The sequence below is a fragment of the Paenibacillus sp. FSL R7-0652 genome (assembly GCF_038595045.1).
Lineage (GTDB): Bacteria > Bacillota > Bacilli > Paenibacillales > Paenibacillaceae > Paenibacillus.
This window is the reverse complement of record NZ_CP152001.1, coordinates 3296857-3354527: the sequence shown is the minus strand read 5'-3', so window position 1 is coordinate 3354527 and position 57671 is coordinate 3296857. Positions and strand designations below refer to the sequence as shown.

The window sequence follows — 57671 nt, the reverse complement described above, 5'->3', positions numbered from 1 at the left end:
TTGATGACCCCATTCGTTTGATGGTTCGCAGCCCGAGTGCCTTCAGGAATCTGCTGCCCAGGTTTGTATTTGCCCGTGAGTATCCCTTGTGCTAATGGAGAGAACACGATGATCCCCAGCCCTTCCTGCTCGCACTGCTCAATCACACCTTCTCGCTCGATATAACGCTCAAACATATTGTAGATCGGCTGATTGGAAATCAACGGACGCAAATTCAGACGTTTGCTGATCCCGGATGCTTCTGCAATTTGTGCGGCCGTCCATTCACTGACACCTGCATATAAAATTTTGCCCTGCGCTTGCAGATCATCCAATGCTCGGAGCGTTTCGTCAACGGGAGTTTCGGAATCAAAACGATGACACTGATATAAGTCAATGTAATCTGTACCCAATCGTTTCAAGCTCGCCTCACACTGTTCGATAATGTGTTTACGTGACAACCCGCGATCATTCGGTCCCGATCCTTGCGGGAAAAACAACTTTGTAGCAAGGACATAGCTGCTGCGTGAATAAGGCTTCAACGTGTTTCCCATAACCTCTTCCGCACCTGGATACGAATTCGATGTATCAAAAAAGTTAATGCCGAGTTCGTATGCTTTACGCATACATGCACGTGCCGTCTCCTCCGAAGTGGCCGATCCATAGGTCAGCCAGCTTCCCAATCCGATCTCACTAACCTTCAACCCACTTCTACCCAGCCTTCTGTATTTCAACTGAATCACTCCTTATGAGATTGGTTGGACTAGAGCCTATAATTGTAAACGCTCTATTGTACTATCTGAGGATAGTCGTTAAACTTAGGTTTAAGTCAATGCCTTTAACCATTTTTTGAAAGGAAGATTTGCTTGGAATTTACGATTAAACAAGCTGCGGAACGCACCCAACTGCCTGCCTCCACATTGCGGTTCTATGATCGGGCAGGTCTGATGCCTTTGTTGAAAAAGACAGAATATGGTACCCGTAAATATTCGGAGATGGATATAAGTTGGCTGGAATTGGTACGCTGTCTGAGAGACAGTGGTATGCCGCTTGAGGATATAAAAGCATTCATGCTGCTCTGTCTGGAAGGTTCAATCACTAGTGAACAGAGGAAAGAAATGCTGCAGCAGCATCGTCAAAATATTTTGAAGCAAATGGAGATGTTGAACTGCAGCCTGGGGACCATTGATTACAAGCTGGAACATTATAATGAGATAGGCATCTTCCATATCGATACCAAATAATATGTTGTTGTTTATCATTAAACCCTTTGTAAAAAAAATTATTAGGAGTGATTTGCATGCGACAACCGATCCAAGACGAATCATGGTACTCATACCCCGGAATGGTTGCCATAGTGACTGCGCGTTATGAGGGACAGCAAAATATCATGGCTTCAGGATGGCACACGTACATCGGCTCATCGCCAGGAATATATGGTATATCTCTTCGCAAAGAAACTTTTACCTACTCATTAATTGAGCAAAGCGGGGCATTCGGTGTACACTTTTTGCCTGCACATTGCTCCGAAATAATTCAAGCCGTTGGAACATACAGCGGAAGAGATTTGGATAAATTCAAGGAATTCAATATTGGGTTTGAAGAAGGACTTCAAGTTGATATACCTGTTCTCACGGATGCCTACTTTGCATATGAATGCCGAACGCTCAGCATTACAAGCCTTGGCGACCATGAGTGGATAGCAGGAGAAATTGTACAGCGGTATAGAGATGATCAATGTTTTCTAGAGAATGGACTTCCCGACTTCTCAAAGCTTGAAATTCCATTATATGCAGGACGATCAACCTACAAAATATTAAATCACGAAAGCCCGGAAAAGAACCATCCAATGTATCTTACTAGATCGAGGTAGATCTAACTAGAGCTGGATCGATGTGTTATTGTTCAACGTTTGCTTTACTGCAGCTTCCAACGTGCCAAACTTTCACACAGAACATTATAGGCACGCTGCGCAATTTTAAGCTTCATCCGCAAGGATGGTGATTGAATCATCGAAATACGAGACCATTATTCGCAAAATGAATTCTCCATCTCCCTCAATCCGGTAATAAATCTGATAAATCTTCTCTTCTTTACTGCTGCGCTCTAATATTATCTCAGCATTTACAAAAAGAGCACCCGTTAATTATCAAATAGAAATTAACGGAGGTATACAAATTAATCTTTACAAAAGTATTCTTCATCATCTTCTTGCGGCATTCTTGATTTCTAAAGCAGCATTGCTGTATATAGCATTGCTGTTTTTTGTTTATTCCATCAAATCTGTTACTGCTCCTTTTGAAGCTGAGGAAACTAATTTGGCATATTTGCCGAGTACACCGGATTTTACTTTCAGCGGAGGTTGAACCCACGCTTTCGCTCGAGCCGCTAACTCTTCTTCTGATACCTTAACCTTCATCTCCTGGATGTCACTGTTAATGGTGATGAGATCCCCGTTTTGGAGCAAAGCGATCGGTCCGCCTACTTGTGCCTCAGGTGATACATGGCCGACTACAAATCCATGCGAGCCACCTGAGAACCTGCCATCTGTGATGAGAGCAACTTTCCCGCCGAGTCCTTTGCCTACAATGAGTGCTGTTACGGAAAGCATCTCAGGCATACCTGGTCCACCTTTCGGACCACAATAGCGTATGACCAAGACGTCTCCTTCTTGAATTTCATCATTCATAATCGCTTCTGTCGCTTCATCTTCGCTATCGTACACCTTTGTCGGGCCTGAAAACTGCTGTATCTTCATGCCTGACATTTTGGCAACAGCACCTTCAGGAGCGAGGTTACCTCGAAGCACAACCAGAGGTCCATCCGGCTTCAGCGGATTATCGAGTGGTCGTATAATCTCTTGGTCATTCGGAAGTGGAGCCGTTTCCGCTAAATTCTCAGCCAACGTTTTACCTGTTACCGTGAGGCAATCCCCATGAAGTAATCCCTCAGCAAGCAACAGCTTCATTACCCCTGAAACACCGCCAATATCATTCAAATCCTGCATCACATATTGACCACTTGGCTTCAGATCTGCCAGATGAGGAACACGCAGACGAATTCGCTCAAAATCATCCAAGGTTAAATCCACTTCTACGGAGTGCGCAATAGCCAGCAGATGGAGAAATGCGTTGGTTGATCCCCCCAGAGCCATAACAACGGTGATCGCATTCTCAAATGCTTTCTTTGTCATAATGTCTCTTGGATAGATTTCCTGTTCAAGCAGTGAGATGACCTGTTTACCGGCTGCTTCGCATTCCTTTGCTTTATCCGCCGAGATAGCTGATGTCGAAGAAGAACCAGGCAAACACATACCCATTGCTTCTGCAGCAGCGGCCATCGTATTAGCGGTATACATGCCTCCGCAAGCGCCTGGACCTGGACAAACACTACATTCGACCTTATGCAGCTGTTCATCTGTTATTTTGCCATCTTGATATTGACCAACGGCTTCAAAAGCGGAAACGATATCCACTTTTTTGCCGTCGAGATTACCTGGTTGTATGGTTCCCCCATATACATAAACGGAGGGAATATTCATCCGTCCAATAGCCATTAGACATGCAGGCGTATTCTTATCACATCCACCGATCGCAACAACGCCGTCAAAACGCTCAGCTCCGGTCACAATTTCAATCGAATCAGCAATAGCTTCGCGACTTGGCAGCGAGAACAACATTCCTCCATGCCCCATCGAGATTCCATCTGACACGGTAATTGTATTAAAAATTAGCGGCGCACCACCGTTATCGCGTGCGCCCTGTTTAGCTTGTACCGCTAAATCATTGATGTGCATATTACACGGTGTTACTTCACTCCACGTGCTCGCTATTCCGATCATTGGTTTTTTGAAATCCTCATCCTGGAAACCAACCGCACGCAGCATGGCCCTGTTCGGTACCCGGTTAGCGCCTTCACTGATTACCCTGCTTCGAATACGAAGATCTTTTTTATTTTCCATGTCCTTTAACCCCTCACTTCAAAGTATTTCGTACAGTTCCTGCATCGGCCTGATAAAATTTTGTTTCATTAGTTTATGGGCATCGTCGCTATTCTTGTCTTCAAAAGCTTTAATAATCAAATCATGTTCTTCGACAGAAGCCAGTGTAGCCGTAATAGGTTGTTTTAGAAACACATATTTAAATCGCCTAATGTGAATCTGAAGAGATGTGTTAAATGTGGCCACGTAAGGATTATCTGAGAGCTCCACGATATAATTGTGAAATAGCTCATCCACCTCCATGGCCTGATAAACTTGACCATTCTTGATCGAACTTGCAAATTCCAAATTGATGGATCTTAATTTCTCGATTTGTTCAGGAACAATAATTTTGGCGGTAATTTCAGCAGCCAAGGCCTGAAGAGCAGCCATCGTTGAATACATCTTAAAAATATCGTTTTTCTCAATAGTTGTTACCTTTGTTTCTTTTCCTGGATGCATAGACACGAGACCTTGAACTTCGAGTAACTGAAATGCCTCACGAATCGGAGTGCGGCTGACTCCGAGCGATTCAGCCATTTCCGCATCAATTAGCTTTTCACCTGGCTGCAGTGTTCCATCAATAATCCACCGTTGAATCTGAGAAAATGCTCGTTCTTTTGCCGACATACGGACGGGTAAAGCAAAATCTTTAGGAATTGGCATTGTTTTTCATCCTCATTACAATTATTCTTGTATGCAATATATCGCATATAGCATGAAGAAGCAATGAGTATTTCGTTTTTTACTCGCCCAATTAAGTTAATCCAGATCACTACTTTTTTTTATTGAGCTTTTAGACCAAAAAGAAAGAACGAAAATAATATAGTCGATGAAGGCGAACTAGGAAATGAACAGTACATTGGAAAAAGTAATATCGATGGGTCTTTAACTGGTGATATTGGTGTTCTGGAGCCTGGGACTTATAAATATGTAATAACTGCATTTGATCCGAATACTGAATACATGTCTCCAAAGAGTACTGAAAATGTATTTGAATTCATTTTAACTAAAGGTCCGGCGCCGACTTTGAAATCCACTCACTACGGGTTCAATGAAAGTGTTAGAGAATTAACACTGGAGGCTGGATCTATCCCACAACAGATTCGTCTCAATTATCTTCCTGGCGAGCCTTATACCAATGGTACTCTAGAAATAACAGCAGAAGGGATTACATTTGGTGTAGATAATTATTATCATGATGGCAGAACAGTTTGGAAGCAATTCACTCAAGACATGATATACGATAATGGACACAAAGTTATTATAGATGGGCTTTTAGGGTCTTATAGCTTGGCCTTCACTTTCTATAATCAAGTTATTTCCCAAGAGGGAACATACAATATCACATTTATAGCAGATGCTGACGGAACAAACAGGGACAGATAAAGCACCATCTGAACCTCATAGTATTACACTCTTCTCAGCACCAGCGCCACCAGCACCTTAAATAATTATATGCACCACTCTGATTTTAACTATAGGGTGGTATTTTATAAAGCCGTTATTTACAATAGCGGCTTTCCACGGGAACATGTATTTGTCCTTCCATGTCAATGGACACAAAAAAGGACATGCAGTTTTATGTATGCAGTCCCCTCACATTTAATGACCAATTAATGGTATGCTTAAGTATTCTAGTCTTCATTTGTATTTAATTCTTACGATCAACCAAATTTTCAGTGAGTGCAGCTGTGGAGCCTGTTATTCGAGAACTTAAATCCAGTTTTGAAAGTCTGAATCCTTTCGATATGGAGAAACCTGAATACCTGTCCAATTTAACTTCCGATAGACTTCAACTAATCTCTTATCCGAACTTCGCTATTGAATTTGACAGTCCCTTTTACCTATTCAGATTTGAAGAGCCCGAAAGTAACAGAGTATGACCAGTAGAGTCTATGCATCAGATCTTTAGCTGTATGTAATGCAGTTAATTCATACGGCTCTAATTGTTCAAGTGATTTCGAAGGATAGGTTGAACCGAGTAGAGCATGAGTCCCGACGTTTTCCGAAATCTCGACTAATATAATGTTTGGGTAATTCGACATCTGTTTTGGGGATCGCCGCCGAACCTTTCAATTTTTGTTTTGCGGTTAATTTTACAGCCGAATGCAGCACTCGGATCACTCGAAATTCGTGAATATTCTGTAAATTAACCTCATTCCAAGCAGAGGTTGAATTCTCCAAAAAAATATTAAACATGATAATATAAGTTTTTTTGAGTAATTGAATAACTGTAGAAACGGAGTCTGTCAGAGGTATTACATAAACATCATTTTCTTTCCAGCTGAACCGATTTAACAACTGTCTGCCCTCTTTAGAGCATTTTTCAGTTTTAAGTAAAGAACTTTTTCTGCTAATACATATCTTTTAAAAAACTGAAAACACCGCTTAGAATTTGTACTGCTTGTGAATTATCTGTTATTTATTTTAACCTAAATGCTTTTGTAAATGTATTAACCACATGGACTTCATTCGCTTGTCTTCAGCAATATTCTCATAGAGAATATGGTCTTTTCCTGCTTGGTTAAACCAGCTGCGTAATGCTGCAATCCTTCCTTTATTAAAATCAATAAATCGAAAATCCAGTTGTTGCAAGTGCTTCATTTCAGTTAAAGGCTCTAAATCTTCGGCTTTGATGCTTGTGGAAATTTGCCTTAACTGTAACATTTCGAGACGCGGTGCTGACCACAATTGATCTATATGTTTTAATGCTTTCATATGATCCATTTCCAGCTGCCTAAGGTTATTCATTTTAGAGAAATCACATAAAGCCTCCACCTTGGGTAAGGATAATCGAAGGTAAATAAGATTATGCATTGAAGTTATATCATTCAGGTCCGTTAAGTTACGTATATTAGCTAAGCTGAGCATTTTAACATTAGAATCTGCAAGTCCTTCCAAGGATCCTTTAAGGGTACAATCATGAATAAAGAGACATTCCAATTGATTTAAATGACGAATAAAGTTCAGTTCATGAAAATTCGTACTCAGAATGAGTGTATCTAGTTCAGCTGCATCTTCTATAGGCGCTAAATCTACAAATGTTCCATGTAAAGAAAGATATTGTAGATTACGGAAATTAGAAAGGAATTCTAAGTTTACCGGCTTATTACTTGTTATGGATAGAAACTGCAATTGCTCTAGCTTACCAAGTATACTAAGATCAATCGGATGATATAGCTTTAATTGTAAAGCTGTTATATGCTTTAAACCAGCTATAGTTTGTAATAATTCTTCCGTATAACAACCCTTCATATCAATTTGATGTACAGACAATATTAAATCCGGACGTTTAGCAAAAACATGCTTATCTAACGCTTGTAGATCTTCGAGTTTATCTATATCGATCACAAACGAAACAAGCGCCCGATGTCCCAGCTGCTTGACCGCTTTATTCATTTTCCTTATAGTCCAAGGTGTACCCTGCATCGAACTGGTCCATACTTCTCCCATAACGACTCCCCCAATCTTTTTATGTTAATTACAATGTTACGAAACGGACTGTACTAGTTTAACGATATGATATACTTTGCTTTATTTCTTGTTTCATATATTCAACAAATGCTGCCAAACTTGGTATATCAAGATTGCTGTTGTCTTTATCTCCGCTCGCTGATTCGTCGATGTATGCCGTTAGATACATCTCAACCAAGGGCTGAAATTTTCGAGGCAAATATGTCAAAGCCCATTCTCCTCCCTCTCGCTTCGAAGATATTTTACCTTCTTTTACGTAATAAAGAACTCGGCAAAAATTCAAGGTTAGGTACGTAGGAGTAAGGTATGCAGGAGGAGTGTCCATGATCTCATCAGCACATCCTTCCACATCGTTTAATATAGAGTCGAGGTAGTATTGACTATCAATCGGTTCATAAAGTTCACATAATGGTTGTCCATACAGGTTTTTTCCTCTCTCGTAGGCAGCAGCAATTTGAGAAGCTAAATCCTTATCTTCCAATCCGCCGCAAACATAATTCTCATCCGTACGATATTTCTCCCTATGGTAATCAGAATAATGGAACTCAAAAGGTGTAGGATAGACAAAAGGTTTTAGGTACGTTTCTAGAATAATGGTAAATTCTATACCGCGTTCATTAAAATTCACAGACATTTCATCATGCAATGATAAAGCGATTTTTGCAATCCTGGAGTTATTTGCTGGTGTAAGCTTTTCTTTTACAATAACTAAAAAATCGATGTCACTTTTATTGGGATTAAAACATCCCATAGCCAATGACCCATGCAAATAAATACCGATCAAATTCCCTTTTAACTCTTCTTTAAAAAGTACTGTTATTTTATCTAATAAAGCTTGGGTATTCATATCCAGACACCTCACTTTGATCTTCTCGTGTTTTAGGTTAAGTATAAACTGCCTACTACTTCAAGATAAAATTTATTTATAGTTAATCAATCTGTCCATTCGTTTATGAACGAGCATATTGGTTGACAGTACTTGAACGAGAAAAAGCCGCTAGAACAGCGACTTCAAATGGGACAAATCTTGTACCTCGACATTATAGCGTCTGACTGCAATTCTGTGAGATGCTTAGAAAGGAAAGTAGATGGATATCAGTGTGCCTTTTGCCCTGCGGTCCATCCAAACGACCCCGTTATGCTTCTCAACCGCGCTTTTTACGATGGAAAGCCCTAATCCAGACCCACCATCATTGCGGCGCGCCCGGTCCCCACGTACAAACGGGTCGAATACGGATGCCGCTAAGTCTTCAGATATCCCTGGTCCATCATCCCCTACGGTCAAAAGTACACCTTCCTCTCTTTCTTCCAGTGTAAACCACGCATGAGCGCCGTGAGTATTGTACTTTAAGGCATTCGCAAGCAAATTATGAATGATTCTTCTGAATAATCCCTCATGAAAATGAAATAAAACCGGTTTATCAGGTATTGTAATATCTAACTGAATGCCTTTCTGTTCAAAGAAATCGTACAGATCAGCTGCTTCTGTGCGGCATATTTCGGACAGATCACCCTGTACTCGTTTAAAAGAGAAAGATGCGTTTTCGAGTTTGGTCAACTCCAACAGGTCCTGAACGAGAGCACCGATAAAAAGAGCTTTTCGATGGATGTATCCTGCATATTTTTTGCGCTGAAAATCATCCTGTTCCAGTCCTAAGCGCAAGACTTCTGCATATCCCTGAATGGTGGTAATGGGAGTCTTCAAGTCATGTGAAATGTCCATAAACATGCGTGTACGGTCATTTTCCAACCGTCGTTTATCTTCGCGCGCTTTTTGCAGCCGGGTCGTCATGCGGTTGAAATTCAGTTGGATCTCCATAAGTTCCCTATTGGCCTTAATTTGGAGATGTTCTCCCTGCTCCTCTTCCGATACTGCCGCCAGTCTGCTCGAGACAGCTCGAAGTGGGAGCGTTATTTTTCTGGCAGTAATCCGGCTGTATAACCAGAGCATAAGAGAAAATGCTGCAGCAAATACAATCAATCCAGTGACAATCAGTCTGACGAAATATGCGGTCTGTTCCCGATCGGTTCGGACGATTCTGCTTTCTTTCATGATCGCCCCTCCGGGTATCACAACCAGCAAATGATGCTTTTCTCCTGTTTTCGTTAATTGCGGTGCAATGGAGTAATAATAATCTGAATCAGAAGACGCATAGAACAGGCTCAGCAGCTCTTTTTCCGTATAACTTTGAGGAGATTCTCCATCTGCACGTCCTCTAGTGAAAACGACATGGTAATTTTCATCCAGAACCTGCACATATCCGCCCATAGAGGCTGCGGTTTCGTAGGGAATTTCCTCCCACTCTTCCCGAACCAAATTGTCCGCCTCTACCAAGGGCAGTGTTTGGTTCATATATTCATCCCTGGCATCGTACATAATGCTGTATACCACGTAACAAATGAGCGCAAAAAAGATAGTAAACCATACATAATTGATCATTAGGCTTGAATGCATGCTGCGCGTTCTCATTTGCTGCTCGCCTGGCTGGCCCATTTATAGCCGAGCCCCTTGATCGTCTGGAGATAGCGAGGATGCTTGGGATCACTCTCAATCTTATCTCGAAGTCTGCTGATTTGAACCATAACGGTGTTGCTGTCCTCAAGGTAGGGTTCGTTCCATACCGCTTCATAGATTTGTTTCTTGGTATATATTCGTCCAGGAGCATTCATGAACAGGTTTAACAGCCTATATTCCAGCGGCCCAAGTACAATGCTCTCATTTTCTCGGAAAAGCATACAGGAATCATGATCCAACTGTAATGAACCGCATATGCTTCGCGCAGGCTTTATTTCGGCAGCAGGTTGAGCACCAAGCAGATCATAATATCTCCGCAGCTGTGCTTGAATTCGTGCCACAACCTCAATCGGACTGAACGGCTTTGCTATAAAATCATCTGCGCCAACTCCGAGTCCTGTGACTTTGTCTAGATCCCCGGTTTTAGCCGAAATGATGATCACTGGCAGTTTCAGCTTCTCGCGAATACGGCTGATCAACTGATAGCCATCCATTTCAGGCATCATTATATCCACGAGCGCAATGTCTATATGTTCCCGCTGAAGCAGGGCCCAAGCTTCCTGCCCGCTGCCGGCTTCCTTAACAGCATAATTCTCCTTTACAAGGAAAATTCGCAGCAGTTCCACAATCTCTTCTTCGTCATCTACGATCAAGACTGTGCGCTTCATTTTTAGGTTTGGGTTATGATTCATCTCTGTATTCCTCCAAGCTGGCAATTCTCTTACTTCTCATCTTTCTAGTACTATACATGTTTATTATCGGTTGGGGTTTCCTGCAATTCAATTGTAAGGATAATGTAAGATTGGCTTCAGGATCTTTACAGTTATGTGCGGTACTCTTTATATTACAATACATGTTCTAGGAGGATTCATGCGAAATATTGAAATGCTGCTGTTGATTGTAAATATGATTTTGCTCTTCGGTTGCGTATTCCTGCCGCTCCCCAAAAAGGCCCAATGGCAAACAATAGGTGCCGGGATTTCGATCATATGTACAGGAATCCAAATCCAATTTGAAGGCTATCGCTGGCAAAATACTGCTCTATACGGCTCAGCTTTAGTTATCGGTTTAATAGCTTTCCAGTCGTATAGGGCTCAAAAATCAGGACAACCCACATCAAAATCATCTTTATCAAAATCAAGAGCGTGGTTGAAAAAAGGTGCAGTTGTTCTGCTCCTGACGATCTATATTGGCGCTTCCGCTCTCCTGCCAACCATTTTGCCGGTCTTTGCCTTCTCAGAACCGACGGGGCCTTTTCCAGTAGGGACGTCTACACTCTTCATGGAAGACGTATCGAGAGGTGAGCCAGCAACGGACGACCCCGATGATCGTCGGAAGCTCATGGTGCAGATCTGGTACCCTGCCGAAACTTCTTCTGGGTTGCCAAACGCAGATTATATCGAGAATGTGCCTGTCGTGTTATCCGGAATTCGGGAAGCCATGTCTTTGCCGCCTTTTTTACTTTCTCAACTTCGATATGTAAAAACCCATGCTCATACGGAAGCCAAAATATCATCTGCGCAAGAACGTTTTCCATTGTTATTGTTTTCTCCGGGTTTAACCGGTTTTCGTAACCAAAACACATTTCAAGTGGAAGAGCTGGCAAGTCAGGGGTATATCGTAGTGGGCATTGACCATCCTTACGATGCGGCAGCCGTTATATACCCTGATCAAACGATCGCTCTACTCCAATTGGAAAGTTTATCGGGCTTTGAAGATTATGCATCAAAAATGAATTATTGGGTCGATGACACCAAATTTGTTCTCGATCATATCGAGGCCATGTCTTCTGATGCAAATTCAGGTTTTCTATCGGGAAAAGTGGATATGAATCAAGTCGGGGTATTGGGTCATTCGTTCGGAGGTGCGGCGGCAGCTCAAATGCTGATGAAGGATGCACGGATTCAGGCGGCTCTGAATATGGATGGGGTCCTTTATGGTGACCCGGTCCCTGAACGAGGTTTTGATAAACCGTATTTGCAGATGAATGCTGTGCAGAGCATCGACGATGGATGGTTTGCGCAATCTCTGGATCAAGCCGTTGAAGCTTCCGGGCATGACCGGGAACATTATCAGCGATTTTGGGCTGAGTCCCAGGAAAGACGTAAAAAAGCAGCTGCGGGAACGGATTCCTACTTCGTCCTCTTTGACCATGCCAATCATATGAGTTTCACGGACTTTTATCTATTCTCTCCATTACTGCCGGCAAGTGGAGCCGAACCAAGACAGGTACAGACCCGCATTAATGAACTGTCAGCTGCTTTTTTTGATAAATACCTGAAAGGGATAAAGAATATTAATATCGAAACAATCGTCCAATATCGAAACAATATCACCTTGCAAAAACCGTAAACAGAGCAGCCGATCACCTCGATCAGCTGCTTTCTTCTTCCCGAAAATCCATAGAAATTTTAATCAGCTTTTTTATAGATTTCATATCGATTAGAACTTACCAAATCAGCTTCTCTTTCGGAGCATGCTCCGTACTTTTCGTAATTACTCCTGCCTTCTGACAATGTCATGTGATTAGGTCCGCTGTACCTGCTTGGATCATTGTTACCGTCATCCTCCCAGAAACAAACGGGACAAATATCATATTCTCCTCGTTGTTCCAAGGTTTCGTAGTTACAACAAGGACAAGCTAATAATTTCTCCACGCGGCCTTCGACTTCAATACTGCTTCCTGCTATTTCTGAGACAAGTTTAGATAAATATTCGTTAGGTTTTCCATAGAAACTGCCTTCGGACACCTTAAATAACAATTCGTTGTAACGAACGTCCATTATATCCTTTGTTGGTACATCTGAACTCAGCAGTTCATCCTGCAAAGACTTCGAAAAAAAATGAAATTCCGGGTCATCTTCACCGATTCCCCAAGAATTCAATAACATGGCTTCACGTTCATCTCTAGCTAGTTTAGTGATATCATTTTCGATGATGATCTTTATTGCTTCCTGCCTTAACACGATATACCACCCCGATCCATGTTTGCTCCAAATGTTGTACCTCGCCCTATAGGGGAAGATACGCTTCATTCTATTATGCAGTATTTATTCTTCTAAAAACATGAGCAGATGCAACTAAATTATGAATCAGTCTACATTTCCCTCTTCATTTTTACGATAAAGAGTATGGAGCTATACACATAGCCATATTGTTTTATTTACTTCCAAGGGGGAACAGAACGTGAAACAAAAGCGCAGCAAAAGAATGGATTTAAGGTTAAAACTATATTCGATCATCCTTGTCCCACTGCTTGCTATGGGCGGCCTGATTCTATGGGCAACGAATTACTCCAGTGAAAATTCATCCTTGATGACAATGCAGCATAACAACCAGAAGCTTGCAGTGAATATCGCTTCTGAGATGGGTAAGGAATCAGCGTTAATTAACTCATTATACACTTCAGCTTCGGAGGAAAGCTCCGAATACAAGACACTTAGAGAACAGCTTGTTAAGGCTCGCCTTCAATCGGGGGCTCTTTATGTTTATATGTATAATAAAACACCGAATGGATGGGTCTACACCGTGGATGGCGCGGATTGGGGCGATGCGGAATACAGTCCCTACGGCACTGCATTTGAGCTGAACCCTCAAACGCTAGAACGTTTGGTAAGCGGTGAAGTTGTGACGACCGGCATTGTCGAAGATCCTGTCTGGGGAAAGCTGATGTCCTCTTTTACACCAATTAAAGATTCGCAAGGAACAATTATTGGTTATTTGGGCATGGACCAGTCTGCAGCAGAAGTTGAACGTGTTTCAGCAATAACGTTGAATCATACGTATGGCAAAGTTATCCCGATTTTTGCAGTGGTTTTAATTCTATCGTTCCTCATCATGCTGCTTGTGGTAAGGGGTATCCTTCGACAAGTATCGGAGATCAAGGTAAGCCTGGAACAGGTCGCTTCCGGTAATCTCCAAGTTGTATCTACTCGGATGACAAACGATCAACTCGGGGACATCAGTAACCTCATTAATACTATGGTTATGCAAATAACAAACATTATGAAGGGAATACAGCAAGGCTCCTCTACGCTCCAGCAATCTTCGAAAAATATTGCCGAGACGTCTCTGAGAAACCAGCGTCAGTCTGAAGAGCTTTCCAGAGCAATCGAAGAAATTGCCATAGGTTCCATGAAACAAGCTGAAGAGACAGAACGCTCCGTCCAGCATTCTGAAAATCTGGGCATTATCATGAATGAAGTAGGTTCTTATGTGGAACAGTTCACCCACACTTCCGAACAGCTGTCTGAATTGCAGGTGCAAGTGACACGCCAGCATGAGATGCTTCTGGATAAGGGCCGTGAGAATGCCAAACTTGTTGAAGATCAACAGAATATTTCCAAGTCGCTGACGACACGTTCGGAACTTGCTTCTTCCATCAGTGGACAGATCCACAACATTTTAAAGCAAACTCAAATTTTATCGTTAAATGCTTCGATTGAAGCAGCCCGTGTAGGTGAAGCGGGTAAAGGTTTTGGAGTTGTTGCTAATGAGATGGGACATCTGGCTCAGGAATCTGAACGTTCGATTCAGGAGATTGACGAAATTCTGAGCTCATTTGTTCAAGAAATTCATCATATGGGTACACATCTGGATTCAAATATGCTGGCTGCCAAGGAGCAGGAAGAACAGATCGCTGCATGTCTTCAAAGTTTCAAACAAGTCAGCCATTTATCTTCTGAAGTCAATGAGCTTGCTCAACGTTTGGAAAATCGGACAATTCATATGCAATCCATTCGCCAAGAGGTGGAGCAGCATCTAAGTTATATTGCTTCCGCAACCGAGGAAACTTCAGCCATGTCCGAAGAAGTTTCTGCCAGTGCTGTAGAGCAGCAGCGTTCGGCCAATGAACTATCAGGTATCTCGGGGCAGCTTGCCAACCTTGCCGACCAGCTCAAATCGTCTTCGGATCAATTTCATATCGAAAGCAGCGATTCAGAAACGAATTAATGTCTTCATTGAAGTCCTATTCACAAGGGGCGGTTCGCGATAAAAATATTATTCTGTTAAGATAAAACAAACCGACCAGTGTTTCATTACACGGCGGTTTGTTTTAATTTATCAACAGCTGGCTCTCTGAAATATAACAAGCTGGACTTGAACATACTAAGAACAGTTAGCTGAAGCTTACATAACGGAGGTCACTTCATGGTATTCATAATCTCAATTATCATCGTTGCGCTCTTTGCAATATGGGGAGCCGTCGCTCCTGATCAGCTGGCGGACGCAGCTAACGTTGCCTACAACTTCTCTATTCAGAATTTTGGCTGGTTTTACTTGTTAGCTACACTGTTCTTCCTGATCTTTGCTTTCTATCTGGCATTCAGCCGTTTTGGCAGTATTAGACTGGGTGATGACGATGATGAACCGGAGTATTCTACAATTTCCTGGCTGTCCATGCTGTTTAGCGCGGGTATGGGGATAGGACTGGTTTTCTGGGGTGTTGCTGAACCGCTATCCCACTATCTGTCTGCACCGGAGGGAGCAGCACCTGAAACCACGCAGGCAGCGAGACTTTCCATGCGTTATTCTTTTTTCCACTGGGGACTGCATCCTTGGGCGATCTATACCGTAATTGGCTTGGCGCTTGCTTACTTCCAGTTCCGGAAAGGGTACAAAGGTCTGATCAGTTCCACCTTTATCCCTCTGATCGGTGAGCGTCTTGCTGCAGGCTGGCTTGGCAAAGCCATTGATATTCTGGCGGTCATTTCTACCATCTTTGGTGTTGCAACTTCCCTTGGATTGGGTGCACTTCAGATCGGTGGCGGTCTGAATCACTTGTTCGGTATTCCCAACTCGACCATGTCGCAGGTTGTCATTATTGCAATAGTAACGGTATTGTTCTTAATCTCGGCAACCTCAGGGCTTGATAAAGGGATCAAGATTTTGAGTAACACTAACATTCTTATAGCTGTACTGTTAATGATTTTTGTGTTGGTGACTGGACCGACTTCTTTTATATTTGACACCTTCACGACAACCTTGGGCAGTTACATGCAGAATATTATTAACATGAGTTTGAGACTGACGCCGTTCTCAAGAGAAACCTGGATCGGAGCGTGGACGTTATTTTATTGGGCATGGTGGATCGCGTGGGCTCCCTTTGTTGGAACTTTTATCGCAAGGGTATCCAGAGGAAGATCGATAAAAGAGTTCGTCATTTACGTCATGGTGATTCCAAGCTTCTTCGGGTTTGTGTGGTTCTCTGTCTTTGGCGGGACAGGACTTCACATGGAATTGTTCAATGCGGCCCATCTGGCGGAGGCCGTTAAGGAAGATACGACAAGTGCTCTATTCCTGATGTTGGACCAGCTGCCTTTGGGTACGATCATATCGTTCGTCACTACACTCCTGATTATGATCTTCTTTATTACATCGGCTGATTCGGCTACCTTTGTGCTGGGTATGCTGACTACAGATGGAAAACTGGACCCGAGTGCAAGAGTGAAATTAACCTGGGGAATTCTGCAGTCTTCTATCGCGGTCGTACTGCTGATCAGCGGCGGATTGAATGGCCTTCAAACGGCCTCTATTGTGGCGGCACTGCCTTTTGCGGTTGTTCTAATCGGTATGTGTGTCTCCTTGCTTAGGGCTCTACAGGCCGAGGACAGAGAGCGCCGTCAGAAGGAAAAACGGCAGCGCCAAAAGCTGAAACGACTGCTGGAGGAACATGAAAACCTGCAGCACGACATTTCCGGCAGGTAATGCATAATTGATCCTTATAAAAATGGTACCCGCGTGAAAGCGGGTACCATTTTTTTTGATGACTGCGTGTAAGTTCTGAGCACTACACTCACTTCATTTTATTATGAATGCAGTAATATGATTTTAGTTGTGCTTTTTCATTAGGGTAGTATATTGCTGGATGCTGCTCCATCCACTCACGTTGCATTGTTCATAATCATTGTTACCCACCGCAACCACCGAGCCATCCGATTTCAAGCCAATCGTATGAGCACATCCTGCCGACACAGCCCTGATTCCGTGCCATCCGCTTACATCGCATTGATGATACTTATTCGAACCTGCCGCAACCACTGTACCGTCAGACTTAAGACCAACGGTATGATAACTCCCCGCTGCAACGGCCACTATATCGTGCCAGCTGTTTACGTCACACACACCATCCTTGTTTCTACCGACAGCTATTACCGTGCCATCCGATCTCAGCCCAACAGTATGAAGATACCCCGCCGCCACAGCCAACATGTCGCTCCAGCCGCTTACGCTGCATTGGTTATATTTATTGTTACCGGCTGCCGTTACTGTCCCGTCTGATTTCAGTCCGACGGTATGCCAGTCACCCGTCGCGACTGCAGTAACATCATGCCAGCTGCTCACGTTACATTCGCCTTCATTGTTTCGCCCTACAGCGACCACCGTGCCATCTGATTTAACACCAACTGTACGACACCAGCCTGCTGCAACTGCCACAACATCGCGCCATTCGCTCACATTGCATTGGTCATGTTTATTCCAACCTGCGGCTAATACAGTACCATTCGATTTCAGGCCAACGGTATGCGCATTCCCCGTGTTCGCAGCCATATGCACATTACCGGCAGCAACCGATATGATATGGGACCAATCGCTTACCTCACATTGACCGCATTTGTTATCACCTACAGCTGCTACTGTCCCGTCAGATTTAAGCGCAACGGTATGACGACATCCCGCTGCTGTGGTCTCGTTCCGGAATCGTTTTGTTTCAAACAAAGCTTTCTTTCGTGAGTCGTAGTCCATATTGTTCCCCCATAATAATAAAAAACCTCAGATCATATAACCACCCTGAGGTCAATAATTCTATTTTTTAAATTCTTGTCATTTCTCTGTATTTCACTTTATTGTTGGATAATGCATCTGTTGATTGTATTATAACCTACCAATAATCATTGTTAAAGATTTTTGCCACCAGAGTGAAGACTTGAATTGCAAACTCCTGTCGCTGCCGAAATGGATATCTAACTTTTTCGGTAGGCAATCTTATGAAAAGCATTGATATAACGAAACAGCGCTTCGCCATCATCACGCACATATGCACTTCCATCCAGCGGCAGCATCATGGCCTGATACGGCTCTGGCACCATTCTGTATTGATGAACATAAGAGGTCAGGATAAACCCGCTGCGCTGCCAGAACTGAATACGTTCCTGATGAGCATCCGTTGACCCGGACTCCACCTCGATAATCACGCCTGTTATCCCGTGCTCCCTTAACGCCCAGGCTTTGAGCTGTTCCAGCATCCAGGTCCCTATACCTGATCCGCGTAGTTTCTGCTCAACCGCGAGATAATCAATCATCATCATGCGGTCCTTATCTTTGCCTCCCAGCCCAGTAACAGCCATCGCAACAGCTCCTCCATGATGCACGCCGATGTGTAAGCAGCCGATCTGCCTTTCGAGCATGCTGCGCAGAATCACTTTTGTCTTGGCACCGCTTGGAAAAGCCTCATGATAGATCCGCTCTATTTGTGCCCATAAAACTTCATCCCACTTCTTTATCGTCCTAAACTCCAGTTCGAGCATCGCATTCGCCTCTCTCATGTCAAATGTAATGTTTGCGATATAATGGATTATGACCTTATCTAGAATTAACACAAGGGGCGTTGATTTTTGAACATTTCAGCTCAATATAAATAACCTAATAAATCTAAATTACCTTGTCCCCATTGTTTCTTACCAACATTCTTTACCATTAATTCTTTTAGGGATTCGCAGCCGACTCCTTTTGAAATGTGCGATTCGTTATCCACTTTTAACCAAGTACACTTGTTTTCTACGGATGTATACCCCTTTTTCTTATACAAAGTCTTATCATCTGCAAACAATAGTATGAAATCAACATCCCTTCCTTGAGAGAATTGATCAACTTCTGATAATAATGAACTACCTATTCCTTCAGACCGAGAGTTTGGTGAAACACATAAATCAATGACACCTAGTACTTTTACGGGTTCTCCATCTAGATTCATCACTCTGTAATCTAAACCAACCTGGCCGACAAGCTGATTTTCTTCATTGAATGCAAGAAATCTAAAATGAGGCAGTTGTTTAAAATAAATTCTGTCTTCCGGGTAGATCTGTGGAAAACAGTTGGTTAATAAATCCTGCAGCGCTGTTTCCAATTCGCCATTCATATCATATTCAAATACCTGTTTAATTTTCAAAAGGACCCCTCCATACATAAACGTATAAAATCCTCCCTTCTTTTCAAAAAGGGAGGATACCTATAATCCGTTCAGACGAACATCATTCTACAAAGATCGCTGATCCAGCATGATTCCCTCATTTTACTCTAAAATGGTTTGGAGCATATTTGCTTATAAGAGGTGCAGCACTAAAGAAATAGGCTGCAGTCAATACAGCCAGAGCAGCAGTGAATACCCAGAGTGCAGGTCCTACGAATATCGCTATAACCATGCTTAATGAGATCAGACTATTCGCGATAGTAAAAAGAGGATTGCTGGTTTCCAACTCCGCCGTGTAGGGCTGAAGCACATAGTACAATAATAGATGATGCAGAGAAAAGAAAACCGCCAGCGTAATAATCAAAATCCAGATAGCAAGAAGTGAATCTATATTCCGTCCCTCAGTTAATATGAGTATAGACACACTTATTACAGATGCGAAACACAACCCTAATTTTAGATTCATGCTGAATACACTTCTCAATCTCAAAAGGAAATGCTGTTTCGCATTCTTGCGATAAAATCCATAGCGCATAAGCGGCATGTCGCAATGGAAGAATAATATCTTACAGATTTGGCTGCCTACCGTTAGATTCAACATAGCCAGAACTAATAAAGGAATGAACCTTTCCATTGAATCCAGCGAAAGATGATCTTTGAACATTAGTGTCGAGATCGACAGCAGCAAACCAATGATCATAATCGCGATTAAACGTCTGCGGAACGGTGCTCGCAAGAGATTATTGTGTCTTTTAACGAACAACTCGTGCATTTGTTCATATCCCTTTTTGTCTAACGATGCCCGTTCACTGACTTGAAGTTGAAGAGAGGAAGGTCCGCTCAGATCGTTGTCATTGGACTGGATCATTTTTCGTTGAAGATCAGCTATCATAATTTCTGGGTTTAACAATGGATCAGCATAGTTTGTTACCGCGCGCACTGCGGCTGCATAATCCGTATGTTTGAACAAGACATAGCCAGCGACAGTCCCGCAGAACAAGATCAATACAGCCAGCCATCGCTGCTCCAATATTACAGCTCCAACCAAAGGAATGCTCCAGGGGGTTAAGGGAAGATAAGCAGCAGTCAGTGTAAGCAGCATGACCAAACTCATAAGCCATGTTTTCTGTACAAGAATAATGCCCTTCCGTTGAAATACAGCCAAATGAAAAAACTCGCACAGTACTCGCCATAACGTCATGGTGGCCACCGCAAGTAAAGCATGAAGAATTGAAAAGTTAAAAAATACGCATATCAGGATAAAAGCAATCCCCTGATACAAGAAAAATGTGGTATAGCGGTGGAACAGCACCGCCCGCATAAATCGGGTTGGAACGATTCGCATAAGTCGAACAGCAGTGTACTTCATTTTGCTTGACTCCAACACTTTTGCACTAGTTACGCCTCCCATTACCCCACTAATGCAAAAATACATATGAAGAAGAAGTGCGAATCGCCCGGTATGCTGCTCTTCTGTCCATAAAAATATGGGCAGCGCAAGTAAACCGCAGAAGTAGAGCAAGCTTTCTAGCACACCAGCGCCAAACATGACAATGACTGCTGCTGCACCTAATGTGCGTTTCGTCCGGAAAGCAGCATACGTTTGATCATGAATTAGCGTGCCTAAGGCTGGTATCCTTTGCATGAAATATATGAAACGGTTGACCCGCGTAATCACCTGCAGCTGCCGCATACGAGAGATCGTATTAAAGATTCCCTGCATCGGCATTCTCCTTCCCGGTATCAAGTTCGCTTTCCCTGCGCAATAACTCGATAATCTGTTCTTCAAAGTCGGGCTCAGTGAGAATTTCAGATGAAATCCGAGTCAAATTCCCGTGATTTAAAAGTATTAACTCATCACACAAATCCGCTGCCAATTGTAGGATATGGGTCGAAAAAATGAGAATATGATCCTTTTTCAAATTACGCAGCAGTTGTTTCATCTCGCTGGCAACGATGACGTCAAAGGAAGTCATAGGTTCGTCCAGCAGGATCACAGCAGGTTTGATGAGTAAAAACAGCAGCATTTGAATTTTATTTTTCATGCCGTGCGAATAATGCTTGATGAGTTTATGCCGGTCATCCTGCGCAATATGCATCATATCAAATAAGGCTTCCATATCGCTGCCTCGCCCTTCGATTACATCTGCATTAACTTCAGTGAAAAAACGCACAAACTCATATCCCGTCAGAAACTCCGGTAACATCGGCAGCGAATATACGTATCCCACATCATCCATCTCTAAATTACGTGATGTCGATTCGCTGACCAGTTTCATCATGCCGTGATCCGCTGGAATTTCGCCACCCAAACAATTAAATAATGTTGTTTTGCCGGCGCCATTTCGCCCAAGCAGTCCGTAAATCTTGCCTTTTTCAAATTGAAAATTTATATCGGTTAATACCTTTTTCTCACCAAAACTCTTCCTTAAATCCTGTAATACCAATTTCATTTATTCGTTCCTCGCTTTCGCACCATTTCGATTTTTGCAATTCGTTTGTATTCATATTCAATAGTAGTTTAGTTTTCATATAGATCCATCCCTTCGCATTTTTTCATAAAAGGATAATCAGACCAGAAACATCCCTTTATAATGTGAATCGTCTTACTTCGTGCTGAGAAGCTGCATGCGCTGCAGAAACCCAGACCAGATAGTCGATCTTGGGAAATAAGACAATCACTTTACTGGTATTCGATACGGATAGTTAATATACCTTGTTATATCTAGGAATAAAATCAGGACCACCCGTCCAACGGGTGGTCCTGATTCAACAGGTGTCTCCTGCTTATTTTCACAGACAAGCTTCTTGCTTAAGCAGTGCTGAACCAGCATCACTTACAGCTTTTGTACAACATAAATGATATTCATGCCAGCATCAAGAGTGCCGGGTAATTTGGTGAACTCGATTTCTTTTTCAACAATCAGCTTCCAAAATTCTCGATCCCTTCGGGCATTCTCCAAAGCAGCATCTCCCGCTTGTGTGTATAATCCGGCAGAGCTTCTCTCTTGAACACTAACCGGGAACGCAGCAAATAAAGCGTCCAGTTCACTGCTTCTCATCATATGAATGTAATGTTTGCTCGGAACGGGATAATGCTCCTCATCCTGTACACCTGTATCCATAATCCACCTTGAAGCTTCAAGACCGAACTGTTTTTTTTCATATCGGATGCCGTCAAGATAGTACAGTGAAGCACCGATGAAGCTCATGGAACCCACAATTAATGTGCCATTCGGTTTGAGAACTCTTAACATTTCTTGAATTCCATCCTTCTCTTTGTCGAGAAGATAATTGATTACACCGCCTATACATACAATGCAGTCGAATGAAGAATCCTCAAAAACACTCATGTCCAGCACATCCAAAACATGGTATGCCTTGATTCTGTGAATAAGGGATAGCTCGCGCATTTTGGATTTGTTAAATTCGATCTGATGACTGGATAAGTCAGCAGCGGTTAATTCAGCACACATGACTGCAAGATCTTTAGTATATCTTCCTGATCCCGCACCAATCTCTAGAACTCTGTCCGCAGATTTAACATAACGCTTCAAAATGTCCAGGTGGACCTGATATAGGAGTTCGCCTTGTCCATCTTTTTCAAGACGTGTCCATTCGTGATCACCATAATTGTCGTATCGGTTTCTTGGAATTTCGGGGTTGTAACTCATGAGAGCATCTCCCTTTCATTTCTAGTTTGAAAATCAAGATTGCGGCACTAATATCGCTAATATCGCTCTCGCTCATACAACCACCTCCTCCAAATCCGTCTGTACCTATTATACTAAGACCCATCCTGTTTATCATCCTGAATTTCCCAAAGTTAAATCGTTCTTGATTCATATCATCAATGCAGGACAAAGAACCGTTAATCCCTCTTAGCATTAACGGCCTCGCGTTTTTAATTTTGTTCAGTATGGTCCAATGCTTCGATGCCTAGAGCAAGTGCGCCGTATAAGCCTGCATGCTGCACCAAACCTGGCGGAACGATATATTGATCGATATTTTGCAGCTGTTCGGGTGCATTGGGCTTGCCTCCTGCAGATCGATCGGGCCGAAAGAACCAATGCCGATCGCAGCCACTCCTTGACCTCGAAAATATTCGATAACCTTAACGAGTGTGATCTCTGGGTGTTCTGTTGGGAAACTGCACCAATCTTCTATGTGCCCTTGTGTATTCCCTATTCCGCATACAAATTTGGTTCCGCCGGCTTCAATCGCACCTATACGCATGATCTACCTTCCTCCACACAATTCGTAGATTTGGAGAGATGAGAAGATTAGGTCATCATGAACGCAAGCCATTGAAATTCCTTTCGCCTCCGCAGCCGGATAGATCAGGTCGGTAATGACGGCCTGACCATCATTGGCGAATACCTCGACCGATGAAGCGTCCACATAAATACGCAGGTGCTGCTCTCGATTCCGTGGTTGAATGTTTGCTGTATGACGTCCTTGAAAATGTTCGTGGAAATCGGCGATACCTGACTGGCTGCGATCAACGTAAACCACTTGTTTGCTGGCGTCCAGACCAATGACCGTTTGCTCCTTTTCACTACATCTCAATATAAATTCAACAGGCTGCTCCGAAGCCCATATAGCATCCACTTCATAACTCTCTAATTCAAGTGTGCCGAGATAAGCCTGCGCCTCTTTTGCATTCACATTGTACAGAGACAGCTTTGGCGTTCGGGCTTGCTCCAGTTCACGAGCGGGACACTGTACTAATGTAATCTTCTCATTTATCGTTTCCAGGCGCAGTTCCCTAGGAATGGTCATGACGCCGCGGTAACCTTCGGTAGGCGTTTGATTGGCGTACATCCAATTGCTCATCCATCCCATAAACAGCCGCCTGCCGTCTTCTGCCGGAATGTCGGACCAACTGACTCCCGCATAGTTGTCACGGCCGTGGTCAAGCCAGCGCACAGTGAGGGAATCTTCATCGGGGGCAAAAGTCGAGCCATTGAAATTCCCGATAAAATATTGCGTCCGGGACCCTTCCTTGAACGCTGGATCAGCACCAATGCTGACCAGCATGACCCATTTTTCCTGCTGTTTGTCCTCATCCACTGCCAGTGGGAAAAGGTCAGGACACTCCCACACACCGTCGTGTGAACCAATCCCTGCACCAAATTCACTCGCAAAAGTCCAATCCTTCAGATTGGGTGAGCGGTACAGACATACGGTCTGACCGCAGGCAATAATCATGACCCACGCCTTGGTCTGTTCATGCCAGAACACCTTCGGATCGCGAAAATCTATGAACGCTTCATGCTGCAGTACCGGATTTCCCTCGTATTTGTTCCATGTCCGGCCCTTGTCCTTGCTGTACGCGATGCTCTGCCGCTGCACTGGCTGATCGTTTGGCACTTCCATATGATGAGTGAAAATGGCGACCAGGCCCGGCTCCTCGTCAAAGAAACCGGACGTATTGTTCCAATCCACCACAGCACTGCCCGAAAAGATCATGCCATGCTCATCCGGCGCCAGAGCTACAGGAAGCTCTTCCCAGGTATACAGATCCTTGGTCACAGCGTGTCCCCAATGCATGGGGCCCCAAGTGTTACCATACGGATGATATTGATAGAACAAGTGGTACTCGCCTTGGAAATACACCATCCCGTTGGGATCATTCATCCACTTTTCTTTTGGTGAGAAATGATAGACACTGCGGTAATCGGTTGTTGAGATCGTAGACATGTGGTTTCTCTCCTCTGATCGAACGGTATGCGGGGACTTGATATCAAAACAGATGGTCTGTCTACAGCAAATTCCCCGTGTTCGATTCGTTTATTGGGTGTTATTGATTATTGCGGTCATATCCTGCCTGTTTAATTTGAAGCCATTCCTGCAGTCCAAGACGATCCAGCTCTTTCAGATAGGCATCCCACTCCTGCTCGATCTTTCCGTTTTGGTACCATTCCGTACGCATGCGCAGTACATAGGCGAACAGGTCAGTCTCAATGGTAGACAGACGGTCGAGCTCATCAATGGAGAAGAAGACGCTTGGGTAGACGTTATCTGCTTTCATATGCGGAACCATAACTCGATCCAGAAGTTCCATGCGCCATGCAGCATCTTCCGGTTTGGTTGTGTATTTGCCGTAATAACTGTCGAGAATCGCCAGCGGTCCTGCAATGCTGGTTTTTTGTCTCAGTTCGACCGGGGCAGCGCCTTCGAGCGGCAGATGTTTCAGCATGCCTTTGTCTTCATCCAGTTCAAAAATGTTCTGCTGTGTCTTGTCTCCGTACGTCCCCCAGTTATTTTGAATGGATTGGATTGGTTCGTACAGCTGGTCCACCCACTTTGCTGTGGATTCCAGATTTTTATTGCTGCTCGTGATGACCATACGCCCTCTATCAAGTCCGATTCCATTCGTTCTTGTAACATTTTTTATTCCATCAGGACCGGCAAGCGGCGGCAAAACATCATACGTATCGTTCATTCCTGTAATGTTGGCTTTATCCCAAGTGAAATACATACCGTACTTATGGTCCTTTCCTTTGGCCAGATAGGTATTCCAATCCTGCTGATAGGCTTCCACATCGACAAGACCTTCCTGGACAAGCTCGTGGATAAATTTCACGGCCTCCTTGTAGCCCTTATCCGCTGCCGTAAAGACCACCTTTCCATCGTCAGTCACTACCGTATGGTCCCAGTTCTCGCCAAGTCCAAATGCAGCAAAAAGAAAAGTCAGGTCTTCACCACCAGGTTTGTTAATAAAGGATAATGGAATTTCGTCTGCCTTCCCGTTCCCATTCGGGTCCTGCGTTTTGAATGCGATAAGTACCTTTTTTAATTCTTCTGTGGTCGTTGGCATCTTCAGCCCAAGCTTGTTCAGCCACTCTACATTGATCCAAGGCAAATTATCCACCGCTTGGATCCGCTGCTTGCCGCTTCCCAGTTCTTCGATCCAAGGAAAAGAGTAAATATGTCCATCCGGTGCTGTGATCATGCTTCTGTATTCCGGAGCTTCCTGAAGTACCTTTTGCAAATGGGGCATATATTGATCAATCAGGTCTTCAAGTGGAATGATAGCTCCGTCTTTAGCCAGTTTCAGGAGGTCATAATCCCCGTAACCCGCGTCAAAAATGGCATCAGGCAAATCGCCGCTGGCTACCGCCAGATTTCTTTTCTCGGCAAACACATCGCTCGTATAATTTTTCCAGTTGATATGCACATTGGTCTTTTCCTCAAGTCTCTTGTTGATGAGTTTCTCGTTCGGATCGGCCGGAGCCAGCGGTGAACTCTGCGTTATAAAATTCAGCGTCACTTTCCCATCGGGAGACTGGGCTTCACTTGCAGCACCGCCCCCGCCCCCACCACAAGCCGAGAGCAGCAGTGCAGCAGACAGCATGGAAACGGACAGGGCTGTAACGGCTTTTTTGGACTTTTTCATTTTTTTCATGATGTGACCTCCACGTTATAGGATTGGATCTGGCTTGCGATATCTCAGGCTGTTCACTATTTGAGTGAACCTACCATGACACCCTTTTCGAAATACTTCTGAAAGAACGGATACATAATAATCAGCGGCAGACTTGAAATGACAATTGCAGCGTACTTGATCATCTCCGATAGCCGTTTGAGTTCTGCCATGGCAAGCTGATCACTGATCATGCCTGGTGCAGCCTGATTCTGGATCAGAATCGAACGCAGCACGAGCTGCAGCGGATGCAGATTCGGATTGTCCAGATATATCATGGCATCGAAGTATGAGTTCCACTGCCCGACGAATGCATACAAGGCGAGCACAAATATGATTGGTTTGGATAACGGAATAACAATCTGGAAGAAAATCTTCATATCCGAAGCACCGTCCACGTTCGCAGCTTCTTTAAGTTCTCTGGGAATACCTTTGAAAAAAGTTCGCGATAAAATAATGTTCCATACGTTAACCGCTCCGGGAATAATGATTGCCCATACCGTATCCAGCATCCCGAGATTGCGTACGAGCAGATAGGTAGGAATGAGGCCGCCGCCGAAGAACATCGTGATGATAAATAGAATCATGAAGAATTTTCTCCCTGCAAGCCTTTCCTCGGATAACGCATAACCTGCACAGATTGAAACTGCCACGGTCACGAAGGCAAACGATACGGAGTACAGGACCGCGTTGGCGAAGCCTCGAATCATGGCCGGATTGGATAAAATCATCTGATAGCCGTCCAAACTCCAATCGGATACGTTAAAGGACAAGCCTTGGTTCAGCAGAACTGTCGGGTCCATAAAAGAAGCGATCACGATATAAATGAGAGGAACCACGACAACCAGTACGGCACACGTGAGAAAAATGGCATTCAGTGCGAGGATCAGACGATCCAGCCCTGTCGGTTTAATAGTCATGCGCAGCACTCCTTTCTAATAAAGGCCTTCGCCTTCGTTTAATTTCTTCACGATCAGATTGACGGTAACAAGCAGAATGACATTAATGATGGAGTTGAATAGTCCAACGGCGGCAGAATAGGCGTAATCACCGGATTGCAATCCCACCTTGTATACGTAGGTAGCAATAATTTCAGAGGATGGCAGATTCATGGATGTTTGCATGAGATACGCTTTCTCGAATCCGATGGACATAATTCCGCCCGCCGCAAGGATAAATACGATGGCCATAATCGGACGAATCGTCGGAAGATCGATGTGGCGAATGCGCTGAAGAAGATTGGCACCATCCAGATTGGCCGCATTGTGAAGCTCTGGGTCAACATTGGCTAGTGCTGCAACATATATAATCGAAGCCCAGCCCGCCCCCGTCCAGATATCGGACAAAATATAAATCCAGCGGAAATACTCCGGTTCGGACATAAACATGATCGGCTGCCCCGTAATCCATGTCGTTAATTGATTAATGGGACCTGTCGGCGATAAAAAGATAAATAACATACCCACAACCACGACAACGGATATGAAATTGGGCGCGTACAGAAACAATTGAATGTTCTTCTTCACGGCAGCTTTTCGCACCTGATTCAGCATGAGAGCCAGCAGAATAGGCACGGGGAAACTGAAGATTAATCCCAAAAAGCTGAGTTTAAGCGTATTCATCAAAATGACATCGAAATTGGGTGAAGCCAAAAACTTCTCGAAATGTTTCAAGCCCACCCACTCACTACCCATGATTCCCCTGATTGGACTGAAATCCTTGAAAGCGATGATTGCGCCATACATCGGAATGTATTTAAAGATCAAAGTCAGGATGAGAGCCGGAGCAAGCAATAGATACAAAAAATAATTCTTCTTCCACTGCTGCAGCGCTTGAAATACAGAGTTTCTCTCTTTGAGGCCTTTAACCATCCTCTTATTCGTATTTGCTGTATTATCCAATACATGACCTCCGTTCGTGATGAAATGTACAATTGCTCATCGTAAGGGCTTACAAACTTTACAATTGCAATTTTTATACTTTACAATCTAACAACTAAAGACCCGTTTAGTCAATACGAAATGTAAAAAAATATTTGTGCATTTGTTTGTTTATTTCAGTCCCAATAATCTGTTTATAACCTCATTTATTGCGCATTAGATGTAATGAATAAACCGTAAAGCCTTGTTGAATAAGGTGATTAACCTTGATATTGATTGATATTTTGCCGAGTGTATTGGTATCGCAGTCGGTTAAAGAATCATAGAAAATGATGAAACGAGAGTTTACAAACAAATATATAATTTGTGCATTTGTAAATAACCAATTGCTATTTGCCTCAAAATACTATACATTGGATTAGAGTACTATTGAGATGATGAATTGACCATTAGAGGTGAGATAGGACATGGCAAAAGAGAAAGTGACGATACAGGATATCGCGGATGCTTTGGGCATCTCCAGAAATACAGCTTCCAAAGCACTTAATGATAGCGGAAACATTCCAGAAGAGACACGAAATCGGGTCATTAAAAAGGCGATTGAGTTAAAATATAAACAATTTGCATACGTGGAAAGCGAACAGGTCCTCGGCAAAACGCCCGGCAATATTGCCCTGCTGACGGAGAATCTGCCTAATACATCTCATTTTGGATCATTATTAATCAGCGGCTTGGAGAAAAGAATCAGTTCGGAGGGGTATAACCTGTCCATCCATATCGTTCGTGAAGTCGATCAGAGTGACCTGGCACTGCCCAACAATTTTGATGCTGCTAAAGTGGACGGTATCATCTGCATCGAGTTATTTGATCTGGAATACACTCGTCTGATTACCGATCTTGGCATTCCTACGATCTTTATCGATTGTGCCGCGAACATTTGTTATCCGGATTTTCATGCGGACCTGTTACTGATGGAGAACGAACACAGCACTTATCAGTTAACCAAAAAGTTAATTGACAGCGGATGCAAAAGTATCGGATTCGTCGGGGATTACAATCACTGCAAAAGCTTCAATGAACGATGGGTGGGATATCACCGGGCTATGCTGGAATCAGGACTGCAGGTTGATCCGGCCCACTGCATTACAGATGATGATAAGCTCTTCTTTTCAAAGCCTGGTTGGATGATGGAACGAGTATCTGCGCTGGAGTCGCTTCCTTCCGCCTATATATGCGCCAATGACTTCATTGCCGTCGAGCTGATCAGGGCTTTTCGATCGCGGCAGGTGACGGTTCCGCAGCATCTTGTAATATGCGGCTTCGATAATGCACCAGAATCCAGAATTATTGAGCCTCCGCTGACGACAGTTCATATCTACAGCAGCGAGATGGGCATCAAGGCGGCTGAAATGCTTTTATCCCGAATTGATAACCCCGCGCAGCCTTACCAGGTTTCGCATATCGCAACTACGCCTATTATTAGGGAATCAACTCCTGGCATCATGCCCGCCGACCCGGCGCTTGTAAGCAATTAAGGGTAATCGAAATGAAAGCCGATGATCATTCTTAGCCGGCACCCATGTGAATTATCAATTTTTTTGGCACAATGCGCAATAAAAAAAGAAGTGGGCACCGTAAGATGAATGTCCCGCTTCTTAGTATTTTTTGTGGAGCTTGTTCCTCGAAAACAAAGGTTAATTGTAATTTGGATATGTCTATTATTTCTTTTTTCTGAAGATATCAAATTTAATCACATGATCAAAAAGAAACGTGATTACTAGAGCTCCAAGGGGCAGCAAGGAATAGACCCAGAATGGGTTATTCGGAGATTCACCTTGGGGAGCGTCCGTCAAAATCATATAAAGAACAATACAATAGATCACAGCGACTACAATGCCTGTTATATTTCTATTTTTCACAGCTATTTCCCACCTCTTATTCACATGTACATTTGGAATACGCTATCTCCTCCAGTGCTCCCCTCATCCCACCACCATGTCCATATACCTCTGAAGATCATCTCTCGCGTGATCATGAATAGTCCAAGCTCCCAGATTCCAACTCATATACCTCAGTCCCAGGTAGCGGGAGGCGATGGTATACATCTTATTAAAATACTCATCTGAAAAGATTATGCCTTTGGCAGCCAGCAGCTCCCGATATTTCTTCAATTGTTCCGGGGTACGACAGCGTAGGGGAATATCTAGAAACAAAGAGCCGTATTTTGCTTCTTCCCAATCGATAAAGATGACTTCGGTATTGTTGTGAACCAGAACGTTGCCTGGATTAAGGTCGTTATGAATTAAAGTTTGGCTGCGCTCATCATGTATTACAGATGGGATGTCCTGCAGAATCGTACCAGCCGCAGCCTCTACTGCAGGTATGTATCCCCCAAAGACCTCTATGAATTCCGCGTTTTTCTTAGCTTCTTCCCACTGCGGCCTCCATCGCTCGCAGATCATTTTTTCGATATGGAAGATATCAGCATCAGGTAACCATGAGAGCTGGCTTTTTTGATCATGATTGGAGATGTGAATGTGCGCCAAAGCCTTCATCTCATTTTCCTGAAGCAGACTGATGTTTATGCTGTTATAATCCGTTTCATAATCAACATCCTGTATACAGATAAGTGACCTCCCATCAACTTCCGAGCCATCAAAACCAGGTGATAAACAAAAAGGCACGTTAGCTTTTTGAGCATAAAGCCATATCAGCACCTGTTGTTCGATTTTGGAAGCATATTTGGTAACGAGTGATACCGCCGATGTTTCGCCACATTTATTAATGAGTACACGGTGGCGCATTAATTCAATGGCCTGCGTGCCTGTATGGATTGGAGCTGCTTCAATACGTACAACTTCTGCTGCAGGATCTATCCATTTCTTAACCGTTCTTTGTATCCATATTTGAAGCTTTTGATCGTTCAACATGAATTCATCATCCAATCATATCGTATAATCCCTAATTATACCTCTTTAATAAAATTTATGTACCACTAAAGTGCAGATCGTTTGTATACTGTAAAATAAAGCATGGGGATTATGGTTCTTTGCAGCACAGGGGGAAATGACATGTTGAAGGAAACGTTTTCAAAAGAAAATGCCTCTATTTTCCAGAAGCTGGCGCTTGGTCTGATTTTGATGTTTGTACTGATTATCCTGATCTTCTGGTTGATCTATCGATTAAACGTAGACGAAATTCAGCGTGAGCTGCAGAAGAATAAACTGGGCGAAGTACGCTTCATGTCTTCCCAGCTGTCTAATCAATTTGAGCAGGTATTAATGAATGCGCTGACATTATCCGAGGATCAGTCGGTTAGAGGGTATACGTATGCCCTCACTTACGGGAATGATTTTGCTAAATACAAAGCCAAACTGGAGCTGATGGAGAAACTGGCTCTTAACAGTGCCTCCACCGCATGGAACAATACGATCATTCTGTATTATCCGGATGAGAAAGCTACCGTATCTTCGGATCGTGATTTTTCATTTCAGCCGTTCGCCATGTCCGAAGATCCGCTGGATAAATGGATATTACATATGAAAAAGGATGGTACGGGGTATTATTCGCATCTTACCAAGGGACATCGAGGACCGATGTACATTGAGATCCGGATATCACTCGAAGTGCTGCAGAAAATGATGTCTGAATATACTTCCGGGACACCGATGCTGTATGATTCGCATTTTAAAACAGCCATTCGGGGAGCGGGCTCCTCACAACTTGCCGAAGCTGACACACAGGTTATTCCGCAGATCAGAGATGATAGCGGTTTCTTCGAAATCGCATTTCAGGATCAGAATTATTTCATCAGTTATATGAAAGCAAGTATTCTCGATTTGTACTTTATTGATTACCATCTCACCAATCAGCTGCAGCAGTCCATCTCACGTAACAATACGTTGTTTGTGCTGGCCCTTGCAGCGCTGCTCCTGCTCTCTCTGCTGTACACGCTGGCGCTGCGGAATCAGATCCAACAACCGATTATCCGTCTGCGCAAAGCGATTGATCGTTTTGACCGGGGAGATTTCTCCAGCCGTGTGGATGAAACACAGACTCTTGAATTTCGAATATTAGGCCGGTCATTTAACCGGATGGCCGAGAATACCCAAACGTTAATAGAGCAGGTGCTGCTTGGAGAACTTTCGGTCAAAGAGGCCAGGTTGAAGCAGTACCAGGCCCAGATCAATCCACATTTTCTATACAACTGCCTGAACTATATTCAGAGCAAATCCAGTGTAAAAGACTATGAATCTGTAACCGCCATGACCCTGGAGCTGGCTGCCTATTGCCGCTACATTCACCGTATTGAAGATATGGATTCTTCGCTGGGTGAAGAACTTCGGTTTGTGAATCATTACATGTCCATCATACATATGCGAAAAAAAAGTATTACCTGTGAGATTCATGTGCCCAAACAGCTTCTATCCATACGGATCCCTCGTATGATCCTGCAACCGCTCGTTGAGAATGGTGTCAAACACGGGATAGAACCCTCGATGGGTCCCGGGAAAATTACGATTCGTGCAGAGCAGGATCAAGAGTTCATACGTATTACAGTTGCAGATAATGGCGTAGGCATGCCTGCAGAACGGCTTGCACTTATCAGCCAACATATGGATGAAATAACCCGTCCGGAAGAACAGATTGGAACAGGAGTCCGAAATGTGAATCAGCGATTGAAGCTCACCTACGGCAAACGGTCAGGGCTCTCGATAGAGTCCAGCTTATATGAAGGAACGATATGTATCATTACTATACATAAGGAGGATATTGCAGATGCATCAGATTCTGTTAGTTGACGACGAATCCTATGTAATTGACGATCTGGAGATCTCATTTCCATGGGATCAGTATCGTATTGAGCATATTCACAAAGCATACTCCGGCATGCAGGCATTATCCATTCTGGAGGAACAAACGGTAGACATTGTGATCACCGATATTTCAATGCCTGTCATGAACGGACTTGAACTAATCCGGCAGATCAAGGCGGTAAAACCCAACCTGCCCTGCATTTTGCTTACTGGTTATGCCGAGTTTGAGTATGCCAAAGAAGCGACGAAATACGGTGTTGTCGAGTATCTATTGAAACCGCTGGATGTCGAAAAACTGGCCTCCTGTCTGGAAAAAACCGTACTGTCCATTGAAGAGCAAATCCGCAGGGCCCTGTCCTATGAACAGGCGATGAACTCATTTCGCGAACATCTTCCCTCACTCAAAGACAAGCTGCTCAATCACTTGCTGCAGGGGAATCGTTGTACTGTAGAGGTTCTTAACGACAAACTGGGCCGCTATCATCTACCCTTCCATGCGGAAGATGAGGTGCAGCTCGTCCTGGTTCGGCTGGAAGAACAGTTTACGCGGCATACAACGAGCAACCTGCAGTTGTTTGAATATGCAGTGACCAATATTGCCTGTGAGTTATTTAATACGGCTTTTCATACCTGGCACTGCAGGGATCATTACGATTATCTGGTCTTCATATTAAAGCCTGTTGAAGCTGGAGTCGATGAATCCAATGCTTCAACAGAGAGGAATCACAGCGAGCAGTCCGTGAAGCAAATTCAGGATCTTATACATCTTTCGCTGCAGCTGCACCATAATGTCAACGAATATCTGAAAGGAGGCATTTCGGTCATCCTGAGCTATAAGGGCACACTCCAGTGTGATATCCGTGATATGTACGAGCAGGCCATATCGGCCCTTAAAAAGCAAGTAGGCAATGGTACCGGATACTTCCTCTCCCTTGAGGAAAGTTACCGCTCTGTCTCTATACGTTCACTGCATATTTTGTATGAACCGCCAACCTTTAATCATCTGCTGGAAACAGGACAATGGGAGATGTTCAAAGAGCGCTTGAACCGCATCAAAGCTGGGTACAGTGCGCTGCCTGAGCAAACCGAAGAACAACTGGACGAGATTCAGATTGTTTTGTTATCTGCCTATCATTACATTGCCCATAAAAATCATACGCTGTTATCCGATCTGGTTGGAAATGAGGCCATTCCGCGTGTCCCCTATCGTTCGGTATCCCAGCTTACGGATTGGGCTGAAAACATGCTCGATCGATTACGAGTGAAACTGGAAGAACAGTCTTTCGATGAACAGCATGACGTCATTCATCAGATCAAGTCGTTTGTCTCGGCTAATCTGCATTCTCTTAGTCTTCAATCGATTGCAGATCATGTATCATTACATCCCGTCTATGTGTCCAAGCTGTTTAAACAATTTCAAGGCATAAGCTTAAGTGAGTATATTTTAAGTGTCAAAATGGACCTTGCTCTCTACCTGCTGAATCATTCGCAGGATAAAGTATATGAAATTTCCGACAAACTGGGGTATGCCAACTCCCAATATTTCATCAAGGTGTTTCGCGATAAATTCGGCATGACACCGCAGGAATACCGGGAGCAGTAAAGCGGAGTATCGTGAAGAAAGTTAACGTAAAACAAACTAAAAAACCGCACTTCATGTACAAGAAGGTTCATTTACCTCTGTACATGAGTGCGGTTTGTTTTTTTATTTTATCGTATCATACCAAGTATTGACTTCTTCCGTAATTTCTTTGCCTCCAGAAGACATGTACTGCTGCGCAAAAGTATCAAATTCATCAATCGGTGCCTGACCATAAATGATTTTGTTCAATACTTCTTTTTCCAGCTTGGTCAGCATATCGCCTCTGGAAACCTGTGTCTTTGTCGGAACCCCCGTGAACATTTGAGGCATTACAATATCTTTTTGATCAATAACAATTTTGGCCGCCTTAATCTGTTCAGGGATACGGTCCGCCAGGTTTTTCTCATATTGAGTGGTCGGCTCTTTACCATTCGCAAGGTCAGCTAGCGTATTCATCATCAGGTTAGGAATGATCGCTCCATCAAAGGTTAATGAATAACGGATCGCATCAATCCAGCCGCCCGGAATTTTATCGCTTTGCTGCTCTTTATATACCTCACCGTCAGGGCCAATATCATAATCATAACCTTTGGCAAACCCGTGTACGAACGTTGTGCTGTCCGGATTAGCCCAGTGATCAAACAGATAGTTCTGGTACACAAAGAAAGCGTCTTTGTGTTCCATATCTTTGTTAATCAGAACAGCACCCGTACTAATTGGTGTTCCGTGGCGTCCCATTTTACCGTCAGGACCAGCCGGAAGTGGATATGCTTTATATTCAGCATCCGGCACATTTTGCTGCAGATCCGGAATCGGCCAGCCTGTCATCCAATAAGGACCAACGATAATACCCGACTTGCCTGCAGTAAATGCTTCAGCGGCTTTGGGCTCATCATACAGCCCTGATTCTTTATCAATGTAACCTTTCTCCATCCACTCTTTCATCTTCTCCAGTGCCGGTTTCATCTCGGGCTGGATCGAACCGTATGCAAGTGTACCGTCGGCTGCTTTATTCCACTGATTCGGCATCGCTCCAAACATGCCGAAGATCCAGCCGGAGTCTGCCATCCATGTGTTCAAATTGTTTTTGAACCCTACAGAGAGAGCGACGGTATCCTTTTTCCCGTTTCCGTCCGGGTCTTGATTGACGAAGGCATCCATCACCGTTTCTAATTCATCTAATGTTGTTGGTGCCTTCAGGTTCAACTTCTTAAGCCAGTCTTCACGAATGTACATTACTGGATCATTATTGTAAGCGTTCTCCAGAATGGGGATTGCCATTCGTTTACCATCACGGATGTAAGGATTCCATACATTCGGATCTTCGGCCATCGCTTTCTTATACGTATCGGAAGCATATTTATCGAACAGTTCGCCCGCATCGATGAATTGACCAGATTCGATTAAATCACTGATTAATGTTTGGCTGCCGCGGAAAGAAATAATATCCGGCATTTTCTGACCCGATGTCAGCATGAGACGAAGTTTGGTCTGGTATGCATTATTTTGTTCACTGACCGTCCACAAATACTTGATGTCGATTCCAAGTGTGTCATGAGCCCATTTCGTGTGAACGTTATTTTCAATATTTTCTCCATTTTTAAACTTCAGACTGCTGGTGATCGGAAAAACAGTAGAGATGGTAACAGGTTCAACATACTTGCCGTTCTCAAACGGAGCGGAATAAAATTCGCTGCTGTCGCCGGACTTGGTTTCGGATGTGGAATCATTGCTGCACGCTGCGAGTACGCCAGATAACATTGCGGCAGCCATTAGAATGCGAAGCGGCTTTTTCCATGTTTTTAACATTTTCTCTCCCCCATATGGTTATATATTTGGCTAAATCTGAATTCGTGTTACTCCTTCACAGCACCCAGTACAATGCCTTTAACAAAAAAGCGCTGCAGCAGTGGGTACACAATCAAAATCGGAGCCATGCCAATGAAAATCTGGGCAGCTTTGATCGTGCGCTGTGAGATGTTCTCCAGATCCTCGGGACGCACAGACACTTTGCTGAAGTCCTGCTGTACGATAATGGTCTGCAGGAAGGTCGCAAGAGGATATTTTTCGTGATCGGTCAGGAAAATCAATCCATCGAACCAGGCATTCCAGTGTCCTACCATAGAGAACAGAGATAGTGTGGCGATGGCCGGCATCGATACAGGCAGAAATACAGAGATCAATGTTCGGAAGTAACCCGCACCATCAATGAAGGCGGCCTCCTCCAGCTCTCTCGGCACATTGCGGAAGAAATTCAGTAACAGAATCATGTTCCAGACGGATACGGCTCCAGGTAATATCAGCACCCACATCGTATTCAGCAAATTCAGCTTCTGGATAAGAATGTAGAACGGAATTAATCCTCCACTGAACAGCATCGTAAATACAAAGTACCAAGTATAGATATTACGACGTTTGAAGCTTCGATTTTCCCGGGATAACGGATAAGCTGCCAGAATGACAACAATCATGCTGAGCAGTGTACCCAGCACGGTTCGCTGTACAGCAACCCATAGGGAACGGATGAAGTTCTCATTCGCTAATGTCTTGGCGTAAGCATCGAAGGTAAACTCAACTGGAAACAGTCCAACCAGATTCGCATTGGCAGCTGCTTTACCGCTGAAGGAGACCGCGAGAATGTGAATCAACGGGATAATACAGAGCAGTGACAGCAGTATAAGGAACGTATAATTGAACACGGTAAAGACTTTATAAGGTTTGGTTTTATAATACATGCCGTGAGGTCTCCTTTCTAGAAAATACGGTAATTCGCAAATTTATAAGCTGCACGGTATGCGATCACAATCAGAACGAATCCGACAACCGATTTGAAGAGTCCAACTGCAGCCGAAAATCCAAACTTCCCATCGATCAGACCTACCCGATACACGAAGGTATCAATGATATCACCTTTATCGTAAACGAGTGGATTGTATAGATTGAATATCTGGTCGAATCCTCCGTTTAAAATATTTCCGAGCGACAGCGTGCCTACAACAATCATGATCGGAATCAGAGCTGGAATCGTAATGGACCACGTCTGCTGCCATCGGTTCGCTCCATCCACTTCTGCCGCCTCGTACAGGGATGGATTAATGCCTGCCAGCGAGGCGAGAAAGATAATCGCGCCGAATCCGAATTCTTTCCAGATATCACTTGTGACCACAACAATTCTAAACCATGTACCTTCTCCGAGGAAGAAGATGGGTTCCAGGCCAAACACGGCCCCAAGGAACTGATTGATCATACCTTTGGTTGCCAGCATGTCCAGCAGTATTCCTCCAAGAATAACCCATGACAGAAAGTGCGGCAGGTAAACGAACGTTTGTATGCTCTTTTTGAAGGTTTCCTTCCGTACTTCATTCAGCAGCAGGGCAAAAACCAGCGGGGCAATCAGACCTCCAATCAGTTTCATTCCCGCAATAATTAAAGTGTTCCAGATCACCTGCACATTCTCCGGCATACTGAACAGGAATTGGAAATGTTCCAGGCCAATCCAGGATGATTTGGCGAACCCGAGCCAAGGCTTGTAATCCTGAAAAGCAATGACTAATCCGCCCATAGGTATGTACGCGAATATGAACGTCAGGACTACGGCTGGTAACAGCATGAGGTCCAGTACCAGCGTACGTTTGAAGCTTTTTTTACGCTTTGTACGCCGGGGACTCGGACGAATCACACCTTCTTGTACAGGTGCTGCGGATTCTGCATTATTCATTCGTGTGCTCCCCCTCTTTCTCTATTCTCTCCAGAGCTATCAGTCAAAGGTCTGCTGTATCTCCGTATAATCAGTATAGATTCGCTGCCTTCATGTCAACATGATAAAACGTTAGCTTTCATAACAAATTGTTAATATCAGCATGCTGTCATCCAGCGAATTGACAAAGCAGCTCATTTTAATCGAGCGTCAGATCGTTTCTTTGAATGAATAGAGCCCTCATACTGTGGATAATTCCATCCACAGATATGAGGGCGTTTTGAAGGCTGTGAAGTATATTCGTTATCATTTTCGCAGCATCAGCGTTCTCAAATTCAGGATATCAGCTCGAATATTCCGATTTGCCTTTTCCCTACTTTGAAATACTGCAGTCTTTTGAATTTCTCGTGTTTTAACTTTTGGTCCTTATTTGCGATAATGGCTGCAATTGATTTTTCCGTGTCCATCCATTTAGAAATCTGATCAAAAAAATCTGAAACAGGATTTGAACTATTCGTGATCCAATTAACCTTGTCCCCATAGGGTAAGTCTGTCATAACGATATTAAATGGATCATGGATATGCCTCTTCTCCGCAGTAGTAATATCGCCTTGGGCTATAACGATCTCTTTCAAAGCTGAGCATGCCGATTGTTTATTAAATTTCTCTAAACTAGCCAAAGCTTCTTCATGCGATTTTTTCTGATACAAGGCCGTTAATCGAGTTAACTCTTCTTTACGCCGTGCTAATCCACCTGCAGTTAACAGAGATAAGTTTCGTTCAGCCGTTCGAAGGACCTCGGGATTTATATCGGAAGCATGAATCTTATTTATAACATGACTGTGCATCAGCCCGATCACGGTCAACATATAGGCACCACCACAACAGGGATCATATATGGAATAAGGGCCCTTGATTCCTTTTGTGTCGAGTATGCTGAAGCATCTTTGAACGATCTCACTGGATAATCTTACTGGAAACGAGGTGGTGCCCTGAGCATTATACAATACTCTGCCGCTTGCGAAGTCCTCATAATTAAGACTGCAAGTTTCAAATAAGTACTTCATTTATTTATACTCCATTCAAATGCGATTTGAACAGCTCTCGTAAATCTATCTGAATTGCTAGGTCTCATGTAAGCAGTTTTCCTTAGGAAAAGAAGTATTTCTATGCATAAATCCTCTTTTTTTGGCACAATAAATAAAATAGTAAATGGAAATAAAAAAGCCGCGGGTGAACAATTGTTCACCCGCGGCTTCATTCCGTAAGTACGCTTAATAAGAAACGGATCTCCCCGTTTCTAAGCATGTTATACGGATGCAGTGATGATAATTTGTTTCTTGACGGATACACGAGCGAGAGCATGTCAAAGCACACCCTACCTAGTTAAGTAGTATGCCGCAACCTCGCTTATGTCATATTAGGTTGATTAACCCTTAATGTCCGTCAAAAATACCATCATCATCACTGCACATATCCCACCAATCTACTATTTGCCACAATTATATAAGCATGTTTTGGAATCGTCAACCTGCTAAACGATCTTGTCCTTCCACGCCGCCTCCAGTTCATCCCAGTTTGGTGTAGGAATCTCCGATCTGGCCCGCAGTTCGGTGAAAGAGTCATTCAAGGCGCTCAGCTCCGCATTTGTTCCATCGATCAATCGGCTAAACGGCAGCATAAAGAAAAGCTTCAAGGCCCGGCGAATGAGTCGTGGATAACGAGTAATCCAGGCAGCCTGCACTGCAGGTGTCAGAGGGTAACCAAGTGAATCCAGCACACGAAATCCCTCTCCCATTGCTGCAACCAACAGACGCATTCGTTTGTCGTCACGAGCCACCTGTTTCATCTGAAAGTGATGGAACAGAATAACCATGTTCATAGGCACAACCAGTACCATGTGATTTTTCAACCATGCATCAATCTGGTCATGATCATTAAGTTTATATTTGGTTCGTAGAAATGCCTGCTCCAGCAGAGAACGAAACGGAATGGGACCATTCAGGGCTCCAACGACCATCTGACCTTGACCCCCTCGAATGCAGATGACTTTTCCATCCGTACGTGTACCAGCGGTAGTCTGAAATCCAAACGCGACCTGCTTGGGTGACCGCCCGTGCGTACTCAGAAAGTCATGCATGGCATAAGTGTCCATATTGTTGCCCACTAGTATGATGTGACGGCTATCGTTGTCAGCAAGGATCGGAAGCACCGCTCCGAAATCCGAATATTTCATCATGACAAAGATCAGGTCATATGTGTCATTCGGCTCTAATGATCGAATCACGCGAACGTAGTCGGTGGTTGTCCTGCGCTGCAGATAATGCCGGATGACCACGCCCTCCTCTTCCAGCTCTTCCGCCCGTTTCCCTCTTGCGAGGACGGTCACATGGTGACCACCTTGTATTAGGACATGCGCCAGATAACTGCCCTGTACGCCAGCACCATAAACCAGTATGTTCAATTTCACTCCTCCTTTAATGAACAGGTGTTGTGTATCTAACAGCTGTGCACTACAATCAAGGTATCATTCAGACTGATCTTGGAACAATGGTTAATTACATTCGCTTTTGTTCGATATTGAACAATGAACATCGAATGTGTTCAAGAAGGAGGATAAAACCATGGATCGACGCATCGTGCGCTCCAGACAAATGATTATGGAAGCCTTCATTGGGCTGCTGGGAGAGCAGGATTTCGAGAAAATTACCATTCAGGGCATAGCGGATCGGGCAAATGTGAACCGGGGAACCGTCTATTTGCATTTTACAGATAAATATGACCTGCTTGAGCGGAGCGTAGAGACGTATCTGAAGATGCTTGTTGACAGCTGTTTACCGGAAGAAGGGCCAGGCGCTGGACTGTCGCCAGATTTATTAGTTCGCGCATTTGTCTATCTGAAGGAGCATGCATCGATTTATCGGGTATTAATCACCAGCAGAGGAACTCCAACGTTCAGGCACCGCATGACACAGATGATTAAGGGGAATATCGCTGTCGTAGTGAGTGGCATGAAACTGGAAAGTGATATCCATAGAGATGTGCTGGCCCAATATTTATCCATTTCCATTACGGGCTTGATCGAGTGGTGGGTCGTTGAATCGATGCCTTACACACCCGAAGAGATGGTTGAACAGTTGAACAAAATTCTCACAACAAGACTGGAGCTGTGGTGAACCCCTACATTCCATTAGTTGTACAGGCGCCTGGAATTGTGTTTCTTTCCTGGCATGAGCAGGTTGTGACAGAACAAAAAAAGCCGCTGCATTGGTCATAACCCCGTCAAGTAGACAGTACAAAAAAGACAAGATTTAAGCTGCGGCTGTTTCCCGGTATTCCACCGGGGAACGGTCGTTTAGTTTTTTCTGAAATCGGTTTTGGTTGTAAAACAATATGTATTCACTCACTTGCTGTTCAACCTCTGCTTTGTTAGCTGCCTTATTCAAATAAATCTTCTCCGTCTTCAAATGAGAGAAAAAAGATTCAATACAGGCATTATCTAAGCAATTTCCACGCCTGGAGTGACTGCCTAGCATGCCGAGCTGGTTTAGTTTACGGTTAAAGGGCTTCGACGTATATTGAAATCCTTGATCTGAGTGTAGGATTACGCCATTCAGATCCACGTGCTGACGGAGTCTGTCCAGCGTGTCATGAACCAAAGCGAGGTCATTTCGTTCAGAAAGATGCCACGCTACAATTTCGTTATTGTATAAATCTTGAATAACAGAGAGATACACAAAGTGTTCTCCAGCACGAATATAGGTAATGTCCGTAACCAGCTTCGTTCGTGGTGTATCCGCCTGAAACTGACGCTCCAGCCGATTCGGGTTTACCACAGAGGCTTGTTTTCCAAAGAATCGACGCTTTTTTCGAATGACAGAACAGATGCCTAATTGTTTCATTAATCGGTACACCTTTTTGTGGTTGACTCGAAGGCCTTCCCGTCGTAAAGCAACGGTCATTCGAAGATAGCCAAAGTAAGGATGCACGCGATGAATGGCAAGCAAATGGGATTCTAGTTCATGTTCTTTGTGTCTACGCTCTTTTGCGGCTGCTATGCTTTTTCTCCACTTGTAATAACCCGAGCGGGAAACCGCAGCTAACTTCAAGAGCCAAGCCAGACCATGGCGTGCTCTCAGGTCCTCAATGATTTGAAATCTGGCTGCTTTACTCGTCACTCCTTGTGTAGATTTGGATACCGCTTTTTTAAGTATTCAATCTCCGCCCGCAAATACGCCATCTCTTCTTCCATACTGGAAAACTTGGTTCTAGGGCGTCCACGTTTGGGTATAGCAGGTTCTAGACTCATTCCCTGTTTCGCTTTGGCTGCCCACACTTGTACCTGAGATTTATTTTGAATATCTAAACGTGTCGCTACTTCACGTATACTCATATGTTCTTCGTTGACCAGCCGGACGGCCTCCAATTTCAACTCCAAGGAGTACCGCCGGTATGTTTGTCCTTTTTTAGCCATGAAAAAACCCCCTTCGTTTACATGATTAAGTTCATCTTAACAGATGTCTTTTTTCTCATGTCTACTAAAAGGGGATAATACCACATAGCGGCTCTCTAAGGAACATTTAGATCAGCTCTCGGATGGGATTCCCCTCGAGGAATGCCTGGATATTCTCTAATGCATGCTGATAATAAGTCTGGTAGTTGTATTGAGAAACGTAACCCAAGTGAGGAGTCGCGAGCAGATTAGGAATGGAACGAAGTGGATGGGTACCGGGCAGTGGTTCAGCATCGAATACATCAATACCGGCCCCCGCAATCCAGTTGTTATGCAGCGCTTTAATCAGTATATCCTGATTAACAATGGAAGCGCGGGAAGTGTTGATCAGATAGGCTGTTTTCTTCATGGACTTCAGTTCATTCTCCCCGATCAAATGACGAGTCCGCTCGCTCAGAATGAGATGAATTGAAACAATATCGCTTTTGGCCAAAATCTCTTCTTTCGTTGATGCGAACTGTGCACCCGCAGCTTCAGCTCGTTCCTGGGTGAGATTTTGGCTCCATGCCATAACATTCATGCCAAAGGCTTTCCCGATCAGGACCATTTTTGTTCCGATTTTTCCTAATCCAATCAGCCCCAATGTCTTACCGCTCAGATCCGAACAGACCGTGCTTTGCCAAGGTCCGCTGTTTCGAAATGATTGATTTTCAGGAATCAGATTTTTGGTCAAAGCTAAAATCAAGGCCCATGTTAATTCTGTTGGAGGTTCCGAGCTGCTTGCTGTACCGCATACCTTGATTCCCTGTTCCTCCGCATATTTAGTATCAATAGAAGCATTTCGCATCCCGGTCGTAATCAGCAGTTTCAGTTTTGGTAATTGTGATAGCAGTGAAGCTTTGAAGGGGGTTCGCTCCCTCATGAGGATTATGATGTCATAATCCTTTAACGCGTGTGCAGCCTCGGCCTCGCTTTCGAAATGTTTGTGAAAGGATATAACGTTTACCTGATCTGATATTTGTGCCCAATCTGCCATTTTCAGAGCGATATCTTGATAATCGTCCAATACTGCACATTGAAGTCTCAAGGTGTACTCCTCCGTTCATGAGTTGAATAACAAAAATAGAATGCCTCTGCTTATAGACATGCAAAGACGACCTTTTCACGGTCCGTCCAGACGTCTCCTGTACATTATATAACAATGGGTTTCCATGTGCTGGGAATTCATATTAGATTGCGCATTTAAACTTTCTGATCTTATGTATATGATCTTGTGGATTAATAAACGAACATTTATAGAAGGTCACAGTTATACTTGAGTGAGGCTGTTAATATTAATAGTCTCTACTCATGCTATGAATTGGTGTGGGGCCATTGAATAAAAAAAAGCATGACTCGTTAGAATCATGCCTCGGACAAGCGATTCCCTACATTTTATCACATAATCCAATGCGGGCTTCGAACGGCTGCAGCTGACCAGCGTAAGAAATCTCATAGTTGGTCAGCCATATCTCGGAGAGTTGAACGCCCAGCTCATCTTCCTTAAGCTCCACCATCTGTTCAGTAAGATTAATGAGTACTAAAACCTGCTGATCTTCCAATGTACGTGTATATGCGAAAATGTGAGGGTGATCAGGCAGGAGCAGGTCATAGGTGCCGTATATCAACGTGTCATGCTGCTTGCGGAGCCGAATCATCTCTTTATAAAAGTGAAGGACAGAGTTCGGGTCTTGAAGCTGTTTCTCCACATTGATATCAAGATAATTGTCATTTACCCTTAGCCAAGGAACTCCAGTCGTAAATCCGCTCTGGTTGCCTGCAGACCACTGCATCGGTGTTCTTGAATTGTCACGGCTGGACGCCCAGATGATATTCATGATCTCCTCGTGCTCCATGCCTTCTGCCTGCTTGATCTGATACAGATTTTGGTCTGCGATGTCGTTATAATCCTCGATGGAAGGGTAAGCCACATTGGTCATGCCAATTTCTTGTCCCTGATAGATGAAGGGCGTGCCCTGCATGAAAAAGTACATCGCTCCAAGTGCCGAAGCGCTCTCATACCAGTAATCGACATCATTCCCCCAAGATGAAACCTTGCGCGGCTGATCGTGATTTTCAATAAACAGTGCATTCCAGCCGATGCCTTCTAGTGATTTCTGCCACTTGGTCATTACATTTTTCAGTTTGGGAACATCCAGCTGCTTGTCTGTACTGTTATTCCATAGGTCAAGATGTTCAAACTGAAAAACCATGTTGAATTTGCCTCTGACTTCACAGATCCAGTCCAGCAGATCTTCTGAATCTTCTACTTTGACTCCATTGGCTTCGCCAACGGTGACGACATTATATTTCGACAGCGTCTCTTCTTTCATTTCCTGCAGATAGCGCTGAATGCCTTTGACATTCATATGTTTCTCGAATGACGAAATGTATTTGAAACCTTCCTTGGCCGGCATATCCAGCAGACCTTCTTCTTTGTGGATATGACTGATCGCATCCACCCGGAAGCCGTCAATGCCTTTGTCCATCCACCAATTCATCATTTCATAGATGGATTTGCGAACGTCGGCATTAGCCCAGTTCAGGTCCGGCTGTTTTTTGGAGAACAGATGAAGATAGTACTGCCCTGAAGTTTCATCGTACTGCCAGGCTGAACCGCCAAAGATGCTTTCCCAGTTGTTCGGCTCCTCCCCGTTCTTGCCATCTCTCCAGATGTACCAGTCCCGTTTGGGATTATCCACGGAAGAACTTGATTCAATAAACCAGGGATGCTCGTCACTGGTGTGGTTAATGACCAGATCCATAATGAGCTTCATACCGCGACGATGTACTTCATCTAACAATTGGTCGAAGTCATCCATCGTACCGAATTCATCCATAATGGTGCAGTAATCACTGATGTCATAACCGTTATCGTCATTAGGTGACTTATACATCGGACAGATCCATATCAGATCAATACCCAGTTCCTGAATATAATCCAGTTTTGAAAGAATGCCTTGTATATCACCAATGCCGTCTCCGTTCGAATCCATAAAGCTCCTCGGATAGACCTGGTAAGCGACGGCCTCTTTCCACCATACTCTTTTCATTCCATCTCTTCCTTCTTTCTTCAATGACTAGGCTTTAGTTAGGTATGCTGCTTTTCAATTGTTCTGCATAAGGTACATTCTGGCTTCGTAAGCACGCAGCTCATTGTCTGGCAGCATATCTGTGTAATTGGCAAGCAGCAGTTCGGCTGAGGATGACAAATGTTCCTGAAGCGGAAGCTGCACCGTTTCTCCCCGGAAGTTACAGACAACCATGATCTGATTCTCATGTAATGAGCGTGTGTAAGCAAATACATCCGGATGTTCCGGGAAAATCAATTCATAATCGCCATATACAATGACCTCATGATCTTTTCTAAGCTGAATGAGCTGACGATAATAATGGAAGATGGAGTCCGGATTTTGAACATTTTCCGCAGCATGGATCTCCGTATAATTCGGATTGACTTTAATCCAGGGCTCTCCTACGGTAAATCCTGCTTGATGGGAGTCATCCCACTGCATGGGTGTTCTCGCATTATCACGCCCTTTGGCGTAGATCGACTCCATAACTTCATGTTCGGGATATCCTTTCTCCATTCTTTCCTTATAAAAACGAAGCAGTTCAATATCCCGATAATCCTTGATCTCATATTGGACATTTGTCATGCCCAGCTCTTCACCCTGATAGATGTATGGTGTTCCCTGCATGCCATGCAAAAGGGTTGCCATCATTTTAGCAGATTCAACCCTGAACTCCCCGTCATTACCCCAACGTGAAACAATTCGAGGCAGATCGTGATTGTTCCAGAACAAACTGTTCCACGCTTCGCCTTTGAGCTCGGTCTGCCACTTGGACAGCACATCTTTCAATTCCATTAGATCTAGAGGTTTCAGATCCCACTTCCCTCTCCCCTCCTGCTCATCCAGACTGATGTGCTCAAATTGAAATACCATGGAAAACTCACTGCCATCAGGGTTGCTGTACAATTTTGCAATCTCCGGCGTGGCTCCCCACGTCTCTCCAACGGTTAACAACGCCTTCCCTTTCTGGAATGTTTCCTTACTGAGCTCCCTGATATATTCATGCAGAAGAGGCCCGTTTCCTGTAATTTTGAAATCCGCTTCTTTCCCGATCAAATCTATGACATCCAGGCGGAATCCGCCTACACCTTTTTCGATCCACCAATTGATCATGCTGTACATCTCCTGACGGACTTTCGGGTTCGCCCAGTTCAGGTCCGGCTGTTTGATTGAAAATAAATGCAAATAATACTGCCCAATCTCAGGCACCCATTCCCAGGCTGAACCGCCGAAGGTAGATGTCAGGTCATTAGGGGGCGTTCCTTCAATCCCGTCCCGCCATACATAATAGTCATGGTACGGGTTGTCCTTCCCTTTTTTAGCTTCCTGAAACCAAGGATGTTCGTCAGAGGTATGATTCAGGACCAGATCCATTATGATGCGTATGTCTCGTTTGCCGGCTTCATGAATTAAAGCCTCCATATCTTCCAGCGATCCAAACATCGGATCAATATCCTGGTAATCCGAAATATCGTAACCATAATCATCTTGAGGAGACTTGCAAACAGGTGATAACCAGATCGCACCGATCCCGAGATGGTGCAAATAATCCAGCCGAGAGATAATGCCTCTTAAGTCGCCGATTCCATCTCCATTGCTATCTTGAAAGCTGCGCGGATAGATTTGATAAACGACGGTCTCTTTCCACCATTCCTGCTGTTCCATGTTTCATTCCACCTCTCTGACGCTGCCTAAAGGCTGTGCCTACGGTTATTTTAGTAAAATTTCAATGCGGTTGTATATTAAGATACTCACGGCTGCAATCTCATGGCAGGTTGTTATTCCTTAACCGATCCAACAACGATTCCGGTTACAAAATACTTCTGAAGCAGCGGATAAATCAGCAGTAGTGGAATAACAGCAACGACGATCTTGGCTGCATTCAAATTTTTGTTGGATATCTCCGTCAGGCTGCTGAGCTCGCTGGAGTTCGTTCCGGCTTGGAGCAGATCCGCAATATTGACGTTAAGTGACTGGATATAGGTCATGAGCGGATAGTTGCTTATTTTCGTCATATAGATCAACCCGCTGAAGAAGTCATTCCATGTACCCACGATACTGAATAAGGCGACTGTTGCAAGTGCGGGGATAGATACGGGAACGTACACTTTGAATAAAACCTGAAGCGGATTGGCTCCGTCAATGAAAGCTGCTTCCTCAAGTGCTTTAGGAACGGCTGAGAAGAAGTTCATGACCAGAATGACACTGAATATGGGTACTGCTCCCGGCAAAACAAGTGCCCAGATTGTATTCAGCATGTCCAGATTTTTAATCAACAGGTAGCTCGGAATCATACCGCCGCTGAACAGCATGGCAAAAATCATAATGTTCATATAAATGTTTCTGCCCTTGAACTCTCTTTTGGATTTGGACAACGGATACGCCATTAGAATAATCAAAATCATGTTCAGCGCAAGCGAGAGTGCTACACGCAGAATGGATATGCCGAAGGAGCGCCAGAACTGGGCATCATCGATAATTCGGGTATACGCAGCTGTTGTAAAATGAACAGGAACCAGACCGACGGCGTTCGCGGATACCGCTTCGCTGCTGCTGAAGGAAATCGCAACAATATTCCATAACGGCAGAAGGCAGATCAGCGCAAGCATAATGACGATGGCATAGATGCACACCCGGCCCATTCGATCTTTGAAGTTTGCGGAATATGACACAGACGTTTGCCTCCTTAGAATATTTTACGATCGGTATATTTTTTGGCGAGCTGATTGGCAGACAGCAGCAGGATGATGCCGATTACGGATTTGAACAGACCTACAGCCGTTCCGAAACTGTACTGTCTTCCGACCAGGCCAATCCGATAAACATAGGTATCCAGAATGTCACCTGATTCATACACCACCGGATTATAGAGATTATAGATTTGGTCAAAACCGGCGCTTAATATATTCGTCAGACTCATCACACCCATGAGCAGAATAATAGGCAGCATGCCTGGCAGCGTAATATGCCATACTTTTCTCCACCAGCTGGCTCCATCCATACCTGCAGCTTCATATAAGCCTGGATCAATGGACGTAATGGCTGCCAGATAAACGATGGAACTGTAGCCGAATTCCTTCCACACATCCGTCCCGATAATCAGCGGCTGAAACCATGTGTTGCTGCCTAGAAAATTAATGTGCTGCAGTCCAAAAAAGGCCAGGATCTGATTCACGATGCCATCCAGACTGAACATATTAACAACGACGGACGCGAGCACGACCCAGGACAGAAAATGCGGTAGATACACGATCGTCTGGACTGATTTTTTAATCGTTTTCATCCGAATTTCATTAAGCAGTACGGAGAAAATGATCGCCATTAATGTGCCGAGCAGAATCTTGCCCAGAGCGATCACCAGTGTATTGCTCACCACTTGGGCAATATCCGGCAGCTTGAACATATAGACAAAATGTTTTAACCCGACAAATTCGGAGCCGAACATGCCTTTGGCAGGAATATAGTCTTGAAAGGCCGTAATCACGCCAACCATCGGTATATAGCTGAATACAAGCAAAAACAAAATGCCCGGTATCATCATCATATGGTACATCGTACCTGAGCGGATGCGGCCATTTGTCTTGTATAATCGTTGTTTCATGAACTGTTCTCCTCTCCTTATGAAGAAAGGCTGCGCATTCGGATTACGCGCGCAGCCCTGCAGCTATCCATAGATGATTATGGTTTTGCGCCGATCTCGGCTTCAATTTCTTGAATAATCTGCTCACCGCCTTGTTTCTTCCAATTGCTCACGAATGTGTCGAAGTAATCGAGTGGTTCAGAACCGGTTACAATTTTGATAAATGATTCCTGTTCCAGCTTGGTCAGGTTAGCCCATGTCTGTTTCATGCTCGGGGTCGTTCCCGAAAAAGCAGGAGTCATCCACACGAACTTGTCTTCTTTGGTCAGCTTGTCGATCAGTCCCACACCGTTGATGCGTGAGTGATATTTCGACCAAGCTGTAGTGTTATCCGTGTCCATATCACTCAGATATGTTTTGATGCTGCCAATATTGTTTTTGGATTCGGTTGTACGAACCTCATCCAGGCTGATCTCTCCCTTAATCCCGCGCACAACGTCCGAATAATCATCCAGCAGCGATGTCGCCGAGTTAACTTCAATATTGAATGGGCGGGTAGAACCGTCCACGCCAGTCTCTTGATACTTGGCCGCTTCCGGCATCGTTGTGGCCACGTCTTTGTCATTGGCCAGCTTATCGTAGAACAGGTTCAAAATTTTCACCGCAAGTTCGGGATGCTCGTATCCTTTTCTCACCACAATAAATTGATTGGAAGGATTAGCATGTGCGACGTTAACCTTACCATCTGCATCCTGCAGTGCATAAGCTGAAAATTTGGCGTTTTTATCCATCTGTTTGACGCTGATCAATCCCCAGTCAGGAATATGCCAAGGTCCGAAGGCAATGCCGCTCTGCCCGTTTGCATACAGCGCGGTAATATCGTCAAATGTGCGAGTTCCGAATTGAGGGTCGATGATACCTTCTTTGAACCAGTCTGCCATAATTCCGAGCAGCTTCTTCGTTTCTTCCGTCGTTGAACCGTAGAGGATTTTACCGTCGTCTCCTCTCATCCAATACTGCGGAAATGCATGCTGCGTTGAAGCTGCTCCCAGCATCGTATACGCAGAGCCATTATAATCCGTTGTATTCAATGTGTTAACAAAAGGAATACCGACCGGATTGCCGGATTGTCCCGGATCTCTTTTCAGGAACTCCTGTGTCGTTTTCTCTACCTCTTCCAGTGTTATGGCTCCGTCTCCATCTGCATCAAGCTTGATGCCGAGCAGATCCACCCAGTCTTGGCGAATCCAAACCATCGTTGGCGCAGAATCCAGAGAAGTCGCGGGAAGTCCCATCAAACGCCCGTCAATCGTTGCGTTGTCCAACGCGCGGCCATCGTAGGAATCGTAAATTTTCTTAATCTCATCCGTGGCATATTGATCATAAATGGTTGTTAAATCCTCGATCAGATCATTGTCAACCAGTTCCTTGAGCTCATCTTTGGAATCGACACGCATCATATCGGGCAGTTCCCCGGATGCGATCGCAAGCGAGACTTGGCGGCTGTAATCCTCACCATTCGCTTCGAACTGATCCGTGATTTTGGCATTGAAGGTGTCTTTGACCAGCCGGGTATAGGCGTTGTTCTCATATGTATCTCCCGCGGGCAGCTTAGGATTAGCCGTGGTCACTCGTCCCATCGTTACGTTTATTTCGTCTTTATACGCACTGAATGGATCGCCCGGTGTTACTTCATATTTGCCTGCTTCCTCTGCAGTAGGAGCTTCTGTCTTGGCTCCGCATGCTGCCAAGGCAGCAACCATCAAAGCAGACATCGACAGCACAGCTAAACGTTTGGTGAACAGATTGCTTCTTATCGATCGTTTTGTTCTCATCTTGTTAGATTCCCCTTCAATCTGATTTCGTTTTTTGTGTACGCTTTCATTATAAGGTAGACTCCGTTCCTGCCGGGATAGGGATTACACGCCCCTTTAGATAGATTAATGTTAACAGTTCTCAGGTGGAATTCCCTTATACCATTCGCCTGTGAACATTCGTCCTACCTGCTGTCATCCATTTGTCTACCCGCCCCTGTGTTTACATTTGAAAAGAAAAGCCGGCAGCTCCTTGGTTAAGGATACTGTCGACCTGTAAAGATGACCTCGCTTATGATTTTGAAATTTTAAGAACGTAATGAATTCTCTGTATCCGATCTGTTACTTCGTTTCTCGCCAGCATGTCGATATTCGCTTGGCAGCAGACCTGTCATTTCACGAAAAATCCGGCTGAAATATTTCTCATCCGTATACCCGACTTGCTCCGCAATCCAGGAGATGGTGTGATGTGTACTGACCAAATATTCTTTGGCTTTCTCTACCCGAACAAACCGGGAATAATCATTAAAGGTGCGTCCCATCAGCTCTTTGAAGCATTGACTGAAATAACTTCGGCTGATGTTGAGCTGTTGTGAAAGCTCGGAAGCAGTATGTGCTTGTGTCAAATCATGTTGTATGATAATCACTGCATTTTTTACAGCCTCTATAATTTCAGGTGAATACGCCTGCTGTTGATCAGCCTTCCGAATATTGGCTGCCGTCTGCTTGATCCAGTCCTGCACTTCGTGCCAGGAATGGAATGAATGGATCATGGCGATTTTACCGAGTGAGGTGTGGGCAAATAAGCGATTCCACTCCATGACAATGAAATAAAGCAGCCCTGTTAGCTGCGCTTTCTGCAGCTGCAGTGCTTTAAATTGAGCAATAAGCCGGTGATAGTCCTGTTCTCGGTGTGCCCAGGCTGTTTGGAACCAGCTTTGCTTCATCCGGTCCAGTTCTTCATCCCGGGGTTCTTCTATCTGCTGGTGCTCATCCTTCATCGTAAGATGCATGACTTGCTGATCGGGAGAGTAAGCGTAGAATAACGCCGTCTCCGTGTAATTCATAATCCAGTTTTTGATCTGCGACCACGTTTGCCCCTGTACATCAGACAGCACTAATAGAGTGCTGTTTGGAGCTTGAAGCTGTGTTTTCTTAACCCGTTCATACACCTGCTCTTCCTGTTCCTTACGTGCTGCCCACATCCAGCTGTTCCGTTCAATTTCCCATCGAACCTCAGAATGGTCAGTTGAATGCAGATGATCGCCCCACGACGGTTCGGATTTGCGATCCTGTGATATAAGAGCATATACGGTTGAATAATGAACATTGGTTTCATCGGGCGAAGGAAGCTGGCGAACGATCTTGGCTGATCCGCCCATCCGTGTATGGATGCGCTGCAGCACATGCTCGAACTGCTCCTTTTCCAGCTGCACTTTAGCGATATAGTCGATTGCGCCCAGCCGAAGTGCTTCCTGAATATAATCGAAATCCTGATGCAGGGTTAACACCACAATATGAAGCTCCGGATAGAGCTGCTTCGCGGCTCTCATCAGTTCAATGCCGGACATCACCGGCATCGCCAGATCCGTCAGCATCAGATCAACGGGATGGGATTGCAGAAATTCCAGCGCTTTCTGTCCATTGCTCGCTTCCCCTATAACCTCCATATTGAATTCATTCCATGGCATCGCTGAGCTGATGCCTTTGCGTACCAGTTTATCGTCATCAACAATCAATACTTTAATCATGATGAGTGTCTTCTCCTTTTATAGGCAGTTTCAACAGCATACTTGTCCCCGTTCCCGGTTCACTTTGAATGACCAGCTGTGCTTGATCGCCATACTGGGCCTGCAGCATACGATGAACATAATTGAGTCCAATGCCCATTCCTACCTTTTCCTGTTCGGCTTCTCGATTGTTCAGCAGTTTCTGGATCGCTTCCTCACTCATGCCTGAGCCGTTATCCTCGATCAAAATGTTCAATGTCGACGTATAGGTGACCTCGATCTGAATAAATCCATCATCGCTCAGCCCATGATAGAGCGAATTTTCGACCAGCGGCTGCAGAATGAAGCGGGGTACGGGAATCTGAAGTACCTGTTCATCTGCGGTAATGCGCACATCGAATTCAAAATCATAGCGAATCTGCTGTAGAATCAAATACTGCCTTAACGCATCAAGTTCTTCCTGCATGGTGGAGACCTGCCCCAATTTACCAAGGTTGTAATAGAGCAGCTTGTTCAGTGCCTGCACCAGCTTGTCAATCTCTCCTTGTCCGTTCATTACTGCCAGCCAGTGCACTGTATCCAGTGTATTCATCAGAAAATGTGGATTGATCTGATAGAGCAGCTTCTCTACCTCCAAGTCGGCACGGATCTTTTCTTTCTGCTGCACTTCCGTAAACAAGTCACCAATCTGGTGCTGCATATTGGAAAACTCGCTGAGCAGAAAATCAAACTCGGGAATCTCCGTACGCGCCTGACCGCCTGTCGTTTGCGGATTACTCGACATGCTGTTGATCTCGGAATGAAACAGACTGAGAGGTCTGTACACCATCTTCCACAGCAGCCACGCAAGAAATACGGTAAAGCCTAGGAAAAATAAAGCAACCAGCAGAATCCGGACCAGCCATTGATTTTTCTCCTGTTGGTATTGATTCTGTGAAATGACGGATACAACACTCCATTTTTGCGGAGAACTGGTCTTGAACCAGTGGTATCCTCGCGATATTCCGTCTTGGGCAGACGCTCCTGTTAAGGTGTTGAAATTCTCTCCCACACGAATGGTCCTTGGGATTTCGCTGTAGACGGTGTTTCCTTCGGCATCAAGAATGAGATGGGATACGGTAGTGTTGTGCTGATTGGCACCAAGAATATCCTCCGTCAGACGGAAGCCGGATTCAACATAAATATACACATCTTCTCTGCCTGGCAGCTTTACCTTTCGCATGGCGGACAGAACAAGCTCGTCATTGAACCGATTCATACTGATGTGCGGACTGTGATATTGGATGCCATAGGATTGAAAGAGAGCGGGCAGCGATTCGGGAGAAAACTGATCTTTGATCGGAAAATTACCGAATTGAGTTGTGCCTTCTTTTTGAAAATAATACAAGGTCAAACCGATATTAGGATTGGTGAACGTAACAACACTTAACTCACTCTTTAATTCGTCTCTCGCTTCGATTAATTCAAAAATATCAGAGGAGGGGTTCAGAAATTGCTGCAGTCTCTTGCCCGCAGTGCCGCTGTATGATAATTGCTGGGTCACGTGATTCAAGTTGGTGATTGAGTTTTCCAAAGAGGAGTTAACCTGCTGCAGACTGCTTCGGATGCCATCATCAATTTTATTGGCGAAAATCGAATCGATCGTATAATACGAAATGGCAAAAATACTGATAAAGGGGATAAACGCACTGAGGAAAAACAACAGAAAGATTCTTTTCTTTAGTGTCATGTTGATATTCTCCTTGCTAAATGAAACAGCAAGCCTCCTGCTGCGGAAGCTTGCCTTTGCTTTCATAATTATAAAAGGTTATCTAAATAAGTCAAACGCTTTCACGCCGAATCGAAATTTATCTCGATGGCATTAAACAGAAATGGCTTCCCCTCCAAATAGCGCCGGATAATCGCTTGGGCATAGGGGTACTACGCCAAGAGGAAATCCGCTCTGCTGCTGTATGATGTATTTATAAGTCAACATAACTTACAGCGATCGAATTAGGACCTGTATGGGAGCCGATGACACATCCGCCCTCAATAATGATGATTTCTTTAAAATGGTTGGCTTGCAGCAGAGATGCATGCAGCTTTTCGGTCATTTTCTCAGCAAAAGTCTGAGCGATTACGAGTACGTTTGGACAGATCTCATTTTTCCGTGTAACAATCTTTTGTACAACCCCGTCCAAGGCTTTCTCCATTTTCCCGCGGTACTTCTGTATGGAGCGCACCTCTCCCTGGATGATATTCAGTACAGGTCGCACTCTGAGTACATTACCAATCAAATGTTGTAAACTGCTCACCCGTCCGCCTTTATATAGATAATCCAGTCGGTCCACTAGAACCTCAATATGGACTTTCTCTCTTACATTCTCGATATCTTGAATGACCTGCTCAAGCGAATGTCCGGCTTCAAGTGCTTGCGCTGCCCGTATAACCAACATGGCATAGCTCGCAGATAAGTGCATCGAATCCACGATATGAATTCGACCAGCCGGAAATTCAGATGCTGCAATATGTGCATTTTGATTGGTGGAAGACACCTTGGATGACATACTGATGAACAAGATTTGATTGCCTTCGTTAAGCTCTCTTTCGAAGACAGGAACAAAATCGGAGGGTGACGGTGCGGCTGTTTTGGGATTGATCCCTTCTCGATCCGAACGTTGGTATAACTGTCCTGTAGTGATTTCTATGTTATCCTTATATGATTCTGTGCCCATAACGACATATAGAGGTACAACACTGATATTGTACTTATCCATGAGTTCTTTTGATAAATCTGATGTGCTGTCAACTATTATTTTAATGTTCTGATTCATTTTCATAGTTACATCAATCCGATCTTATAGGATTTTGAAGCGATAAATAAAAAAAATAATATCATTTGATAATAAAGTATATCATTTTATGATGTGAGTCAAATTTACTAAACAGATCAGGGATAACGCAGCCAGATGTTCACATGGATGTGATCAGCCTCACATACCAGGTATGCAGCTCATTCCGATTGGGGACTAATATGTTTAACCAGATCCGTCAGCTTGGTTGTAAATTCTTTAACCATTTTGGGAATCGTTTCATCCGTTCTTGTGATTCTGCCCAATATAGCTGTACCGTCCGAGCTGAACTGATGTACAGGAACGGTGACTAACTGCTCCTGATAGATGGAAGACAACGCAGTTACGATAAAGTCGGGAGCAATAGTAACTGCATTTCCCTTAACAACCATCTGACACAGAGCATCTGTGTTATTGGTGATCAAAGATATACGGTTACCATCACTGGCAGACATTAAATGGTGCGCTATTTGTTCGATATGTTCATCTTTATACAGAACAAACACCTCATTTTTCAATACTTGAGGAGATATCGTTTTGTAGAAACGCAGGGGCGATTGTGTATTCATGATTAACACAGCACTGCCTTCAACAATAGGGACCCATTCCAATGAAGTATTCTGCTGGCTTCTACTGTAAGAAAGCAATCCCATGTTGGCGTATCCATCCTGAACGTGTTTTATTACGGTTTGGGTATCTCCTTCGATCATCTGAACTTTAAGTGCGGGATACGTATGCATAAGTTCTAACGTAGCTTGAACCACTTGAGGAACCAAACCTGGAATGGTGGAGATCGTGATGCTCTCGATATGTTCTTCTTTAAGGCTTAGCAATTCGTGATGCATATGATCTAAGTTGTTGAGTATAGCTGCGGCATGCTGCAGCACGAGCTCTCCTTCTGCTGTGGGAACAACTCCCTTTTTGGTACGATGAAAGATAGTGGTGTCTATCTCTTCTTCCAATTGTTTAATGGACTGACTGATCGTTGGAACTGTCAGATGATGAACACTTGCGGCCTTTGTAAACGAACCCCACTGTGCAGCAGATATCAGATATTGCAGCTGTGAAATATTCATTCTATCCTCCATATCTTTAAATATTTATTTAGGATACTAAATTATATTTAAATATCATTTATGATTATATTCAAGTATTCTTTATACAGGAGGTTGATATTATGCGAAGCATACGAAGTTTTCTAGTAGAAATGCTGCTGAAGATGACGAAACAAAAGCTTGATGCAAAAGAATTTATGGAGCAGCGAAGAGAAATGAACAGCATCCCTTACGAAGTACCTACCAAACTTAAACATAAGTATAATATAACGAAGGAACGCAGCCTCCCGGTAGATACGTATGTGTTGAAATCTGATTCACAATCGGACCATCGGATCGTTCTATATTTGCCTGGCGGAGGATATGTTGAGCAGCCCTTGACATGGCATTGGCATTTTTTGAATCAACTGAGGAAGCAGTTACATTGTACGGTGTACGTTCCTGTTTACCCTAAAGCACCGAACTATCAGTATATGGATGCGATTGAGAGTGTACTCATGGTTTATCAGCATCTATTAAAAATAGCTAAACCCGAAAACATCGTCATCAT

General features: G+C 44.1%; 45 protein-coding genes and 2 pseudogenes (2 of these 47 only partly in view). 11 read left to right on the top strand and 36 right to left on the bottom strand.

The annotated features are described in order from the left end of the window. Positions 1-713, bottom strand: the 5' portion of a protein-coding gene (locus MKY97_RS15075; RefSeq protein WP_342551182.1) for an aldo/keto reductase family protein. 259 nt of this gene lie to the left of the window's left edge; the window shows 713 of its 972 coding nt (coding positions 1-713); it begins with the start codon at positions 711-713; its stop codon lies off the left edge, out of view. Positions 714-845: 132 nt separating this feature from the next. Here MKY97_RS15075 and MKY97_RS15070 point away from each other — a divergent pair, with 132 nt between their 5' ends. Beyond that, entirely contained in the window at positions 846-1223 is a 378-nt protein-coding gene (locus MKY97_RS15070; RefSeq protein WP_342551181.1) for a MerR family transcriptional regulator, read from the top strand. Positions 1224-1279: 56 nt separating this feature from the next. Beyond that, on the top strand, positions 1280-1852 hold the full coding sequence (locus tag MKY97_RS15065) for a flavin reductase family protein (protein WP_342551180.1): 573 nt from the start codon (positions 1280-1282) through the stop codon (positions 1850-1852). 396 nt (positions 1853-2248) lie between these two features. Here the strand turns inward: MKY97_RS15065 and ilvD are convergent, their stop codons facing one another. Both ilvD and MKY97_RS15055 read right to left on the bottom strand, forming a co-directional pair. Beyond that, positions 2249-3940, bottom strand: coding sequence for a dihydroxy-acid dehydratase (gene ilvD, locus MKY97_RS15060; protein WP_342551179.1), 1692 nt, complete (start codon positions 3938-3940; stop codon positions 2249-2251). 18 nt (positions 3941-3958) lie between these two features. After that, the gene (locus tag MKY97_RS15055) at positions 3959-4624 is read right to left on the bottom strand and encodes a GntR family transcriptional regulator (protein ID WP_342551178.1); all 666 of its coding nucleotides are present in this window, start codon (positions 4622-4624) and stop codon (positions 3959-3961) included. Positions 4625-4924: 300 nt separating this feature from the next. On the opposite strand from MKY97_RS15055, the gene MKY97_RS15050 reads away from it, so the two are divergent. After that, positions 4925-5347: a hypothetical protein gene (locus tag MKY97_RS15050; RefSeq protein WP_342551177.1), complete on the top strand. Its 423-nt coding sequence runs from the start codon at positions 4925-4927 to the stop codon at positions 5345-5347. A gap of 1041 nt (positions 5348-6388) precedes the next feature. Here the strand turns inward: MKY97_RS15050 and MKY97_RS15045 are convergent. The 4 genes from MKY97_RS15045 to MKY97_RS15030 form a co-directional block, all read right to left on the bottom strand. Continuing rightward, positions 6389-7414: a hypothetical protein gene (locus tag MKY97_RS15045; protein ID WP_342551176.1), complete on the bottom strand. Its 1026-nt coding sequence runs from the start codon at positions 7412-7414 to the stop codon at positions 6389-6391. Between the two features lie 58 nt (positions 7415-7472). Beyond that, positions 7473-8282: an aminoglycoside adenylyltransferase domain-containing protein gene (locus tag MKY97_RS15040; protein ID WP_342551175.1), complete on the bottom strand. Its 810-nt coding sequence runs from the start codon at positions 8280-8282 to the stop codon at positions 7473-7475. A 225-nt stretch (positions 8283-8507) separates the two neighbouring features. Continuing rightward, positions 8508-9929, bottom strand: a complete 1422-nt coding sequence (locus MKY97_RS15035; RefSeq protein ID WP_342551174.1) for a HAMP domain-containing sensor histidine kinase — start codon at positions 9927-9929, stop codon at positions 8508-8510. After that, complete coding sequence (locus MKY97_RS15030; RefSeq protein ID WP_342556343.1) at positions 9902-10618, bottom strand: response regulator transcription factor; 717 nt, start codon at positions 10616-10618, stop codon at positions 9902-9904. Before MKY97_RS15030 ends, MKY97_RS15035 begins: the two co-directional genes overlap by 28 nt. Positions 10619-10820: 202 nt before the next feature. On the opposite strand from MKY97_RS15030, the gene MKY97_RS15025 reads away from it, so the two are divergent. Beyond that, positions 10821-12302, top strand: a complete 1482-nt coding sequence (locus tag MKY97_RS15025) for an acetylhydrolase (RefSeq protein WP_342551173.1) — start codon at positions 10821-10823, stop codon at positions 12300-12302. 59 nt (positions 12303-12361) lie between these two features. Here MKY97_RS15025 and MKY97_RS15020 read toward each other — a convergent pair whose 3' ends face one another. After that, a complete protein-coding gene (locus MKY97_RS15020; RefSeq protein ID WP_342551172.1) occupies positions 12362-12916 on the bottom strand; it encodes a CPCC family cysteine-rich protein in 555 nt (184 codons plus the stop codon). 220 nt (positions 12917-13136) lie between these two features. On the opposite strand from MKY97_RS15020, the gene MKY97_RS15015 reads away from it, so the two are divergent. Then, entirely contained in the window at positions 13137-14903 is a 1767-nt protein-coding gene (locus tag MKY97_RS15015) for a methyl-accepting chemotaxis protein (protein ID WP_342551171.1), read from the top strand. A 198-nt stretch (positions 14904-15101) separates the two neighbouring features. Beyond that, positions 15102-16658, top strand: a complete 1557-nt coding sequence (locus MKY97_RS15010) for a BCCT family transporter (RefSeq protein WP_342551170.1) — start codon at positions 15102-15104, stop codon at positions 16656-16658. A 123-nt stretch (positions 16659-16781) separates the two neighbouring features. Here the strand turns inward: MKY97_RS15010 and MKY97_RS15005 are convergent, their stop codons facing one another. From MKY97_RS15005 to MKY97_RS14955, 11 genes and pseudogenes are all read right to left on the bottom strand, one after another. Then, positions 16782-17696 carry a chromosome condensation regulator gene (locus MKY97_RS15005; protein ID WP_342551169.1) on the bottom strand — a complete coding sequence of 305 codons (915 nt, stop codon included), beginning with the start codon at positions 17694-17696 and terminating at the stop codon, positions 16782-16784. Between the two features lie 218 nt (positions 17697-17914). Beyond that, entirely contained in the window at positions 17915-18478 is a 564-nt protein-coding gene (locus MKY97_RS15000) for a GNAT family N-acetyltransferase (RefSeq protein WP_342551168.1), read from the bottom strand. A gap of 101 nt (positions 18479-18579) precedes the next feature. Further along, positions 18580-19119: a GNAT family N-acetyltransferase gene (locus MKY97_RS14995; RefSeq protein ID WP_342556184.1), complete on the bottom strand. Its 540-nt coding sequence runs from the start codon at positions 19117-19119 to the stop codon at positions 18580-18582. A gap of 118 nt (positions 19120-19237) precedes the next feature. Then, positions 19238-20863 carry a hypothetical protein gene (locus MKY97_RS14990; RefSeq protein WP_342556183.1) on the bottom strand — a complete coding sequence of 542 codons (1626 nt, stop codon included), beginning with the start codon at positions 20861-20863 and terminating at the stop codon, positions 19238-19240. Continuing rightward, a complete protein-coding gene (locus tag MKY97_RS14985) occupies positions 20847-21593 on the bottom strand; it encodes an ABC transporter ATP-binding protein (protein WP_342556182.1) in 747 nt (248 codons plus the stop codon). Before MKY97_RS14985 ends, MKY97_RS14990 begins: the two co-directional genes overlap by 17 nt. A gap of 384 nt (positions 21594-21977) precedes the next feature. Next, on the bottom strand, positions 21978-22814 hold the full coding sequence (locus MKY97_RS14980; protein WP_342556181.1) for a class I SAM-dependent methyltransferase: 837 nt from the start codon (positions 22812-22814) through the stop codon (positions 21978-21980). Between the two features lie 349 nt (positions 22815-23163). Continuing rightward, positions 23164-23376: pseudogene (locus MKY97_RS14975) on the bottom strand (ROK family protein); the annotation flags it as partial. A 3-nt stretch (positions 23377-23379) separates the two neighbouring features. Then, a complete protein-coding gene (locus MKY97_RS14970) occupies positions 23380-24843 on the bottom strand; it encodes a glycoside hydrolase family 32 protein (protein WP_342556180.1) in 1464 nt (487 codons plus the stop codon). 100 nt (positions 24844-24943) lie between these two features. Beyond that, positions 24944-26551: an ABC transporter substrate-binding protein gene (locus MKY97_RS14965; RefSeq protein ID WP_342556179.1), complete on the bottom strand. Its 1608-nt coding sequence runs from the start codon at positions 26549-26551 to the stop codon at positions 24944-24946. Between the two features lie 56 nt (positions 26552-26607). Next, complete coding sequence (locus tag MKY97_RS14960; RefSeq protein WP_342556178.1) at positions 26608-27489, bottom strand: carbohydrate ABC transporter permease; 882 nt, start codon at positions 27487-27489, stop codon at positions 26608-26610. A 15-nt stretch (positions 27490-27504) separates the two neighbouring features. Then, a complete protein-coding gene (locus MKY97_RS14955; RefSeq protein ID WP_342556342.1) occupies positions 27505-28440 on the bottom strand; it encodes an ABC transporter permease subunit in 936 nt (311 codons plus the stop codon). A gap of 476 nt (positions 28441-28916) precedes the next feature. Between MKY97_RS14955 and MKY97_RS14950 the strand changes: the two genes are divergently transcribed. After that, the gene (locus MKY97_RS14950) at positions 28917-29984 is read left to right on the top strand and encodes a LacI family DNA-binding transcriptional regulator (protein WP_342556177.1); all 1068 of its coding nucleotides are present in this window, start codon (positions 28917-28919) and stop codon (positions 29982-29984) included. Positions 29985-30431: 447 nt separating this feature from the next. Here the strand turns inward: MKY97_RS14950 and MKY97_RS14945 are convergent, their stop codons facing one another. Continuing rightward, a complete protein-coding gene (locus MKY97_RS14945) occupies positions 30432-31379 on the bottom strand; it encodes a phosphotransferase (protein WP_342556176.1) in 948 nt (315 codons plus the stop codon). A 141-nt stretch (positions 31380-31520) separates the two neighbouring features. Between MKY97_RS14945 and MKY97_RS14940 the strand changes: the two genes are divergently transcribed. Together MKY97_RS14940 and MKY97_RS14935 are read left to right on the top strand one after the other, a co-directional pair. After that, entirely contained in the window at positions 31521-33251 is a 1731-nt protein-coding gene (locus MKY97_RS14940; protein ID WP_342556175.1) for a histidine kinase, read from the top strand. Next, positions 33229-34869 carry a response regulator gene (locus tag MKY97_RS14935; RefSeq protein ID WP_342556174.1) on the top strand — a complete coding sequence of 547 codons (1641 nt, stop codon included), beginning with the start codon at positions 33229-33231 and terminating at the stop codon, positions 34867-34869. The genes MKY97_RS14940 and MKY97_RS14935 overlap by 23 nt, the downstream gene beginning before the upstream one ends. Before the next feature lie 102 nt (positions 34870-34971). Here the strand turns inward: MKY97_RS14935 and MKY97_RS14930 are convergent, their stop codons facing one another. The 5 genes from MKY97_RS14930 to MKY97_RS14910 all read right to left on the bottom strand — a co-directional run bounded on the left by MKY97_RS14930 (position 34972) and on the right by MKY97_RS14910 (position 41009). After that, positions 34972-36657 carry an extracellular solute-binding protein gene (locus MKY97_RS14930; protein ID WP_342556173.1) on the bottom strand — a complete coding sequence of 562 codons (1686 nt, stop codon included), beginning with the start codon at positions 36655-36657 and terminating at the stop codon, positions 34972-34974. Positions 36658-36704: 47 nt separating this feature from the next. Next, complete coding sequence (locus tag MKY97_RS14925; protein ID WP_342556172.1) at positions 36705-37583, bottom strand: carbohydrate ABC transporter permease; 879 nt, start codon at positions 37581-37583, stop codon at positions 36705-36707. Positions 37584-37600: 17 nt separating this feature from the next. Next, entirely contained in the window at positions 37601-38458 is an 858-nt protein-coding gene (locus MKY97_RS14920; RefSeq protein WP_342556341.1) for an ABC transporter permease subunit, read from the bottom strand. Positions 38459-38880: 422 nt separating this feature from the next. Beyond that, entirely contained in the window at positions 38881-39612 is a 732-nt protein-coding gene (locus tag MKY97_RS14915; RefSeq protein WP_342556171.1) for a hypothetical protein, read from the bottom strand. Between the two features lie 467 nt (positions 39613-40079). Continuing rightward, positions 40080-41009, bottom strand: coding sequence for a 2-dehydropantoate 2-reductase N-terminal domain-containing protein (locus MKY97_RS14910; RefSeq protein ID WP_342556170.1), 930 nt, complete (start codon positions 41007-41009; stop codon positions 40080-40082). A 160-nt stretch (positions 41010-41169) separates the two neighbouring features. Between MKY97_RS14910 and MKY97_RS14905 the strand changes: the two genes are divergently transcribed. After that, on the top strand, positions 41170-41721 hold the full coding sequence (locus MKY97_RS14905; RefSeq protein WP_342556169.1) for a TetR/AcrR family transcriptional regulator: 552 nt from the start codon (positions 41170-41172) through the stop codon (positions 41719-41721). Positions 41722-41856: 135 nt separating this feature from the next. Here MKY97_RS14905 and MKY97_RS14900 read toward each other — a convergent pair. The 11 genes and pseudogenes from MKY97_RS14900 to MKY97_RS14850 form a co-directional block, all read right to left on the bottom strand. Then, a pseudogene (locus tag MKY97_RS14900) lies at positions 41857-43019 on the bottom strand (IS3 family transposase). Between the two features lie 106 nt (positions 43020-43125). Next, positions 43126-44085 (bottom strand): D-2-hydroxyacid dehydrogenase family protein, encoded by a 960-nt coding sequence (locus MKY97_RS14895; protein ID WP_342556168.1) that lies wholly within the window; start codon positions 44083-44085, stop codon positions 43126-43128. 340 nt (positions 44086-44425) lie between these two features. Then, a complete protein-coding gene (locus tag MKY97_RS14890; RefSeq protein WP_342556167.1) occupies positions 44426-46090 on the bottom strand; it encodes an alpha-glucosidase in 1665 nt (554 codons plus the stop codon). Between the two features lie 54 nt (positions 46091-46144). Next, positions 46145-47776 carry an alpha-glucosidase gene (locus MKY97_RS14885; protein ID WP_342556166.1) on the bottom strand — a complete coding sequence of 544 codons (1632 nt, stop codon included), beginning with the start codon at positions 47774-47776 and terminating at the stop codon, positions 46145-46147. 113 nt (positions 47777-47889) lie between these two features. Continuing rightward, on the bottom strand, positions 47890-48783 hold the full coding sequence (locus MKY97_RS14880) for a carbohydrate ABC transporter permease (RefSeq protein WP_342556165.1): 894 nt from the start codon (positions 48781-48783) through the stop codon (positions 47890-47892). Positions 48784-48797: 14 nt separating this feature from the next. Continuing rightward, positions 48798-49712 (bottom strand): ABC transporter permease subunit, encoded by a 915-nt coding sequence (locus tag MKY97_RS14875; RefSeq protein ID WP_342556164.1) that lies wholly within the window; start codon positions 49710-49712, stop codon positions 48798-48800. A 77-nt stretch (positions 49713-49789) separates the two neighbouring features. Further along, positions 49790-51526: an extracellular solute-binding protein gene (locus tag MKY97_RS14870; protein ID WP_342556163.1), complete on the bottom strand. Its 1737-nt coding sequence runs from the start codon at positions 51524-51526 to the stop codon at positions 49790-49792. Between the two features lie 287 nt (positions 51527-51813). Then, positions 51814-53256, bottom strand: coding sequence for a response regulator (locus MKY97_RS14865; protein WP_342556162.1), 1443 nt, complete (start codon positions 53254-53256; stop codon positions 51814-51816). Beyond that, the gene (locus MKY97_RS14860) at positions 53249-54964 is read right to left on the bottom strand and encodes a histidine kinase (protein WP_342556161.1); all 1716 of its coding nucleotides are present in this window, start codon (positions 54962-54964) and stop codon (positions 53249-53251) included. The genes MKY97_RS14865 and MKY97_RS14860 overlap by 8 nt, the downstream gene beginning before the upstream one ends. 232 nt (positions 54965-55196) lie before the next feature. After that, on the bottom strand, positions 55197-56054 hold the full coding sequence (locus MKY97_RS14855) for a DegV family protein (RefSeq protein WP_342556160.1): 858 nt from the start codon (positions 56052-56054) through the stop codon (positions 55197-55199). Between the two features lie 173 nt (positions 56055-56227). Further along, positions 56228-57142 carry a LysR family transcriptional regulator gene (locus MKY97_RS14850; protein ID WP_342556159.1) on the bottom strand — a complete coding sequence of 305 codons (915 nt, stop codon included), beginning with the start codon at positions 57140-57142 and terminating at the stop codon, positions 56228-56230. A 53-nt stretch (positions 57143-57195) separates the two neighbouring features. Between MKY97_RS14850 and MKY97_RS14845 the strand changes: the two genes are divergently transcribed. Continuing rightward, positions 57196-57671, top strand: partial view of an alpha/beta hydrolase gene (locus tag MKY97_RS14845; protein WP_342556340.1) — the 5' portion only. Its footprint extends 463 nt past the window's final position; the window shows 476 of its 939 coding nt (coding positions 1-476); it begins with the start codon at positions 57196-57198; the stop codon falls past the right edge of the window.

Coding starts and splice junctions, on each gene's coding strand:
- MKY97_RS14850 (WP_342556159.1), bottom strand. CDS start 57,142: ATGAATATTTCACAGCTGCAATATCTGATATCTGCTGCACAGTGGGGT.
- MKY97_RS14875 (WP_342556164.1), bottom strand. CDS start 49,712: ATGAAACAACGATTATACAAGACAAATGGCCGCATCCGCTCAGGTACG.
- MKY97_RS15025 (WP_342551173.1), top strand. CDS start 10,821: ATGCGAAATATTGAAATGCTGCTGTTGATTGTAAATATGATTTTGCTC.
- MKY97_RS15005 (WP_342551169.1), bottom strand. CDS start 17,696: ATGGACTACGACTCACGAAAGAAAGCTTTGTTTGAAACAAAACGATTC.
- MKY97_RS15010 (WP_342551170.1), top strand. CDS start 15,102: ATGGTATTCATAATCTCAATTATCATCGTTGCGCTCTTTGCAATATGG.
- MKY97_RS14890 (WP_342556167.1), bottom strand. CDS start 46,090: ATGAAAAGAGTATGGTGGAAAGAGGCCGTCGCTTACCAGGTCTATCCG.
- MKY97_RS15000 (WP_342551168.1), bottom strand. CDS start 18,478: ATGCTCGAACTGGAGTTTAGGACGATAAAGAAGTGGGATGAAGTTTTA.
- MKY97_RS14980 (WP_342556181.1), bottom strand. CDS start 22,814: ATGAGTTACAACCCCGAAATTCCAAGAAACCGATACGACAATTATGGT.
- MKY97_RS14960 (WP_342556178.1), bottom strand. CDS start 27,489: ATGACTATTAAACCGACAGGGCTGGATCGTCTGATCCTCGCACTGAAT.
- MKY97_RS14945 (WP_342556176.1), bottom strand. CDS start 31,379: ATGTTGAACGATCAAAAGCTTCAAATATGGATACAAAGAACGGTTAAG.
- MKY97_RS15030 (WP_342556343.1), bottom strand. CDS start 10,618: ATGAAGCGCACAGTCTTGATCGTAGATGACGAAGAAGAGATTGTGGAA.
- MKY97_RS14970 (WP_342556180.1), bottom strand. CDS start 24,843: ATGTCTACGATCTCAACAACCGATTACCGCAGTGTCTATCATTTCTCA.
- MKY97_RS15050 (WP_342551177.1), top strand. CDS start 4,925: ATGTCTCCAAAGAGTACTGAAAATGTATTTGAATTCATTTTAACTAAA.
- MKY97_RS14925 (WP_342556172.1), bottom strand. CDS start 37,583: ATGTATTATAAAACCAAACCTTATAAAGTCTTTACCGTGTTCAATTAT.
- MKY97_RS14855 (WP_342556160.1), bottom strand. CDS start 56,054: ATGAAAATGAATCAGAACATTAAAATAATAGTTGACAGCACATCAGAT.
- MKY97_RS14860 (WP_342556161.1), bottom strand. CDS start 54,964: ATGACACTAAAGAAAAGAATCTTTCTGTTGTTTTTCCTCAGTGCGTTT.
- MKY97_RS14930 (WP_342556173.1), bottom strand. CDS start 36,657: ATGTTAAAAACATGGAAAAAGCCGCTTCGCATTCTAATGGCTGCCGCA.
- MKY97_RS14955 (WP_342556342.1), bottom strand. CDS start 28,440: ATGGTTAAAGGCCTCAAAGAGAGAAACTCTGTATTTCAAGCGCTGCAG.
- MKY97_RS15065 (WP_342551180.1), top strand. CDS start 1,280: ATGCGACAACCGATCCAAGACGAATCATGGTACTCATACCCCGGAATG.
- MKY97_RS15040 (WP_342551175.1), bottom strand. CDS start 8,282: ATGAATACCCAAGCTTTATTAGATAAAATAACAGTACTTTTTAAAGAA.
- MKY97_RS14965 (WP_342556179.1), bottom strand. CDS start 26,551: ATGAAAAAAATGAAAAAGTCCAAAAAAGCCGTTACAGCCCTGTCCGTT.
- MKY97_RS14870 (WP_342556163.1), bottom strand. CDS start 51,526: ATGAGAACAAAACGATCGATAAGAAGCAATCTGTTCACCAAACGTTTA.
- MKY97_RS14935 (WP_342556174.1), top strand. CDS start 33,229: ATGCATCAGATTCTGTTAGTTGACGACGAATCCTATGTAATTGACGAT.
- MKY97_RS14990 (WP_342556183.1), bottom strand. CDS start 20,863: ATGCAGGGAATCTTTAATACGATCTCTCGTATGCGGCAGCTGCAGGTG.
- ilvD (WP_342551179.1), bottom strand. CDS start 3,940: ATGGAAAATAAAAAAGATCTTCGTATTCGAAGCAGGGTAATCAGTGAA.
- MKY97_RS14915 (WP_342556171.1), bottom strand. CDS start 39,612: ATGAAGTACTTATTTGAAACTTGCAGTCTTAATTATGAGGACTTCGCA.
- MKY97_RS14865 (WP_342556162.1), bottom strand. CDS start 53,256: ATGATTAAAGTATTGATTGTTGATGACGATAAACTGGTACGCAAAGGC.
- MKY97_RS14985 (WP_342556182.1), bottom strand. CDS start 21,593: ATGAAATTGGTATTACAGGATTTAAGGAAGAGTTTTGGTGAGAAAAAG.
- MKY97_RS15055 (WP_342551178.1), bottom strand. CDS start 4,624: ATGCCAATTCCTAAAGATTTTGCTTTACCCGTCCGTATGTCGGCAAAA.
- MKY97_RS15035 (WP_342551174.1), bottom strand. CDS start 9,929: ATGGGCCAGCCAGGCGAGCAGCAAATGAGAACGCGCAGCATGCATTCA.
- MKY97_RS14885 (WP_342556166.1), bottom strand. CDS start 47,776: ATGGAACAGCAGGAATGGTGGAAAGAGACCGTCGTTTATCAAATCTAT.
- MKY97_RS14940 (WP_342556175.1), top strand. CDS start 31,521: ATGTTGAAGGAAACGTTTTCAAAAGAAAATGCCTCTATTTTCCAGAAG.
- MKY97_RS14905 (WP_342556169.1), top strand. CDS start 41,170: ATGGATCGACGCATCGTGCGCTCCAGACAAATGATTATGGAAGCCTTC.
- MKY97_RS15045 (WP_342551176.1), bottom strand. CDS start 7,414: ATGGGAGAAGTATGGACCAGTTCGATGCAGGGTACACCTTGGACTATA.
- MKY97_RS14950 (WP_342556177.1), top strand. CDS start 28,917: ATGGCAAAAGAGAAAGTGACGATACAGGATATCGCGGATGCTTTGGGC.
- MKY97_RS14920 (WP_342556341.1), bottom strand. CDS start 38,458: ATGCTGTTACCAGCCGTAGTCCTGACGTTCATATTCGCGTACATACCT.